The 54,239-nt window shown below is 40.8% G+C and carries 48 protein-coding genes (1 of these 48 only partly in view); 27 read left to right on the top strand and 21 right to left on the bottom strand.

Annotated elements, in window-relative coordinates; all coding sequences use genetic code 11:
• Nucleotides 1–415: SusF/SusE family carbohydrate-binding protein (locus AC1DQW_RS12860; RefSeq protein ID WP_477454444.1), on the top strand; the 415-nt coding region annotated here is incomplete at its 5' end.
• A gap of 156 nt (nt 416–571) precedes the next feature.
• Here AC1DQW_RS12860 and AC1DQW_RS12855 read toward each other — a convergent pair.
• Entirely contained in the window at nt 572–1,858 is a 1,287-nt protein-coding gene (locus AC1DQW_RS12855; protein WP_477454443.1) for a citrate synthase, read from the bottom strand.
• Between the two features lie 179 nt (nt 1,859–2,037).
• Here AC1DQW_RS12855 and AC1DQW_RS12850 point away from each other — a divergent pair, with 179 nt between their 5' ends.
• The gene (locus AC1DQW_RS12850) at nt 2,038–5,310 is read left to right on the top strand and encodes a PAS domain-containing hybrid sensor histidine kinase/response regulator (RefSeq protein ID WP_477454442.1); all 3,273 of its coding nucleotides are present in this window, start codon (nt 2,038–2,040) and stop codon (nt 5,308–5,310) included.
• On the opposite strand, the gene AC1DQW_RS12845 is transcribed toward AC1DQW_RS12850, so the two are convergent.
• Together AC1DQW_RS12845 and AC1DQW_RS12840 are read right to left on the bottom strand one after the other, a co-directional pair.
• Nucleotides 5,307–5,822 carry a DUF3347 domain-containing protein gene (locus tag AC1DQW_RS12845; RefSeq protein WP_477454441.1) on the bottom strand — a complete coding sequence of 172 codons (516 nt, stop codon included), beginning with the start codon at nt 5,820–5,822 and terminating at the stop codon, nt 5,307–5,309. The two genes, AC1DQW_RS12850 and AC1DQW_RS12845, sit on opposite strands and share 4 nt — an antisense overlap.
• A 7-nt stretch (nt 5,823–5,829) precedes the next feature.
• A complete protein-coding gene (locus tag AC1DQW_RS12840) occupies nt 5,830–7,077 on the bottom strand; it encodes an ABC transporter permease (RefSeq protein ID WP_477454440.1) in 1,248 nt (415 codons plus the stop codon).
• A gap of 234 nt (nt 7,078–7,311) precedes the next feature.
• Between AC1DQW_RS12840 and queA the strand changes: the two genes are divergently transcribed.
• Together queA and AC1DQW_RS12830 are read left to right on the top strand one after the other, a co-directional pair.
• The gene (gene queA, locus AC1DQW_RS12835; protein ID WP_477415031.1) at nt 7,312–8,361 is read left to right on the top strand and encodes a tRNA preQ1(34) S-adenosylmethionine ribosyltransferase-isomerase QueA; all 1,050 of its coding nucleotides are present in this window, start codon (nt 7,312–7,314) and stop codon (nt 8,359–8,361) included.
• A 196-nt stretch (nt 8,362–8,557) separates the two neighbouring features.
• Complete coding sequence (locus AC1DQW_RS12830) at nt 8,558–9,277, top strand: 2-C-methyl-D-erythritol 4-phosphate cytidylyltransferase (protein WP_477454439.1); 720 nt, start codon at nt 8,558–8,560, stop codon at nt 9,275–9,277.
• 36 nt (nt 9,278–9,313) lie between these two features.
• Here the strand turns inward: AC1DQW_RS12830 and AC1DQW_RS12825 are convergent, their stop codons facing one another.
• The 3 genes from AC1DQW_RS12825 to AC1DQW_RS12815 all read right to left on the bottom strand — a co-directional run bounded on the left by AC1DQW_RS12825 (nt 9,314) and on the right by AC1DQW_RS12815 (nt 10,427).
• The gene (locus tag AC1DQW_RS12825) at nt 9,314–9,463 is read right to left on the bottom strand and encodes a lmo0937 family membrane protein (protein ID WP_477415035.1); all 150 of its coding nucleotides are present in this window, start codon (nt 9,461–9,463) and stop codon (nt 9,314–9,316) included.
• A gap of 103 nt (nt 9,464–9,566) precedes the next feature.
• Nucleotides 9,567–9,788 (bottom strand): DUF2795 domain-containing protein, encoded by a 222-nt coding sequence (locus AC1DQW_RS12820; protein ID WP_002996718.1) that lies wholly within the window; start codon nt 9,786–9,788, stop codon nt 9,567–9,569.
• A gap of 90 nt (nt 9,789–9,878) precedes the next feature.
• Nucleotides 9,879–10,427 carry a cob(I)yrinic acid a,c-diamide adenosyltransferase gene (locus tag AC1DQW_RS12815; protein WP_477454438.1) on the bottom strand — a complete coding sequence of 183 codons (549 nt, stop codon included), beginning with the start codon at nt 10,425–10,427 and terminating at the stop codon, nt 9,879–9,881.
• A 185-nt stretch (nt 10,428–10,612) separates the two neighbouring features.
• Between AC1DQW_RS12815 and AC1DQW_RS12810 the strand changes: the two genes are divergently transcribed.
• A complete protein-coding gene (locus AC1DQW_RS12810; protein ID WP_477454437.1) occupies nt 10,613–11,626 on the top strand; it encodes a chitinase in 1,014 nt (337 codons plus the stop codon).
• 193 nt (nt 11,627–11,819) lie between these two features.
• On the opposite strand, the gene yidC is transcribed toward AC1DQW_RS12810, so the two are convergent.
• The 7 genes from yidC to trpS form a co-directional block, all read right to left on the bottom strand.
• On the bottom strand, nt 11,820–13,649 hold the full coding sequence (yidC, locus tag AC1DQW_RS12805; protein ID WP_477454436.1) for a membrane protein insertase YidC: 1,830 nt from the start codon (nt 13,647–13,649) through the stop codon (nt 11,820–11,822).
• 23 nt (nt 13,650–13,672) lie between these two features.
• Nucleotides 13,673–15,283, bottom strand: coding sequence for a CTP synthase (locus AC1DQW_RS12800; RefSeq protein WP_477415045.1), 1,611 nt, complete (start codon nt 15,281–15,283; stop codon nt 13,673–13,675).
• Between the two features lie 182 nt (nt 15,284–15,465).
• A complete protein-coding gene (locus AC1DQW_RS12795; RefSeq protein ID WP_477454435.1) occupies nt 15,466–16,998 on the bottom strand; it encodes an ATP-binding protein in 1,533 nt (510 codons plus the stop codon).
• A gap of 2 nt (nt 16,999–17,000) precedes the next feature.
• Complete coding sequence (locus AC1DQW_RS12790; RefSeq protein ID WP_477454434.1) at nt 17,001–18,140, bottom strand: FIST signal transduction protein; 1,140 nt, start codon at nt 18,138–18,140, stop codon at nt 17,001–17,003.
• 621 nt (nt 18,141–18,761) lie between these two features.
• On the bottom strand, nt 18,762–19,496 hold the full coding sequence (kdsB, locus tag AC1DQW_RS12785; RefSeq protein ID WP_477454433.1) for a 3-deoxy-manno-octulosonate cytidylyltransferase: 735 nt from the start codon (nt 19,494–19,496) through the stop codon (nt 18,762–18,764).
• A 123-nt stretch (nt 19,497–19,619) separates the two neighbouring features.
• The gene (locus tag AC1DQW_RS12780; RefSeq protein ID WP_477454432.1) at nt 19,620–20,234 is read right to left on the bottom strand and encodes a deoxynucleoside kinase; all 615 of its coding nucleotides are present in this window, start codon (nt 20,232–20,234) and stop codon (nt 19,620–19,622) included.
• Between the two features lie 408 nt (nt 20,235–20,642).
• Entirely contained in the window at nt 20,643–21,638 is a 996-nt protein-coding gene (gene trpS / locus AC1DQW_RS12775) for a tryptophan--tRNA ligase (protein WP_477454431.1), read from the bottom strand.
• A 158-nt stretch (nt 21,639–21,796) separates the two neighbouring features.
• Between trpS and AC1DQW_RS12770 the strand changes: the two genes are divergently transcribed.
• From AC1DQW_RS12770 to AC1DQW_RS12750, 5 genes are all read left to right on the top strand, one after another.
• On the top strand, nt 21,797–22,411 hold the full coding sequence (locus tag AC1DQW_RS12770; protein WP_477454430.1) for a lysophospholipid acyltransferase family protein: 615 nt from the start codon (nt 21,797–21,799) through the stop codon (nt 22,409–22,411).
• 326 nt (nt 22,412–22,737) lie between these two features.
• Nucleotides 22,738–23,469, top strand: a complete 732-nt coding sequence (locus AC1DQW_RS12765) for a lysophospholipid acyltransferase family protein (RefSeq protein WP_477454429.1) — start codon at nt 22,738–22,740, stop codon at nt 23,467–23,469.
• Nucleotides 23,466–23,756: an Asp-tRNA(Asn)/Glu-tRNA(Gln) amidotransferase subunit GatC gene (gatC, locus tag AC1DQW_RS12760; protein WP_477454428.1), complete on the top strand. Its 291-nt coding sequence runs from the start codon at nt 23,466–23,468 to the stop codon at nt 23,754–23,756. Before AC1DQW_RS12765 ends, gatC begins: the two co-directional genes overlap by 4 nt.
• 145 nt (nt 23,757–23,901) lie before the next feature.
• The gene (locus AC1DQW_RS12755; protein ID WP_477454427.1) at nt 23,902–24,639 is read left to right on the top strand and encodes an ABC transporter ATP-binding protein; all 738 of its coding nucleotides are present in this window, start codon (nt 23,902–23,904) and stop codon (nt 24,637–24,639) included.
• Nucleotides 24,640–24,949: 310 nt separating this feature from the next.
• Nucleotides 24,950–26,314: an exonuclease domain-containing protein gene (locus tag AC1DQW_RS12750; RefSeq protein WP_477454426.1), complete on the top strand. Its 1,365-nt coding sequence runs from the start codon at nt 24,950–24,952 to the stop codon at nt 26,312–26,314.
• A 383-nt stretch (nt 26,315–26,697) separates the two neighbouring features.
• Here the strand turns inward: AC1DQW_RS12750 and AC1DQW_RS12745 are convergent, their stop codons facing one another.
• Nucleotides 26,698–28,671, bottom strand: a complete 1,974-nt coding sequence (locus AC1DQW_RS12745) for a S9 family peptidase (RefSeq protein WP_477454425.1) — start codon at nt 28,669–28,671, stop codon at nt 26,698–26,700.
• Between the two features lie 66 nt (nt 28,672–28,737).
• The gene (locus AC1DQW_RS12740; RefSeq protein ID WP_477454424.1) at nt 28,738–30,711 is read right to left on the bottom strand and encodes a S9 family peptidase; all 1,974 of its coding nucleotides are present in this window, start codon (nt 30,709–30,711) and stop codon (nt 28,738–28,740) included.
• Nucleotides 30,712–30,933: 222 nt separating this feature from the next.
• Here AC1DQW_RS12740 and AC1DQW_RS12735 point away from each other — a divergent pair, with 222 nt between their 5' ends.
• On the top strand, nt 30,934–32,361 hold the full coding sequence (locus tag AC1DQW_RS12735) for a B12-binding domain-containing radical SAM protein (protein ID WP_477454423.1): 1,428 nt from the start codon (nt 30,934–30,936) through the stop codon (nt 32,359–32,361).
• A 37-nt stretch (nt 32,362–32,398) separates the two neighbouring features.
• On the opposite strand, the gene pyrF is transcribed toward AC1DQW_RS12735, so the two are convergent.
• Entirely contained in the window at nt 32,399–33,229 is an 831-nt protein-coding gene (pyrF, locus tag AC1DQW_RS12730; protein ID WP_477454446.1) for an orotidine-5'-phosphate decarboxylase, read from the bottom strand.
• Nucleotides 33,230–33,579: 350 nt separating this feature from the next.
• Between pyrF and rho the strand changes: the two genes are divergently transcribed.
• The 3 genes from rho (at nt 33,580) to purS (ending at nt 36,264) form a co-directional block, all read left to right on the top strand.
• A complete protein-coding gene (gene rho / locus AC1DQW_RS12725) occupies nt 33,580–35,214 on the top strand; it encodes a transcription termination factor Rho (RefSeq protein WP_477454422.1) in 1,635 nt (544 codons plus the stop codon).
• Nucleotides 35,215–35,303: 89 nt separating this feature from the next.
• The gene (pssA, locus tag AC1DQW_RS12720; RefSeq protein ID WP_477408734.1) at nt 35,304–36,026 is read left to right on the top strand and encodes a CDP-diacylglycerol--serine O-phosphatidyltransferase; all 723 of its coding nucleotides are present in this window, start codon (nt 35,304–35,306) and stop codon (nt 36,024–36,026) included.
• The gene (gene purS / locus AC1DQW_RS12715) at nt 36,007–36,264 is read left to right on the top strand and encodes a phosphoribosylformylglycinamidine synthase subunit PurS (RefSeq protein ID WP_477415079.1); all 258 of its coding nucleotides are present in this window, start codon (nt 36,007–36,009) and stop codon (nt 36,262–36,264) included. The genes pssA and purS overlap by 20 nt, the downstream gene beginning before the upstream one ends.
• A gap of 171 nt (nt 36,265–36,435) precedes the next feature.
• Here purS and AC1DQW_RS12710 read toward each other — a convergent pair whose 3' ends face one another.
• A complete protein-coding gene (locus AC1DQW_RS12710; RefSeq protein WP_477409670.1) occupies nt 36,436–36,813 on the bottom strand; it encodes an Hpt domain-containing protein in 378 nt (125 codons plus the stop codon).
• A gap of 24 nt (nt 36,814–36,837) precedes the next feature.
• The gene (gene folK, locus AC1DQW_RS12705) at nt 36,838–37,317 is read right to left on the bottom strand and encodes a 2-amino-4-hydroxy-6-hydroxymethyldihydropteridine diphosphokinase (RefSeq protein WP_477454421.1); all 480 of its coding nucleotides are present in this window, start codon (nt 37,315–37,317) and stop codon (nt 36,838–36,840) included.
• An 87-nt stretch (nt 37,318–37,404) separates the two neighbouring features.
• On the opposite strand from folK, the gene sppA reads away from it, so the two are divergent.
• From sppA to AC1DQW_RS12690, 3 genes are all read left to right on the top strand, one after another.
• Nucleotides 37,405–39,177 (top strand): signal peptide peptidase SppA, encoded by a 1,773-nt coding sequence (gene sppA / locus AC1DQW_RS12700; RefSeq protein ID WP_477454420.1) that lies wholly within the window; start codon nt 37,405–37,407, stop codon nt 39,175–39,177.
• A 158-nt stretch (nt 39,178–39,335) separates the two neighbouring features.
• Nucleotides 39,336–40,571 (top strand): AAA family ATPase, encoded by a 1,236-nt coding sequence (locus AC1DQW_RS12695; protein ID WP_477454419.1) that lies wholly within the window; start codon nt 39,336–39,338, stop codon nt 40,569–40,571.
• Nucleotides 40,549–41,244, top strand: coding sequence for an RloB family protein (locus AC1DQW_RS12690; RefSeq protein WP_477454418.1), 696 nt, complete (start codon nt 40,549–40,551; stop codon nt 41,242–41,244). Before AC1DQW_RS12695 ends, AC1DQW_RS12690 begins: the two co-directional genes overlap by 23 nt.
• 117 nt (nt 41,245–41,361) lie before the next feature.
• Here AC1DQW_RS12690 and AC1DQW_RS12685 read toward each other — a convergent pair whose 3' ends face one another.
• Nucleotides 41,362–42,108, bottom strand: coding sequence for an ankyrin repeat domain-containing protein (locus tag AC1DQW_RS12685; protein ID WP_477454417.1), 747 nt, complete (start codon nt 42,106–42,108; stop codon nt 41,362–41,364).
• A 159-nt stretch (nt 42,109–42,267) separates the two neighbouring features.
• Here AC1DQW_RS12685 and AC1DQW_RS12680 point away from each other — a divergent pair, with 159 nt between their 5' ends.
• The 8 genes from AC1DQW_RS12680 to AC1DQW_RS12645 all read left to right on the top strand — a co-directional run bounded on the left by AC1DQW_RS12680 (nt 42,268) and on the right by AC1DQW_RS12645 (nt 49,273).
• A complete protein-coding gene (locus tag AC1DQW_RS12680) occupies nt 42,268–43,950 on the top strand; it encodes a helix-hairpin-helix domain-containing protein (RefSeq protein ID WP_477454416.1) in 1,683 nt (560 codons plus the stop codon).
• 77 nt (nt 43,951–44,027) lie between these two features.
• On the top strand, nt 44,028–45,005 hold the full coding sequence (rfaE1, locus tag AC1DQW_RS12675; protein WP_477454415.1) for a D-glycero-beta-D-manno-heptose-7-phosphate kinase: 978 nt from the start codon (nt 44,028–44,030) through the stop codon (nt 45,003–45,005).
• 74 nt (nt 45,006–45,079) lie between these two features.
• A complete protein-coding gene (gmhA, locus tag AC1DQW_RS12670; RefSeq protein ID WP_477415095.1) occupies nt 45,080–45,637 on the top strand; it encodes a D-sedoheptulose 7-phosphate isomerase in 558 nt (185 codons plus the stop codon).
• Between the two features lie 83 nt (nt 45,638–45,720).
• A complete protein-coding gene (gene rfaE2, locus AC1DQW_RS12665) occupies nt 45,721–46,224 on the top strand; it encodes a D-glycero-beta-D-manno-heptose 1-phosphate adenylyltransferase (protein WP_477454414.1) in 504 nt (167 codons plus the stop codon).
• A gap of 13 nt (nt 46,225–46,237) precedes the next feature.
• Complete coding sequence (locus AC1DQW_RS12660; RefSeq protein ID WP_477454413.1) at nt 46,238–47,203, top strand: glycosyltransferase family 9 protein; 966 nt, start codon at nt 46,238–46,240, stop codon at nt 47,201–47,203.
• A 92-nt stretch (nt 47,204–47,295) separates the two neighbouring features.
• Nucleotides 47,296–47,922 (top strand): porin family protein, encoded by a 627-nt coding sequence (locus AC1DQW_RS12655; protein ID WP_477454412.1) that lies wholly within the window; start codon nt 47,296–47,298, stop codon nt 47,920–47,922.
• A 103-nt stretch (nt 47,923–48,025) separates the two neighbouring features.
• Entirely contained in the window at nt 48,026–48,712 is a 687-nt protein-coding gene (locus AC1DQW_RS12650) for a porin family protein (protein WP_477454411.1), read from the top strand.
• An 84-nt stretch (nt 48,713–48,796) separates the two neighbouring features.
• A complete protein-coding gene (locus AC1DQW_RS12645; protein ID WP_477454410.1) occupies nt 48,797–49,273 on the top strand; it encodes a SixA phosphatase family protein in 477 nt (158 codons plus the stop codon).
• Nucleotides 49,274–49,397: 124 nt separating this feature from the next.
• Here AC1DQW_RS12645 and dprA read toward each other — a convergent pair whose 3' ends face one another.
• Both dprA and AC1DQW_RS12635 read right to left on the bottom strand, forming a co-directional pair.
• Complete coding sequence (gene dprA / locus AC1DQW_RS12640; protein WP_477454409.1) at nt 49,398–50,495, bottom strand: DNA-processing protein DprA; 1,098 nt, start codon at nt 50,493–50,495, stop codon at nt 49,398–49,400.
• A gap of 450 nt (nt 50,496–50,945) precedes the next feature.
• Nucleotides 50,946–51,938 (bottom strand): IS110 family transposase, encoded by a 993-nt coding sequence (locus tag AC1DQW_RS12635; RefSeq protein ID WP_477454408.1) that lies wholly within the window; start codon nt 51,936–51,938, stop codon nt 50,946–50,948.
• Nucleotides 51,939–52,345: 407 nt separating this feature from the next.
• Between AC1DQW_RS12635 and AC1DQW_RS12630 the strand changes: the two genes are divergently transcribed.
• Together AC1DQW_RS12630 and AC1DQW_RS12625 are read left to right on the top strand one after the other, a co-directional pair.
• On the top strand, nt 52,346–52,726 hold the full coding sequence (locus AC1DQW_RS12630; RefSeq protein WP_477454407.1) for a BlaI/MecI/CopY family transcriptional regulator: 381 nt from the start codon (nt 52,346–52,348) through the stop codon (nt 52,724–52,726).
• Nucleotides 52,723–54,239, top strand: the 5' portion of a protein-coding gene (locus AC1DQW_RS12625) for a M56 family metallopeptidase (RefSeq protein WP_477454406.1). Its footprint extends 544 nt past the window's final position; 1,517 of the gene's 2,061 nt are visible here — the first part of the coding sequence; its start codon is at nt 52,723–52,725; its stop codon lies beyond the right edge, outside the window. Before AC1DQW_RS12630 ends, AC1DQW_RS12625 begins: the two co-directional genes overlap by 4 nt.

Below are 54,239 nucleotides of genomic sequence, written 5' to 3'. Positions count from 1 at the left end.
GGTATGGGATATAGCCTATGGTGACGCGGGGGGAGGTAAAGTAAGTACAAGCGGTGGCAACTTATCTGTTCCATCTGCCGGCTTATATGCTTTACACCTTAATCTGCATGTCGACACAATGACATTTAAAGCTACCAAACAAATCTGGGCAGTGATAGGCGATGCGACACCAGGCGGCTGGAGCAGTGATACCGATATGACATATGACGCATCCACCAAAACCTGGAGCCTAACGGTAGCACTTATTGCAGGAAAACAATTCAAATTTAGGCTTAATCATGCATGGGACAAAAACCTTGGCGGCCCAACATCCGGCCTTACTCAAAACGGGCCAAACATCGACGTGGCGACAAGCGGTAATTACAAAATAGTACTTAACGTAAATGCCAATACTTATACCATTACCAAATTATAAGATTTTTATACAGTTGATTTGATTTGAAAGCCCGCCTGGTGAAAACCAGCGGGCTTTTTTGGTCATTGGTCATTAAAAAAGGCGATTAGTTTTACACCAATCGCCTTTTTTACTTATCCTTAATCTTTTGTTCTTCTATCCTTGCTCTAAAACAGACTACCTGTTCTTTATATCCTTATACTCCCTGTCAGTGTCACCAGTATAAATCTGGCGAGGGCGACCGATGGGCTCTTTGTTCTCTTTCATTTCTTTCCACTGTGCAATCCAGCCGGGTAAACGGCCTAAGGCAAACAGCACGGTAAACATTTCTGTAGGGAAGCCTAATGCACGGTAAATAATACCCGAGTAAAAATCAACGTTGGGGTAAAGTTTGCGCTCAACAAAATATGGATCTTTCAGGGCTACTTCTTCCAGCTTTTTGGCTATCGCCAATACTTCATCATTAATGCCCAGCTTCTCCAGTATATCATCGCAGGCTTTTTTAATGATCTTAGCCCTTGGATCGAAGTTTTTGTATACACGGTGACCAAAACCCATTAAACGGAATGGATCGTTTTTATCCTTGGCCTTAGCAATCCATTTATCGGTGTCTCCCCCATCGTTCTTAATTTTTTCCAGCATTTCTATAACTGCCTGGTTGGCGCCACCATGTAGCGGCCCCCAAAGTGCCGAGATCCCGGCCGAAATAGATGCATATAAATTGGCATCAGATGAGCCAACAATACGCACTGTTGATGTAGAACAGTTTTGCTCATGATCGGCATGCAGTATCAGCAGTTTGTTCAWTACATCAACTACCACCCTGTCAACCTTATAATCCTCTGTACGCTCGGCAAAAGTCATGTACAGGAAGTTGGTTACATAATCGTATTTATTTTGAGGGTAAACTACCGGATGACCCAATGATTTTTTGTAGATCCATGAAACCACAGTGCTCATTTTGGCCAATAGTTTCATAATCTCAAGGTTTACCTCATCGGTTGACAAACCTTGCTTTAATGATTCGGGGTTAAAAGCAGCCAAAGCGCCAATCAAAGATGAAAGCTGGCCCATTGGATGTGATTTTGACGGAAAACCGTCAAAAAACTTTTTCATATCCTCATGAACCAACGTATGGCGGCTTATCTGGTACTGAAACTCGGTTAATTCCTTTTCAGTTGGCAGGTCGCCATATATCAGTAAATAAGCTACTTCTATAAAACTGGCATTCTCGGCCAGTTGCTCAATAGAATAACCACGATACTTAAGGATGCCCTTTTCTCCATCAAGAAAAGTAATGGCACTTTTGGTAGCTCCCGTATTTTTGTAGCCGATATCCAGCGTTACATAACCGCTTTGATCCCTCAGTTTTGAAATATCTATTGCTTTCTCACCTTCTGTACCCTCAATTACCGGGAGTTCAAATGTTTTATCACCAATTTTTAGTTGTGCTGTTTCCGACATAGAAATTTTTGTATCTGCAACAAATGTAATTAAATCCGCGTATTAATAACCGCTAAGATAATTTACTGTTTGTAAATTTTTAGGTGCAAATTTATTAATTTTAGCTTCTATTATTGAGCCGTTCCTCCTAATTTATTAAAAAACCGTAAAGAATGTCGTTGAAAGTTAAAACATTGTTAATGATCCAAAACGACAATTCAATTTATAGGTTATTACTCATTGGTTTATTCATCGCAAGTCCTTCTTTACATTACCTGTGCTATTATAACACTTATGATCCTGTTTGGTTAAGGGTAATCAATAGTCTTTTATGTTTAATATCGCTTGCGCTATCTTTCCACAACAACAAAACCATCTATACAATAAGCACTTACCTCACTATTTTAGCATTTATGCTAATCAATAACTGCATTTTACTCAGCATTAATGGTTTTGAACATGCTTACCTTTTTAGTTCCATTACAGTTTTTATAGCTTTAACCTTATTTTGTAATAAAGCCTGGGAGTTTATTACCATAAGCGTCTTAAATTTATTTGCCATTATTACAGCTTACATTTTGGCGCCCCATTTAAATATATCTTTAGCCATATTGGTGGGGATTAGTATAATTTTTACCCTTATAGCCTGTGTATCATTCCTGGTGGTAAAAAGCTATCATTACCAGCTTAAAAATGCGGTAAAAAAGGTAATGGACCTTAATGCCAGCCTGGTGGTTAATGACGGGATGCTGCGCGAAAGCCGTGAGCATCTTACATCGCTGATCAACTCAATTAATGATATTATTTTTGAGTTTAATGAAGATAAAGTTTGCCTTAACGTTTGGTTCAATGATCTATCCAAAAAAACGATTGATCCCCGGTTGCTTGTTGGTAAAAAAATAGAAGAAGTATTAGGTGACGAAAAGGCAAAAAAATATAATGTAGCGCTCGACTATGTAATAAGTAATCGCCTGTCAACACATTTTGAATACATGTCTGATTACGATGACGAACGATGGTTTATTGCCCGGGTTACGCCGTTGTTTGATCGTAACAACGCTTACATGAAGCGCATTTCTATAGCAATTACAGATATATCCGGGCAAAAAAAATATGCCGACGCCTTAAAGGCTAATGAGGCACTTTTACTGGAGGCCCAGGCCATTTCAAAAACAGGCAACTGGTGGTATGAACCCGGTACTAATGAAACCTATTGGTCTGACAATTTGTATACTTTACTCGAGATTGACAGTATCCCTGCAAATTCCAGCAGATTTCATTACTACATCAGCCTTATACACCCTGATGATCGGGGAACCGTCGAAGCTTATTTATCAAGCGTACATACCATTACAACCCCCAAGCTTGAGCATAAATTTATCACCCCAAAGGGTAATTTAAAATATATCAAGATCACCCGTGGTGGGCTTTTAGGGGATGACGATGGCAATCAAAAACGTATTTTTGGTGTATTACAGGATGTTACCGAAACTAAGTTAGCCGAAAAAGCGGTAAAAATTAGCCAGGTAGAGCTAATGGAAGCTCAAACCATTGCCAAAATAGGTAACTGGAAATGGAATTTAACCAATAATGAGCTTACATGGTCTGATGAACTAAATATCATCTACGAAATTGAGGCTGATACAAATCATGGGCAAAATTTGGTTAAGCTAGTGTTAAAGCATGTACATCCTAATGACAGGCATATATTAAAGCGACTGTTAAAAGATCCGGAAAACTTGATAAATATCTCGCGCGAGTACCGCATTATTACACCAAACGGAAATATAAAATACCTGAGCATTATTATTGGCAAGCAAATGAGGCGCGATGATGGCAGCATACGCAAATTTATTGGCACCTTGCAGGATATAACTGAGCGCAAGCAGGCAGAGTTGGATTATCGCCAGTCGGAAAGTAAATACAAACTGGTTTTAGAGGCGATTAACCTGGCAGCCTTAACCCTGGATAAAAATGCCAATGTAATCTTCTGCAATAAATACCTGGCCAACCTGCTGGGTTATACACAAAATGAGACCATCGGTTTAAACTGGATGAAAAACTTTGTGACCGATGATCTGCAGGATTTCCTGATGGGCTGGCTTGAAAACGATACAGTTGGCGCCCACTTTGTTAATCCTATTATTTGCCGCAATGGCGATCAGCGTATAATCAGCTGGCAAAACACGGTTAGCTACGATGAAAATGGCAACTTAAAAGAAACTACCAGCATTGGTGAAGACATAACCGACCAGCAAAAAGCCAGGCAAGAGCTGATATGGGCCAAAGAACTGGCCGAAAAATCATCAAAATTTAAATCGGAGTTCCTTTCTATCATGAGCCATGAGATTCGTACACCGATGAACGCCGTTATTGGCACCACCAATTTATTATTAACTGAAGATCCGCGGCCCGAGCAGCTGGAGTACCTCAATACACTTAAATTTTCGGGAGAGAACCTGCTGGCCATTATTAATGATATTTTAGATTATAATAAAATAGAGGCCGGTAAGCTGGAACTCAATAACTCCCGGTTTAACCTTCATCAGCTTATCCAAAAAATAAAGCAATCGTTTCATTCCAAAGTGGCCGAAAAACAGTTAACGCTTGATGTTATTATCGACGAAGCTATTCCCGAAATGGTAACCGGCGATGCCATGCGTTTAAGCCAGGTGATGAATAACCTGCTAAGCAATGCGGTTAAGTTTACCCATACCGGCGGAGTTAGCATTAAATTAGAGAAGGAGCTTATCAACAGTGCCAGCGTAACTGTTAAATTTACCGTTACAGATACCGGGATAGGCATCTCTGCCGATAGCTTTAACATTGTTTTTGATCCTTTTATGCAGGACAAACAGGTTATTAACAATGATTACGGCGGTACCGGGCTTGGGCTTGCTATTACCAAACGACTGGTGGAGCTGCATAACAGTACCATATCTGTTGAGAGTGAATTGGGCAAAGGTACTTCATTCGCTTTTTCAATCACCTTTAATATTGCATCAAATCATACTGCATCCAAGGCCATAGGCTATCAGCCGGTCACACCTTCTGTTGCCGGGCATGTGCTCGATTTAGCCGGCATGAAAATATTGGTGGTTGATGATAATAAAATGAACCTGATGATAGCTACCAGGTTTTTAAAGAAATGGAATGCGGAGGTTGATGAGGCTCTTAATGGCGAGATTGCGGTAAACATGGTAAATAACAATAGCTATAACCTCATCATAATGGATCTGCAAATGCCTGTTATGGATGGCTTTGAAGCAACGGCTATAATCAAAAAATCGCACCCCGATATTCCGATCATAGCACTAACTGCCGATGCTATGCCCGAAACTCATAATAAAGCATTTGAAGCCGGAATGAGCGATTACCTCACCAAGCCCTTTGTACCAGAAACCTTGTTTGAAAAAGCAGCAAAATACTGTAAAACTACTACAGTTAACAGTCAGCGAAGAAAATCAAATTAATTCATTTGCTCCTTAACCTGCCCACACTCTTTCATATGCTCAGGGAAATAAGGGTTTTGGATGTCTTTATTGAGTGATAACCAGTATCCTCCTTTGCCGCTATCGACCATAGGGCAATAATCAACATAAATGGTAGCGGTTTTTAGTTTGGCGCCTTTAACCAGCGCGATAACATCCTTACTTAAAATCAAAAAACTGGCGCGCTGCGCTTTTACATCATCGGTTGTAGCAATCTGGTGGGCAAGTGTTGCGGTTTCTGAACAACCTTTTATAGCTGCCAGCTTACCTTCAAGGGCCGAAGCCCTTAATTTGATACCCGCTACATCTGATTTTAAGAACTCATCTTTCAACCCGATATATGCGGTAAAAACTTCAGTTGTATTAACAGTATCAACTACCCGTGATTCGGTAGCCGCAGTATCGGTTTTAGCAATATCCTGCTGTTTTGCCGGTTGATTACATGCCGATGCCGCTACAAGGGCCACAAACAAAATATAGTTTACAATTTTCATTTATTACTTAGTTAGTACGGATAGCTTCAACCGGATCGAGCCTTGAGGCAAAATACGCGGGAATAATTCCTGATACTACGCCTATTCCTATAGAGTAACTTAAACCAATTATAATATTTTCGGCCCCAAGTATTACCTGTACATCAAATACAGCTTTAATACCAAATGTTAAAAAATAAACAAGTAAAAGCCCTACCAGCCCACCCATTATACAAAGTGCAACGGATTCTATTAAGAACTGCAATAGTATGAAATAGTTTTTAGCACCCAATGATTTTTGGATCCCGATAATGTTTGTACGCTCTTTTACCGATACAAACATGATATTGGCAATACCAAATCCTCCAACCAGCATCGAAAATAAGCCTATAATAAAACCGCCTTTGTTTAATACATTAAAAACTTTATCCAGCTCCTGTGTTAACATGGTAGTACGGTTAAGGGCAAAGTTATCTTCCACACCCGGTCTGAGACTCCTGATCGAGCGCATTAACCCCCTTATCTCACTTTCAACATCATCTGTGGGGATTCCCTCCTTCCCCCGCACAATAATGGATGGGCGGTATTTTTCGTTTTGTACATCAATCAGGTTGTGGGCAAAATTCAATGGTAGTAAAACTTCTTTATCGGTTGATATACCCAGCATATCCTTACCCTGTTTTGAAAACACGCCTACTACAGTTACATAACGGCCCATTACTTTTATCTGCTTGCCTACGGCATCACCGCCCGGAAAAAGGTTTTGGGCAATATCAAAACCAATATCTGTAATAGGGGCCCCTGTTTTTGATTCAATCTCGGTAAAATACCGACCGGCGGCAAAATCAAAGTTCCAGGTTTTGTCGTGATCCTGCGATGCGGCATCTATCTGCGCGCCCTCAACAGTATTACTTTTATATTTAATGGTACGGTTATCAATACCGATCTCGTAAGATAATGCTTCGGCAGTTTGGCTACGGCGCGTTAGCTCATTAAAATCTTTAAGCTTAGCTACTGGTCTTTGCAGGTATTTCCACCACGGAAAATCGCTACCACCCACCCAGGGCCATTTTTCAACATAGATACTATTGTTGCCCAGCTTGTTTACACTGGTTTGCAAATTGTTACGCAAGGTATCCACCGCCGAAAACACCGCTATAATGGTAAATATGCCTATAGTAACACCAAGCAATGAAAGCGTTGTACGAATCTTGTTCTGCCTTAATGCATCATACGCAAACAAAAAGCTTTCCCCTAAAAGTTTTAAAAACAACATATTTATATATGATTACACGGATTACAATGTGATTTCACCGGTTTTTTAATGATTTTATTGAATTGTAAATCAAATTACCAAAAACAATGTTATGGGTTAGACGATGATACACATATTAAGTTACATTATTATTTTGTTTTAGTAAAAAGCCCCAATCGGCGTAATCAACAAAATATCAATGTAATCAACAAAATATTACGTACATTTGCGCCCTGAAAATTCATATACATAAACATGAAATTATCTCAATTTAAATTCAATTTACCAGATTCATTAATAGCGCACAATCCATCAACAACCCGCGACGAAGCGCGCTTAATGGTTTTACACAAGGATTCTGGCAAAATTGAACATAAAATATTTAAAGACGTACTTGATTATTTTGACGATAAGGATGTTATGATCCTTAACAACACCAAAGTATTCCCTGCGCGTTTGTATGGAAATAAAGAAAAAACAGGCGCCACAATTGAGGTTTTTTTGCTACGCGAATTAAACAAAGAATTGCGTTTATGGGATGTATTGGTTGATCCGGCCCGTAAAATACGCGTTGGTAATAAATTATATTTTGGTGATGACGACCTTTTAATTGCCGAAGTTGTTGATAATACCACCTCACGCGGCCGTACCATCCGCTTTTTGTTTGACGGGACCGACGAAGAATTCCGCCGCAATGTGGAGATACTGGGCGAAACACCATTGCCAAAATATATTAAGCGCAAGGCTACCGCCGAAGATAAAGAGCGCTATCAAACTATTTTTGCCAAGCATGAAGGCGCCGTTGCAGCCCCTACCGCTGGTTTACACTTTAGCCGCGAGCTAATGAAACGCCTTGAATTAAAAGGCGTTGAATTTGCAGAGGTTACCCTGCACGTGGGGTTAGGTACTTTTCGCCCGGTTGAGGTTGAAGATTTAACCAAACACAAAATGGACTCGGAGCAATTTATCATCGAGCAAAAACAAGCTGATATTGTAAACCGTGGTATTGAACGTAAAACACGTATATGCGCTGTAGGCACTACTTCAATGCGTGCTATCGAATCGGCAGTATCGGCAGGCAAAACGCTTAAAGCCGCTAATGACTGGACCAGCAAGTTCATTTTCCCTCCGTATGATTTCAGCATAGCCAACTCCATGATCACCAACTTCCACACGCCTGAGTCAACATTATTGATGATGGTATCGGCATTTGGCGGTTACGAGTATGTAATGAATGCTTATGAAGTTGCGGTTAAAGAAAAATACCGTTTTTACAGCTATGGCGATGCCATGCTGATCATCTAAATTTTAGATGTGAGATTTTAGAGATGAGATATGAGACTTAGGATTCATATCTCATTTTTTTTGTTTTAGATTTGTATTTAATGACATGTCATCCTGAACTTGTTTCAGGAACCCACAGGACAGGTACCTCAGCATAAGCAAAATTAGCACGCCGGGTGCCGAAACAAGTTCGGCATGACATTGCAGGTTAAAATTTATGGAAAACCCTAATCTCAAATCTCCTATCTCAAATCTCATATCTAAATACGTTATCATCGTTGCCGGCGGTTCCGGTACCCGGATGGGGTCTTCTGTTCCAAAACAGTTCCTGTTGGTTAACGGCCTGCCTGTGTTAATGCATACTATGCGGGCTTTTCATAATTCGGATGTTAACACCGGTATCATCCTGGTGCTTCATGTTGATTTTCATGCGTACTGGAATGAGCTATGCACCAAACATAATTTCACCATCCCCCATCTTTTAGTGGCCGGTGGCGAAACCCGTTTTCACTCGGTAAAAAACGGATTGGATAAAATACAGTGTACAGACGATGCGCTCATTGCTGTACATGACGCCGTACGCCCGCTTACCAGCGCTGCAATTATTAAAACATCATATTATCATGCCCATGAGCATGGCAATGCGGTAACAGCCGTTAAAAGCCGCGATTCGGTAAGACAGGTAATTGATGGCAGGTCGGTAAGTTTATTACGGGATCATATTTACCTGGTGCAAACCCCGCAAACATTCAGGGCCGGATTGTTAAGAAAAGCATATGAACAAGCGTTTAACCCCAAATTTACAGATGATGCAAGCGTAGTGGAGGAATTAGGCGTTGAAATCCAACTCACAGCCGGTGATCATGAAAACATAAAAATCACCTTCCCGGGGGATATTGCCATTGCTGAGTTGCTTTTAACCAAAAAAGGCCACTGATTTAAAATCAATGACCTTGTATTTTCTCACCGGGTGTTATGCTCTCCGGATAACGCCTAATAGTACAGCTATAATAGCAATCACTAAAAGTATGTGAATTAAACCACCACCAAATGGGTGAATAAAATATCCGAACAGCCAGCCTACTACCAGGATAACTGCGATGATGTACAATAAGCCTCTCATTTTGTTATGTTTTAATTGATAAGTATATTCTGTTTATCACTAAAATCATTCCAAAAAACAAAGGCGAATAAAATAGCCCTTGAAAAAGGGCTATTTATGCAGATTAATACTCGTCTTCGTTAAAAAAGAAATCATCTTTGGTCGGGTAATCCGGCCATATTTCTTCTATATTTTCATACGGTTCACCATCGTCTTCCAGTGCCTGCAGGTTTTCAATCACCTCCACAGGAGCTCCTGAACGAATAGCATAGTCAATTAATTCATCTTTTGTTGCGGGCCATGGCGCATCTTCAAGGTGAGATGCTAATTCAAGTGTCCAATACATGTTTCTATATATTTTATATTTATCAGTAAATTTACTTTTTCGCAAAAGTATAATAATTTCAATTGGAATATCAATTTTTTTTTCACATAATTAAATGCGCGGTATCCATTGATTTTCAGGCAAATTATGCTCATTTGCAATCTTGCGGGCCAAAGTGAATAGGTAATCGCTCAACCTGTTCAGATAAATATTCACTTTTTCGTCAACTGTACTTTCATTAGCCAATTGCACAGTTACACGCTCCGCCCGGCGGCAAATACATCTTGCAATATGGCAAAACGAAATGGCATTATTACCACCCGGTAAAATAAAATGACGCAGCTCGGGCAATTGTTCATTCATGGCGTCTATTTCCTGTTCCAACAACTCTACGTCTTCCATATGCAGATCTGGTATTACCATTTTTGATCGCTCCGGATCTGCCGCCAGCGACGAGCCTATTGTGAATAACCTGTCCTGTATCTGCTTCAATATTCCCCTATCATGTATGGTAATATCCTGACTGCTGATGAGGCCTATATAGGAGTTTAGCTCATCAACAGTACCGTAGCTCTCTATCCGTAAATGGTATTTAGCTACACGGGTACCGCCTATCAATGATGTAAACCCCTTATCCCCCGTTTTAGTATATATCTTCATATATTTAATTAAAGTGAATATATAATTTTTACAATAAATACGGTAATTTAAAATTCATGCGCCGAATGTAAATATTACCGGTTTCGCTTTTTAGTATAATTTTTGCTGATGAAACGCAGTTTATTAAATGATAGCTTTAAACTTGCATTTGCAATACAATCAAATACTGTATATCTATAAAAATTATGAAATCGATCATATTATCCTCTAAATTAGTTTTGATAGCAGCTTCCACCCTCGTAATTTCGACATTTAGCTGTGGCGGCAGCGCCGGTACAAAAAAGCCTGCAGATACAGCAGCAACGGCTCTGCCAAAAGCATCCATCAGCAATATCCTCACCGAAAAACAGTTTAATGAGCTTTTCCCTCAACGCAACAAATTTTACACTTATGCAGCGTTTATAAAAGCTGCCGACGAATTGGGGCAGGTTAAAGTTAAAATTACCCGGCGGGCAGTATCTGTTTACCAGTTTATCCGTACAGATAAAAAAACGGGCAAAGCAACTGTTGTACGCCAGGATGGCGATTGGAATGAGGAATGGGCAAAAAAGAAACCCGACAGCTCCTTTACCGTTGATTATGGAGAGTTTTGCACCGCCTTTGGTGCCGATGTAAATAAAAAAGAACTGGCTGCCTTCTTCGCGCAGATAGCCCATGAAACCCGCCATGGCATGAACGGCAGTTACGACGATGGCCTGATGCTGATACATGAAAGCAACACATCCAACACGTATATTTCTGATAGTGATGAATACCCTCCTGTAGCCGGTAAAAAATATTATGGCCGCGGCCCCATGCAGTTAAGTTACAATGGCAACTACGGCTATGCATCAAACTGTATTTTTGGCGATCCAAAAATACTATTAAACAACCCCGAACTGGTAGAAACAGATCCTGTTGTAGCCTTTAAAGCCGCTATTTATTTTTGGATGACACCAGAAACGCATAAACCATCTGCGCATGATGTAATGACCGGTAAATGGCAGCCCACCGCCAACGACAAAGCACATGGCCGCACTACCCCAGGCTTCGGCATGACCATTAATATTGTTAACGGTGACGTAGAATGCGGTAAAGGCGATAAGGTATATGGCATGAACGACAGGATTGGCTTTTATCAGTTCTTTTTGAAAAAGATGGGCATCAGCGACCCTAACTGCGCCTGCTCTTGCGGTAAAATGGAGCCATATAAGTATTAATTTATAGCATAATTGCCTCTCCTGAATTTCAGACTTACTAAGGCTCAAAAAAATCGCACCTCTGAAATTCTACAATTTGTGACGGGTTGACTTAAATGTAAAAAATTCCGAAAGGGCTAACCCTTCGGAATTTTTCTATCTTAAAGTCTTTTGTCTGAAAGTCCTTTATCCAAAGGTTCCTTACTTCAAAAATCTATTTCTTTGCCTGTTGTTGATTTCGCATCATCTCTTCCATACGGGCCTGGAAACCTGATTTTTTCTTCTTGGTATCCTCTGGTTTCTTTTTGTTTTCCTGGATCTGGGCATGAATCTTTTTATCATCAACCATGAATTTAATCAGGTATTGCTGTAAAAAGGTAAGCATGTTGGCCAAAAAGTAATAATAATTTAAACCTGATGGATAGCTGTTAAGAGTGAAAAGGAATATAAGGGGAGTAATGTACCCGATATATTTCATCTGCCCGGTTGCGCCCGAGATCTGGTTGTTAAAGTAGGTATAAATCAACGTTGATATCGTCATCAGCAAACACATTAAGCTGATGTGATCAACTCCACCTATAAGGGCTATAGGAGCAAACTTAATTACCGAATCATAGGTGGATAGGTCATGCATCCATAAAAAGTTTTCGCCGCGCAGCTCAAATAAGCTTGGGAAAAACTTAAAGAATGCGATTACTATAGGCATTTGTATCAGCAATGGCAAACAGCCACCTAATGGGTTTACTCCTGCCTTTTTATAAAGCTTGAGGTATTCCTGTTGTAAAAGTGTTGGGTTATCCTCGCCAACTTTTGTTTTTATCTCGTCCATCTCGGGCTTCAGCACACGCATCTTGGCCATCGAAAGGTATGATTTGTAGGTAAGCGGCGATAGTGCCAGTTTAAGTGCAATGGTTAAGGCTAAAATGATAAGGCCGTAGTTCCAGTTAAACTGGTTAAGAAAGTTAAATACGGGTAATACCGCAAACTGGTTAATGTATTTTAACGGCCCCCAGCCCAGGTTAACCAATTTTTGCAAATCAGAACCTTGCTTTTGCAGGGTGTTAAAACGGTTTGGACCAAAATAAAATTCAAGCGGCACACTACCATCTGCCGTACGCGCCAAAGTAAGATCGGCCTTCATCTGCCTGACGTCGGCAGTATCGGCCACCTCGGTTACAGCTGCAAGGTTTGATTTGCTTATACCATTTTTAGCGATTAGTACGTTAGAGAAAAAGTGCTGTTTAAAAGCAACCCAGGTCATCTTTTTATCACTTATCTCCTTTTGGTCGTCTTTGGTTTCGCTTAAATAATCTACAACGCCATCGGTATTTAAATAATAAACGGTAGTATACTGGCGCTCCTGCTTCATATCCTTTTCCTGCTTGTGCAGGCTGGCTGCCCAGTTAAGGTTAACACTGCTGCTATTGGCAATAACGCCATCAAGCCCGGTAGGTTTAATGGTTAAGCCCAATTTAAAGCCAGTACCTTTTAAGCTGTATATATAATCAATATACTGGGTTGGGCTATAGCTTAAACGCAGGGTAATTGAGGCCGAATCCTTTTCGGCAACTTTTAAATCTGATGCGTTTGGAGTAAAATAGTACTCGTCGGTGTTTATTTTTTTATCCCCATTAAAGTTCAACCCAAAATGAGCTTTATCGCCGCTAAATAATACAAGGGGCTTTTTATCAAAGGTTTTATAGTTTTTTAATTCAACCGAAGCTACTTTACCACCTTTTGTGTTCAGCTTAACCAATAATTCCTGGTTTTCAATAGTTATCAGCTTCTCGCTGCCCACTGATGCCGCGCCAAACGGACTTTTTAAAGTTACAGAATCGGCTACGGTTTTAACGGCCGCTTTACTGGTATCAAATTTTGCAGCTGCAGGGGTATTTGCTTTGGCCAAACCGGCTTTTTTCAAAGAATCCTGCTGTTGTAAAAGGCGTTCTTTTTTTAATTCGGCATCAGATGGCTTTAAAAAGTAAATAGAGCCAGCTATTATAGCCATGATCAGGAATAATCCTGTAAAGGTATTTTTATCCATTATCTATCGTATCGTACAATTACTTATTTCTTACGGGCATAAGCCAGTGAAGCGGCGACAAAGTTAATAAAAAGTGGGTGCGGATTTGCAACTGTTGATTTTAATTCTGGGTGAAATTGTGAACCAACAAAAAACGGGTGGTTTTTAAGTTCCACAACCTCTACCAAATTATTCTCGGGATTAATACCAGAAGGGGTTAAACCGGCAGCTTCGTACTGCTTTAAGTAATCATTATTAAACTCGTAACGGTGGCGGTGCCTTTCGGATATGCTGGTTTTGCCATATATGGCCGCAGCCTTACTGTTCTTTTTCAATTCGCAGGCGTAAGCACCAAGGCGCATGGTACCACCTTTGTTGGTGATGGTTTTCTGTTCTTCCATCATGCCAATAACCGGATGAGGGGTATCGGGGCTCATTTCGGTACTGTTGGCGTTTTCCAGGCCCAAAACATTCCGGCCAAACTCCACAACCGCGCATTGCATGCCCAAACAAATACCAAAGAAAGGTATGTTGTTTTCGCGAACATAACGGATAGCTTCAATTTTACCTTCAAAACCGCGCTCGCCAAAACCTGGTGCAACCAGTACGCCGTGCATGCCTTTAAGCTTTTCTATAGCGTTTTCGGGTGTTAAGCTTTCTGATGGAATATACTCTACCCTAACCTTACACTCTTTGGTAGCACCCGCGTGTATAAATGCCTCGGTAATGGATTTATAAGCATCCGGCAATTCAACATATTTACCCACCAAGGCAATGCGTACATCGGCAGTAGGGTTTTTTAAACGGCCCAGGAAATCTTTCCAGCTATCCAGGTTAGGCTCGTTCTTGTGCGATAATTTTAATTTAGTTAATACTGTTTTATCTAACTGCTCTTTCAGCATCAATAACGGCACATCGTAAATGGTTGATGCGTCTATCGATTCGATAACGGCATTGATATTCACATTACAAAAAAGTGCGATTTTTTTGCGAATATCGGGTGTTAAATGATGCTCGGTACGGCAAACCAGGATATCCGGCTGAATACCATATTCAAGCAGCATTTTTACCGAATGCTGGGTTGGTTTGGTTTTTAATTCGCCTGCAGCCGCCAAAAATGGAACCAATGTAAGATGAATTACCAATGAGTTACCAGACCCAGTTTCCCACCTGAACTGGCGTACAGCTTCGATGTAGGGTAACGATTCAATGTCACCTACGGTACCGCCTAATTCGGTAATCACAATATCATATTCGCCACTCTCGCCCAATATGCGGAAGTTGCGTTTAATCTCGTCTGTAATGTGGGGCACTACCTGTACGGTTTTACCCAAAAAAGCACCTTCACGCTCTTTATTGATCACATTTTGATAAATACGACCGGTAGTGATGTTATTGGCTTTTGATGTTGGTGTATTTAAAAAGCGTTCGTAGTGACCAAGGTCCAGATCTGTTTCGGCGCCATCCTCGGTTACGTAGCATTCACCATGCTCATAAGGGTTCAATGTTCCCGGATCGATATTGATATAGGGATCAAACTTTTGGATAGTAACACGGTAACCGCGCGATTGTAGTAGTTTGGCTAATGAAGCGGAGATAATACCTTTTCCTAACGACGAGGTAACGCCACCCGTAACAAAAATATATTTAGTCATGATTTTTTTGAAAAATGGCTGCGGTTTTAGGCCGGAACCAAATGTTTGTGTACGGGATACAAAAGTAAGAAAATTTTCAGGCTTTGCTTTACTTGTTGAGAAAAAACGGCCCATCAAAATCACTTTGTCCGACTTTCTACTTTTAACTTGTTTTAAATGAACAAATTAAAAGGAACGAAAGCCTACACGCTTTCCTTTTGCCTGCTGTACTTTGCAATTTTGCGATGAAGCTCGTTCGGATTAAACGGCTTACTCACATAATCGTTCATCCCAACGGTAAATGCCATATCCTGGATATCAAGCATCGCCGATGCGGTGAGGGCTATAATAGGCAAATTCTTATACTTTTCGCCTGGAAGTTCCCGTATGGCTGTTGTGGTTTGATAGCCATCCATCTCGGGCATTTGAAGATCCATCAAAATCATATCGTAATCGTGCGTTTGCACCAGCATTAAAGCTATTTGCCCATTTTCGGCAACATCACATTCAATATCCCATTGTTTCATGAAATGTTTGGCCAGTATAACATTTATCTGGTTATCTTCGGCAATAAGTAATTTAGTGCCTTTAAGGCTCTTCAAATTGTAAAACTCCTCGCTATCTGATGTGCTGCTTAATTGTTTTTTACTATTTTTAAACGTTAGGCTAAACTTAAAAACAGATCCTTTATTGTATTCGCTTATAACCGTAATTTCGCTGCCCAACAATTGTAAAAGGCGTTTTGTAATAGTAAGCCCAAGGCCTGTACCGCCATATTTACGGGTAGTGTCGGTACTCGCCTGGTTAAAGCTTTCAAAAATATGCTCAATTTTATCGGGCATAATACCTATACCGGTATCGGCAATTTCAAAATCAATGGTTGACTTATCTTCATTACACCAGCCTAACGATGCTGTAATCGTTACCTTTCCCTTATGTGTAAACTTTACAGCATTGCTTATCAGGTTGGTTAATATCTGTCCTAAACGTATCGGATCGCCAATGATCGCATTAGGCAAATCCTGGTCCATCATTAGTTTTATCTGGATATTTTTTTCGTTAGCCTTTTGAAGCAGTGCCAGCCTGATATTTTTTGTAAGATCAGTAATACTAAAATCAACCTCTTCAAACTCAATTTTACCCGCCTCTATTTTACTAAAATCAAGTATATCATTAATAAGTACCAGCAGGTTTTCTGCCGAAAATTTCAGAAACCCCAAAAATTCCTTTTGCTCGGGTTTAGGATCCTGGTGAATAAGCAAATGAGTAAAACCAATCACCGCGTTCATCGGTGTACGTATCTCATGACTCATGATGGATAGAAACTGCGCCTTGGCCATAGCAGCCTTTTCGGCTAATTCCTTTGAATTGATCAGGGCTACCTCCAATTCTTTGGCTTTAGCTATCCGCTCCTGCAAGAAGCTTATAATATGGATAATATCATCGTCAGAATCAGAAAGTTTTAGTTCAACATCAGGATTGAGGGTTTTAATCGCCTCTTTTAATTGCGAAATAGATCGCTGCCTGATCTCGTTTTCCGCCTTAAGATTATCTGTTACCGAAAGGTATTCGCGCTCGCTGATATTGAAAGCATGATCGGCCAGTTTTATTGATTTATCAAAATTTTTAAAACTGGTGCTTACAGCATTCAAAAAAAGTAAAACAGCATCATCTTCCAGGTATTGTACCGGAAACAGTTTTTTAATCTGTTTATCTAACAAGGGATGATAATCCATAACTATTGCTCGGTAAAAGTGGTAATGGTCATGGTTTGGTTATGTAGTTCGCAGTTGGAGCCTTTATTTAAAGGAGATAACTCGCCGTAAGAGTAAAAACCGGCGATAATAGTATTATCACCAAACATTTCTTTAGCTGCTATAAGTTCATCTTCGGTACGTTCATTGAGTACCAGCTTACGCCCCACACAGCTTACCATTATGGCAAGCTCGGTTGCAGGCGTACTATCACTTGCATCAGTTGCTGCTGCCGAGGAGGCATTGATTAGTTTTGCAAAATTAGCCTTCATGAGGCGCACCTTGCCGCCTTCGGGCAGGTTACCGGCAAAGGTCATTGATTTTTCATCCTCATTTACACTCAATATGGTGCGCACAAGCATTTTATTATCTAAACTATCAGTGCTTAATGATAGCGGGAATAACAAAGCCGAGCCGGGTAGTTCTTTAACATACTCGCCTAAATATTCCTTGTATAAATCAAGGGCGCTTTTATTATCGATCTCAAACAACACATTTTTATCAGATTTAGTGATCGTTCTCTGCGGACCAAATTCTTCCCAGCCGCCATTTGAACCGTGATTAACCACCAGGCTATCGCCGTAAAAACCAACAGCAATAATATTGCCTTGCGAAGGCACCGCGTTAAGCCCGGTAAATGTGCTGGTAAACCGGGCTGCATCGCCGGCAAGTCCGCCGGTAACAGGCACCTTACCCGGATTGGAGTCATTAAAACCGGCAACCAGTTCGCTGCCGTTTATATGTGTTCCATCAGATATAACAAAAACACTATTCAGGTTTTTGTTATCAAGCTGCTGCATAAGATACTTACCTGTTTCGTAACTGTTGGTATGGTTGCTTACATGCGTAGCCGTAGCGACAATAGTCGATTTTTCAAATTCAATAGCGGTGGCAACTATACTATCGTCATAAACTTCACTGTCAATGATCTCGCCAGAGGTTGATGCGAAAACAATGCTGGCCGTTGGATAACTTATTTTGAGATAATTGAAAACTTCTGGTGCTTTAATTAATTGGGGAGCGCCAAAAACAAATACCAACTGGCAACTTTCGGCATTAAAATCAGGATCAGCAAAATAGCTGCTCCAACTATTATTTATAAAATGAAGCTGATTGATGTGCATAGGTTTAAATTGTTATATCAGAAAAATTGAGTGAATATAATAATTAAAAAGAAAATAATTATCTTAAAATTAATATTAATATATCTATTTTCTCTTTAAAATTCGTCACTGTATCTTACTTATATTATGTCCAATAGTTTAAAAGCTATTTTATACACACACCTGTAAGCGTAACAATAACAGCGTAACATTTGTACGCTATTTATTTGATAAAGTTTACTATTTAAAAAAGTAATAATGATGTGGTTTTAGCAGGTTACTGAACCATATTATGATGCATCTGTGATACAGGCTTACAATCCGTATGGATGCTTACCTAAGCTTTATCATCCGTCCGAGAGGAAGAAAAAAGCTGAACGCATATTTATCAAATCAAGACCACTAACCGCGTGTTATCGGCGAGACCACTAACCGCGCGTCATTGCGAGGCACGAAGCAATCCCCGATTTGCAGATTCGCCCTGTATAGTTTGGGATTGCTTCGTACCTCGCAATGACGTGGTTGTTGGGTTCCAAAACCAATGCGTCATCCCCATTTTTTAGGCTTACCTGATAAATATTTGCCATGACGTTTGTTATCAAATCAAACTTACCAACCACAGACTGCAAGCCCGCAATAGTTTTATTTGAAACAGCCCAATTTCTCCAAATCAGCAGGCACATCAACCGAATGGGTTTCCAGTTCGGTTTCGGCAACTTTAATGCGATAGCCGTTTTCAATCCAGCGCAGCTGTTCAAGGCTTTCGGCTCTTTCGAGATCGGATACGGGGAGTTTGGTGATCTGTTGCAGTATATCGGCACGATAGCCGTAAATACCTATGTGTTTAAAATAAGTATGGTGTTTAAGCCAGTTATCCGGTTGCTGGGCACGGATATGCGGCAATGTGGCGCGGGAAAAATATATCGCTTCTGATAATTTATTGATCACCACTTTGGGCGAGTTATAATTAAAAAGTTCTTCTGTAGAGGTTATTTTTTTTATCAGTGTAGCTATCTGTGTATCTGTATCCATAAAACAGGATACCAGTTTGGCAATCTGTTCCGGGTTGATATAAGGTTCATCGCCCTGGATGTTGATAATTACATCGTATTCGGGATGCAACCGGGCTACTTCGGCGCAGCGGTCGGTTCCGCTCTGGTGGTATTCGGCCGTCATAACGGCTACGCCGCCAAAAGCATGCACATGATTAAAAATGCGGTCATCATCGGTAGCTACAATAGCTTCGGCTACGTTAGTACAACATTTAACCTGTTCATAAACCCGCTGAATCATGCTTTTGCCGGCAATATCAACCAATGGCTTACCCGGAAAACGGGAAGATGCATAACGGGAGGGTATAATACCTAATATCTTCATTTTTATGTTGCGGGTTGCGGGCCTTTTTAGTTATCTAATCGGAAGATCAAAATTAAAAATAAATAACTCACACTTCAACATTATATTATCTGCTATACGCGAAACAGGCAACCCGAACCCTAATTAAAACAGGCCATTAATTTCACGCTCAATCAGCTGAACTATGGTAGCCATATCTTCGGTTTTATTAGCAAAATCAAGGTTATCTTTATCAAGTATAAGCAATTTACCCAGCTTATAGTTTTTAATCCATTTATCGTACTTCTCGTTCAGTTTGGATAAATAATCTAAACGGATCCCTATCTCATATTCACGGCCCCGGCGCTGGATGTTGCTTACCAGGGTTGGCACCGATGCTTTCAGGTATACCAGCAGATCGGGCGGTTTAATAAACTCGGTTATATTATTAAATATAGATTCGTAATTTTCGTAATCGCGGGTAGTCATGAGGCCCATATCGTGCAGGTTCTCGGCAAAAATATAAGCATCCTCGTAAATGGTACGGTCCTGCAAAATATTATGTCCGCTTTTTTGAATATCAATGATCTGGCGGTAACGGCTGTTAAGGAAATAGATCTGCAGGTTAAAGCTCCAGCGTTTCATATCGCTGTAAAAATCTTCTAAATAAGGGTTATTATCTACGGCTTCAAATACCGGCTCCCATCCATAATTATGGGCCAGCATTTCAGTTAAAGTGGTTTTACCCGCGCCTATATTTCCTACAATAGCTATGTGCATATAATGTTAATGAGTTTGTCTGAATCAGAATTTTCGTAATTTACAGAATTGTCAGAATTATAAAAATCTTTTCCGGCCCTAATCTGCAAATTCTGATTCTGAGAAGCTGTTTAAAAATAAATAAATAGACCGTCATTGCGAGGCACGAAGCAATGAGCCCCAACCCGTCATTGCGAGGTACGAAGCAATCCCCAACTTACAGAGTAACTGTGCAGATCCGATCTGTATTTTGGGGATTGCTTCGTCGTACCTCCTCGCAATGACGATCACGAGGCGGTAGTGGTATCCATACATGCCATCACTGTTTTGTCCAGCTTAGCTGGTGAATACTCGTAATGACGGGTGGGTATGTGCTTTATTAGACGTATAAAAACATTAATCAAACTAATTTAAACAGCTTCTGGCAATTTAAAAATTCTTAAATCCTATTATTTCCCTTACTTCTCTTATGGTTTTTGAAGCGCTTTCACGGGCTTTATCAGCGCCTAAGCGCGCTACTTTACGCAAATATTCGGCATCCCCGGCTATAGCGTTAATCCTATCGCGAATGGGTGCTGTTGCAATGATCATATCCTCGGCCAATTGTTTTTTCAGGTCGCCGTAGCGGATGCTCATTGTATTATATAAATTATCAAAATGAGCCAATGTATCTGCCGATGAAACAACTTTCATCAGATCGAACAGGTTTTGGATCTCCTGTGGTTTGTGTTGATTTTCTGTTGTCGGGCCCGAATCAGTCACGGCGCGCATCACTTTCTTTTTGATAACTTCGGGTGTATCGCCAAGAAAAACGGCATTCCCCTCCCCTTCTGATTTCCCCATTTTACCCTTGCCATCAAGTCCCGGAATTTTCACCAGGTTGCTGCTATAATTAAAAGCATAAGGCTCGGGAAAATAATCGTGGTTATACAGCCTGTTAAACCGGTTGCCAAAGGTGCGGGCCATTTCCAGGTGTTGTTCCTGATCCTTACCAACAGGCACTTTTGTAGCTTTATGAATAATGATATCTGCCGCCATCAATACCGGGTAGGTAAGCAAACCGGCGTTCACATTCTCGGGATTGGCGCGTACTTTATCTTTAAATGAAGTACTGCGTTCCAGCTCGCCTAAATACGCGTTCATGTTTAAATACAGGTATAGTTCGGCTATCTCGGGCACGTCTGACTGTACGTAGATGGTAGCTTTTTCCGGGTCGATACCGGCCGCAAGATACTCTACCAAAACCTGCTTTACATTACTGTGCAGGTTGGCAGGTGTTGGATGCGTGGTTAACGAATGCAGGTCGGCAATAAAAAAATAGCAGTTAAATTCATTCTGCATTTTTATAAAGTTTTGCAAAGCCCCGTAATAATTCCCCAAATGCAAATTTCCGGTTGAACGGATGCCACTAACAACAGTTTCCATAGGGGCGAAAGTAAGGATTTTTTCTATTTTTGATGACGATGAAAATGATATTGAGAAAAGTGCACGTCTATTTATATGTGATCAGCGTAGCCCTTTCCTACTTAATATTATGGCCTTTTTTCTATTATTTTTCTAAACATCCGTCAAGGTACCACAGCATGAACAAGCTGCGCCGGGTATGGGGTTTCATCAGTTCGGCAATGGTTGGTATATTTTATAAGTTTGATTACGAGGAGCCTATCGACTGGAGCAAAACCTACATCATATGTCCAAATCATACCTCCAACCTCGATATTTCGGCCCTGTGTATACTGGTTAATGGCAATTGCAGCTTTATGGGCAAACAGGAGTTAGCAGATGGTTTGGTAACCAGCCTGTTCTTCCGCTCTGTTGATATCCCGGTTAACAGGGAGAGTAAAATGTCATCTTTCAGGGCGTTTAAAAAAGCAGCCGCAAAGCTACAGGAGGGCATATCAATGGTGATATTTCCCGAAGGAATGATAACAGATGATTATCCTCCCGAATTGAGCGAATTTAAAAACGGCCCCTTTCGCCTGGCTATCGAAAATAAGATCCCCGTTATACCGGTAAGCTCATTAAACACCTGGAAAATATTTTGGGATACAGGCACCAAATATGGCAGCAGACCGGGTATTTGCCATTTTTTTGTTCATAAGCCCGTTGATACATCAAGCCTGGCCATAGCCGATGCCGACACCCTGCGTGACAAGGTTTATGGTATTATTAAAGATAAGCTTGAACATTTAAATTAGTTAACTGTGAGGCTGTTTAAATTTGATTTATTAATGTTTTTGCACTCAAATTACTGACTACCAGCACTATTTTTTAATATAATCTATGTCATTGCGAGGAACGAAGCAATCGCACGCTATACAGAGCGGACCTGCACAGTTCGCGATTGCCGCGCTGCGCTCGCAATGACATGGTTGTTTTGAGCCTCCTAAACTCAGCACGTCATTCCCATTTTTTTCAGGCTACCCCGGATGATCTCAATGACGGCCTGTTTTTTTATCTTCAAACAGGCTGCTAAAGTTTACGCTACCAAAAAAAATGAGTATTTTTTTTACATTTGGTGAACATGAAATTAACACTGAAAAAGATCCATACCAATTATTACAGGTATAGCATCGCTTTCTTTTTTACACTATGCTACCCGGCGTTATACGTACTGAAACAAAAAAAGCGGCGGTACAAATACATTAACCAGGTGAGGCGGCTCATTATATTTTTGAGCTCGGGCATATCAGGCATTTTTTACAGCGCCTCCTTTGAAGAACCTGTGGACTGGAAAAAAACTTACGTAGTTTGCGGTAACCACACCTCAAACCTTGATGTATCTGCAGTAAGTACCATCCTAAAAAATAACATTTGTTTTATGGGTAAGGAAGAATTATTGACCAACTATGTGCTTGGTTATTTCTTTCGTACTATTGATATTACCGTTAACCGGGAAAGCAAAATGTCATCTTTCAGGGCCTTTAAAACAGCAGCCGAACGTATAAAAAGCGGGGTAAGCGTAGTTATTTTCCCCGAAGCTACTATCCCCAAAGATTATCCGCCCGGATTACAGTCGTTTAAAAACGGCCCTTTTCGCCTGGCTATTGAAATGAAAGCGCCTATTTTGCCAATCAGCTCGCTTGATACCTGGAAGGTACTTTGGGATACCGGCAAAGAACATGGCAGCAGACCGGGAATTTGTGATATATTTGTACATAAACCCATTGAAACAGCCCATTTAACGTTGGAGCATGCCGACGCGCTGCGCGATGAGGTTTACGCTATTATTAAAAAGAAATTACAAACGGCATGACCATAGATAAAGAAACAGTTGAAAAAGTTGCCCACCTGGCCCGCCTTGAACTTAGTGAAACAGAGAAACAGGACATGATTAAAGACATGAGCAAAATTCTTGATTTTATGGCCAAGCTTAACGAGCTGGATACTACCGGAGTGGAGCCCCTGATTTACATGACCGATGGCGCAAATATTTTACGTGAAGATGTAGTGAAACAAACTGTTACGCATGAAGAGGCTTTACAAAATGCGCCTAAGCACGATGATGATTACTTTTTAGTAGCAAAGGTAATAGAGAAATAATTCAAAATTAAAAAGTCAAAATTAAAAAATGCTTGTTTAGCGGCTGTATTTTTAGCCATCAGAGCTTTTGACTTTTTAATTTTGAATTTTGACTTTCAATTGTAACATTCCATACCTATCTATAGTCCAAACTAAAAAAACATTCATGGAGCCATTAAAAGATAAGCCTTTAATTACCATAAACGAGATAGGACGTAAGTACGTAATAGGTACCGAAGTAATACACGCCCTTAAATCCGTTTCGTTAACTATTAATAAAGGCGAGTTTGTGGCTTTGATGGGTCCGTCTGGTTCGGGTAAATCTACACTGATGAATATTTTAGGTTGTTTGGATACGCCTACCAAAGGTGAGTACATCCTGAACGGGATAAACGTGAGCCACATGACCGATAATGAGCTGGCCGAAGTACGCAACTCCGAGATTGGCTTTGTTTTCCAGACATTTAACTTATTGCCCCGTAACACCGCGCTTGATAATGTTGCCCTGCCTTTAATTTATGCGGGTATTAACAAAGAAAAACGTACAGAACGTGCCACCAACGCGCTAAAAAATGTTGGCTTAGGCAACCGTATAGATCACAAACCTAACGAGCTTTCGGGCGGTCAGCGCCAGCGTGTTGCAGTTGCCCGTGCATTAATCAATAACCCATCCATCATACTGGCCGATGAGCCTACCGGTAACCTTGATACCAAAACATCCATTGAAATTATGGGGCTGATAGAGGATATTCACGCCAAAGGTAACACCATCATTTTAGTAACCCACGAAGAAGACATAGCCCTGCATGCCCACCGCATAGTGCGCATGCGCGATGGCCTGATTGAAAAAGATTACCTGAACCCCGAGGTGCATACCGTAAGCAGGCGGGTTGAGGAGGTGTAGATCCAGGTTATTTTACAACTTACAATGACCCAATTGTAAGTAATTGGTTATCAATATACATTTTAACAATCTCATACCTCATGTCATTGCGAGGAACGAAGCAATCGCATGCTTTACAGGGCTGATATGCACAGTTCGCGATTGCTTCGTTCCTCGCAATGACATGGTGTTGTTGGGTTCTACAACCAACGTGTAATTACTGTTTTTCCCAGTATTTTTCTGGTGAATACTCGCAACGACGAGCTTTTTACCTTCCAAAAAAATTTAAATAACACTAAAATAATTAGCAAACTTGTATTACATTTGAAATATGTATGCAATTGTTGATATTGAGACTACCGGGGGGCATGCCAGCGCGAATGGCATAACAGAAATTGCAATATGCATACACGATGGTAAAAAAGTTGTTAAACGTTTTGAAACCCTGGTAAACCCTCAACGGGAAATCCCTATCTATATCAGTGCCTTAACCGGCATCACCAATGATATGGTGCAGCAGGCGCCGCCTTTTGAAGATGTGGCTGCCGATGTATACCATCTTATCCACGGCAAAATATTTGTTGCCCATAATGTTAATTTTGATTATTCCTTTGTACGCTATCACCTGGCTGCCGCCGGGTATGATCTGCAGTGTAATAAATTGTGTACCGTACGCCTCGGTCGCAAAATATTGCCCGGCCTTCCCTCTTATAGTTTGGGGCGGCTGTGCAAACACCTGGGTATTGATAACGAAAGCCGCCACCGTGCAGGCGGAGATGCCGAGGCCACTTCGGAGTTGTTCACGCTGTTATTAAACAGCGATTCCGACGGTCATATTAAACAAGCCCTTAAACAAAACTCGAAAGAACAGGTACTGCCTGCTAATTTGCCAAAAAAAGATGTGGAGGCCTTGCCATTTTCACCTGGTGTATATTATTTTCACGACCAAAAGGGCAAAGTTATTTATGTTGGCAAGGCAAAAAACTTAAAGAAACGCGTAAGCAGCCATTTCACCGGTAATAACCCCGGTTTGCAGCGGCAAGAGTTTTTGCGCAATATTTACCAGGTAAGCTACCAGGTTTGCGGTACCGAACTGATTGCCTTTGTGCTGGAAGCCATTGAGATTAAACGCCTGTGGCCAAAATATAACCGGTCTTTAAAACGTTTCGAGAACGCGTATTGCCTGTATGCTTTTGAAGATCAGCGGGGATATATCCGCCTGGCTGTGGACAAGCGCCGCAAATTCAGCGATGTGATCTATACCTGCAACTCCTTGCTTGATGGTTATAACCTACTTAACAAGCTCATAGAAGCTTTTGGTTTATGCCCTAAACTTTGCTTTATCCAAACCAACAATAATCCCTGCACTGGGGCCGCCGGAAGTGAATGCGCATGTGAAGGTGTTGAAAGCGTTGAAGACTATAACCTTAAGGTAAACAACGCTATTGACGAACTAAAACGCGCACTGCCTACCTACGCCATCCGCGATGAAGGCCGTACAGGCGATGAGCACAGCTGTATTTTGGTAGAGAAAGGCCAGTTTTATGGCATGGGCTACATCTCGCATTATTTCGACGCAGATAATATACAGCAATTAAAAAACTACCTCACCCCCTATCCGGGGAATGACTATATTAAAAATATTGTATCCAGCTACGCCTCACGGTATCCAGACAGGATGGTGGTGTTTGCATAGGTGCTAATCAAACTTTATAAAATATGTTGAAGTCGTGAAGATTTTGCGCCTGGCAAAAACTTACGAAGTTTCCTCTTAAATATACCTCCCGCTCTAATAATAAATTATCCCTGGTGTGATTTATATATTTCTTGATTTTTCTTGATTTTTGCAGATATTAATCTAATATTAGTTATGGAGAACCCCACTCCTGATTTTTATCCCTTTTAACCTGATAAAACGAAGCCCCTGTTATTTCCCTAAAAACCAACAAACTGATAATCAGCTACAAAGGTGTTCCACCCCTTGTTTTCAATAAACACTAAACAGCTGACTACCAGCACAAATGGTGTTCCACACCGTTCGGGGCGTACCAGGCGTTCCGGTGGAACATCTGCAGGCTATTATTTCAGGTACTTATCATACCAGTCGATATACCGCTGCAACCTATCCACCTGGTAACTTGGCACACTTATACCATGAAACTGGCCCGGGTAAAGCACCATTTGCGTAGGTATACCCAGCGATTTCAGGGCCTGGTACATTTGCTCGCCGCCACCGGTTGGCACGTTAAAATCCTTTAATCCCGACATGAACTGCGTAGGCGTTTTAATTTTATCGGCATGAAAAAAGGGGTACGATAACCTGATATATTTCTCGGGGTTTTTCCATGGGAAACCCAGCTCATTATCATATTGTACCACCCATTGGTCGGATCCGTAAATGGCTAATTGCAAAGCGCTGCCCGCCCCGCTGGATGCGGCTTTGAAACGGGTATCGGTAGCTATGGTGTAATCGGTAAGAACTCCGCCGTAGCTCCAGCCGCCAATACCTAAGTGGTCTTTATCGGCTACGCCGGTTTTCACCAGTTCGTCAACGGCTCCTAACAGGTCCTGCACCTCTTTATTACCCCAATCGGCATAAATGGCTTTGGTATAATCAAGGCCTCTGCCGGTGCTGCCACGATAGTTAACGGCAGCCACCGCATAACCTGCCGATGCAAGGGTTTGCCTTATCATGTCAAACTCAAATTCGTCCTGGTCTGTTGGTCCGCCGTGGATATACAGGATAAAAGGTAGCTTTTTAGTAACTGTATCCGGCGTATACAATATGCCCGAAACCAGCGTACCATCGCTGCTAAACGACTGGAAACCTTTTACATGCGCCAACTTAACGGTACTCAACCATTTATCCTGGTAAAAAGTAAGCCGCCTGATCTTCCCGTTCTCGATAGCTACCAGTTCATGCGGCATATAGGGCGTAGTCATTTTGGCTATCCAAACGCCCGGCGAATGGCCTATCAGGCTTTCAAAACTACATTCGGCGCCTTTATAAACTGTAGTTGATTTACGAAGCAGCAGGTTGTATTGCACAATGTAGCGGATGCGATCGCTGCTTACCAGGTAAACTATGTTCCTGCTATCCCGGCTCCAGGCATGATTGCTTACCGGGCGGTCGAGTGCTTCGGTAAGCACCTTGTTGTTTTTACCATCGGCATCCATTATACATAATACATCGTGCTGGTATATGTAATAACTGGCATCGCTGGTCGACCTCAGGTAGGCGATGTGCCTACCATCCGGGCTCCAGAGCGGGGCAATATCATGCCCGGTAAAGGTGGTAAGCTGATTGATCTCGCCATCATCTTTGGCCTCTACTGTAAAAATGTCCAGGTTTTCGTTCTTATCCGGGTCGTTGGTATGGTTACTCACAAATGCAATAATTTTACCATCGGGGCTCCATACCGGCGATTCATCGTCCCTATCGCCTGTTGTTAGCGTATCAAGCTTTTTTTTATCGATATCATACAGGTACAAATGCGTGTGCAGGTGCTGCAGGTAGCCTTCAATATCCTGCTTAAAGTGGTAGCGGTCTATCTTTATAGGCGGGGTTGTTTTGGGCTTCTTACCATCATTTTCAGCATCTTTTATCACCAGCACCAGTTTTTTACTATCCGGCGACCATGCGTAATCTTCCAGGCCGCCTTTTTTAATATCGGTTAGCTTGTGTCCCTCGCCTCCCCTCCTATCCATGATCCAAACCTGGCCGCCATTTTTGGAGTCCCGCTCCGATATGAACGACAGGGATTTACCATCCGGTGTCCATTTAGGCGACGAAGCCGGCTCGCCTCCATAAGTAAGCTGAATGGATTGCTTACCATCAAAGCTCTGCATCCACAGGTGCGATACCCGGTTATCCTTAACTGTATCTACTTCTGATACGCTATAAACCAGCCATCTGCCATCTGGCGACAACTGTGGATCTGATAGTGTTGGGATAATATTTACATCGGAAGGTTTTAACAGGCGTTTTGCCGTTTGGCCAACAGCACCCGTGAAAGCAAACGCGGTAATGATAAGCAGTATGTGTTTGTTCATAATTACTAAAATCAATTGCTCTTAAAATGGCCTATCAAAACGCCTCATTACTGGCTACCTGATATATTACTTCTTCAAATACTTATCATACCATTCCACATACCTTTGCAACCTGTCAGCCTGGTAACTTGGCTTAGTGATGCCATGGAATGAATCAGGATAAAGTATCAGCTCGGTAGGTATCCCCTGCGATTTAAGGGCCTGATACATTTGCTCGCTACCGATGGTGGGTACATTAAAATCCCTCAGTCCAGACATATATAATACCGGCGTTTTTATTTTATCAGCATGGAAGAACGGGTATGATAGCTGGATCCATTTATCGGCGTTTTTCCAGGGCACACCCAGTTCGTTTTCATATTGCAACACATACTGATCGCTGCCATAAACTGATAGCTGCAATGCACTGCCCGCACCACTGGCAGCAGCTTTGAAACGGGTATCGGTTGCTATGGTATAATCGGTAAGAATACCTCCGTAACTCCATCCGCCTATACCCAAATGGTCGGGATCGGCTATGCCCAGTTTTTCCAGTTTATCAACGGCGCCAAGCAGGTCCTTAACTTCCTTATTACCCCAATCGGCATAAATGGCTTTACAATAGTCTAATCCCCGGCCATTACTGCCACGGTAATTTACAGCGGCCACAGCGTATCCCGCACCAGCCAAAACCTGCCTGGTAGCATCAAACGTATATTCATCCTGGCCTACCGGTCCGCCGTGAATAAATAAGATCAATGGCAGCTTTTTGGCGTTGCTGTCAGGAGTTAATATAATGCCCGAAACCAGTGTACTGTCAATACTGATTGATTCAAAACCTTCTACATGCGCCAGTTTAACTGTATTTAACCACGCCTGCTGATGAAAAGTTAGCCGGCGCAACTTACCACCTTCCAAAGCAAATAATTCAGCGGGAGTATACGGATCACTTTTTTGTACTACCCAGTTGCCCGTGGCATTTGTGCCAATATCAGTAATGCCATATTCACCTTTATTTATGGTGGTAATTTTACCATTGTTTACGCTCACACCGGCTACATAGCGCTCGCGGTCGTCGGCTACTATAAACCAAATACTTTTACTATCCTTAGCCCAAATTTGGTTACCAACCGGGCGGTCGAGCTGCAGGGTTAATACCTTTTTGTTTGAACCAACCACATCCATCGTACACAACACATTTTGATCATACATCATATAATCAGCATCGCTGGTTGAGCGCAGGTACGAGATCAGTTTACCATCCGGGCTCCACTGCGGGTTCCTGTCGGGGCCCTTCCAGGTAGTTACCTGCAGCATGCTGGCGTTAGGCCTGGCGTCTATGGTGAAAATATCGGTGTTCTCATTTTTATCGGGATCGATACTGCGATTACTTACAAATGCGATTGTTTTACTATCAGGCGACCATACCGGCGAGGCTTCGTCCTTATCACCTTTGGTAAGGGTATCCAGCTTTTTGGTGGCTACATCAAGCAGGTACAAATGCTGGTGCAGGTGCTGTAGGTAGCCTTCAATATCCTGCTTAAAATGGTAACGGTCTATCACTACAGGCTTTGGTGTTTTGGGTGCTTCTTTACCCTTATTTGCAGGGTCACCAATTACAATTACCAGTTTTTTACTATCCGGCGACCATGAATAATCGTCCAGGTTACCTTTAATATCTGTAAGTTTAACGCCTTCTCCACCCCGGCGATCGATCAGCCAAACCTGTGCCCCGTTCTTTGAATCGCGCGATGAAAGAAATGATAAATATTTTCCATCGGGCGACCATCTTGGCGATGAAGCAGCTTCGGCACCGTGTGTTAGTTCGATAGATTCTTTGCCATCCCAGCTTTGCATCCAAAGGTGCGATACGCGCTTATCCTTTGCTGTATCAACTTCTGATACACTATAGGCAACCCACTTACCATCCGGCGAAAGCTGAGGATCGGAAAGTGTAGGAATACGGTTGATGTCAATCGGTTTTAAAGTCTTTTTTTCCTGCTGGCCGCTTACATACAGGGAAACGGATATGGCAATAAGGGATAAGAAGGCTCTTTTCATAGACGGATATGATGAATAAAGCCTGTAATTTAACAATTAGTACCAGGATTTATGAGAATTTAAGCGCTTACAATAGAAATATTACAATATGTAAATCCCGACTCGCCCGGTCAATTATTATACTAACTATTTCAAACCCAATTAACTGTTCAATTAATTATTTGCAATAATTAAATTTATTCATTTACTTTGCTATTCAAAGTACTTTTAAATAAATCATTCATGAAAGTTAAAATGATACTCCCTGCCTTAACAGAAGCCGAAAGTCCATTTTGGCGACCAATAAAATATTCACTGTTCCCGCCATTGGGTTTGGCAACCCTTGCAGCTTACCTTTTGCCAGATGATGAAATAGACCTACAAGACCAGCATGTTGAAAAACTTAACCTGGATGATAACCCTGATTTGGTAATTATCCAGGTGTATATCACCAATGCTTACCGCGCGTATAAAATTGCCGATCATTATCGGGCAAAAGGCGCTTATGTGATTTTAGGTGGCCTCCATGTTACATCCTTACCTATGGAGGCAGCGCCCCATGCTGATAGTATTTTTACAGGGCCAGGTGAAGACACTTTTCCGAGGTTTTTATTGGATTTTAAGAACCGCTGCCCACAAAAGGTTTATAATTCCACCATCCGTACACTCGAAAAAGTTCCGCCTATACGCCGCGACCTGATCAAGAGGCATTTGTACCTTGTGCCCAATTCAATTGTGGTTACCCGGGGCTGTCCCCATCATTGCAGCTTTTGTTATAAGGACGCATTTTTTGAAGGTGGCCGTACCTTTTATACGCAGGAGGTTGACGATGCACTGGCCGAAATTGACAGGCTACCTGGCAGGCACCTGTATTTTCTGGATGATCATCTGTTGGGAAATGCCAAATTTGCCAGTAGTCTTTTTGATGGAATGAAGGGCATGAAACGTGTCTTTCAGGGCGCAGCAACTGTTGATTCTATACTTAGAGGCAACCTTATAGAAAAGGCTGCCGAAGCAGGCCTTAGAAGTTTATTTGTAGGATTTGAAACCTTTTCGCCCCAAAATCTAAAACAAAGCAACAAAAAGCAAAACCTTGAAAAAGATTATGTAAAGACTGTAAACCGCCTGCATAGTTTGGGGATCATGATAAACGGGAGTTTTGTTTTTGGTTTAGACGATGATGATAAGGATGTTTTTAAAAGAACGGTTGACTGGGGTGTAAAACATTCAATTACTACATCAACCTATCATGTTTTAACGCCGTACCCCGGCACAGAACTTTTTAATAGCATGGAGCGGCAGGGCAGAATACTCACTAAAAACTGGGACCTGTATGATACACGGAAAGTTGTTTACCAAACCGTTGGTTTAACTGCACAGGAACTTGAAGATGGCTATTGGTGGGCCTATAAAGAATTTTATAGGTGGAATAATATATTTAAAGCCAGCATGCGGCATGAATCCAAAATTCATAAATTAAAACATTTTTTTTATTCGGGAGGATGGAAGAAATTTGAAGCTGTATGGAATTTCCTGATCAAAACAAAAAGTTTAAACAATACGCTCCCCGCTCTTGAAACTGTACTGTCGAAAATAAATTTTAATAAAGGTTTAAATCCGCCATTGGATAACCGGGAGTTACAAGTACCTGCTTTTTTGCCAGAACATTAACTCCAGCTAATCAGCCTATTCCACACTCTCCAAAAAACTATATCACCCCTGCTTTCTCCAACTCTACCTGCATTTGCTGTTGCATGCTTTGGGCTTCGGCACGCGCGGCTTCGGCAAAGTTTTCATCGTTACCGGCGTAAATGATAGAGCGTGAAGCGTTTACTATAAGGCCGCAATCTTTGGTGATGCCATACTTGCATACCTCTTCCAGGCTCCCCCCTTGTGCGCCCACACCGGGAACCAGCAGGAAGTTATCGGGTGCGTATTTGCGAATATTGGTAAACTCGGTACTTTTGGTAGCCCCTACTACGTACATGATCCTATCTGCACCGGCCCAGGTATTGGCTTTTTGAATTACTGTTTCATACAGATAGCCGTCGCCGGTTTGCAGGTATTGAAAATCTTTACTACCTACCGATGAAGTAAGCGCCAGTATAATTATCCATTTACCTTCATAGGCCAGGTAAGGCGTTACACTGTCATTACCCATATATGGTGTAATAGTAATTGCATCAAAGCTCATTCCGGATGCATTTTGGTCAAAAAAGGCTTTGGCGTATTTATCGGACGTATTACCGATATCGCCCCTTTTTGCGTCTATTATATTTAAGGTGTCGGCTGGCAGGTATTTCCAGGTATCAATCAGACTTTGCAAACCTTTAATACCACGTGCTTCGTAAAAAGCCGCATTGGGTTTATAGGATATACACAGATCCCTGGTAGCATCAATGATGCGTTTATTGAATTCCAGTACAGGATCGGGGTATTCCTTTAAAAACTCCGGGATCTTATCAATATCTGTATCAAGGCCCACACATAAAAAGGACTTTTTTTGCTTTATCTGGTCTATTAGCTGCTTGCGGGATATCATCGGAAGGGTGTTAAAATGTTCTGATTGTCAAAAAAACTAAAAATTTAGCTTAAACAYCGCAGCCGACGAGATATTTATTTAATTAATTTGAAATTAAAGAATATTTGTTTACAATTGCATTGTTTTCCTTTGAATTTTTCTTGCACTAAAGAAACAATTTAAAAACCCACGATATTTATTTGTTAATACTTTGACTGGGTTTGGATGTTTACTTAATCAATGTTTCAAGATCAATTATTTACAATAAGGCCTTTGTGTACACAAAAATTTAATGCACGTGGAAACCTTATTACCGTTTGAAAACTAATTACAATATTAAAAATCCCTTTTGAACTATAATTCATATCATGTCTGATAAAATCGAATTGAACGACAAACTCGTTTCTGAGTTGCGCGATATTGCAAAAAATTTAGGTATTGCCGAGGCCGACGAACTACGCAAAGCCTTGCTAATAGCCCGTATTATTGAACAACAACAATTAATTGAGGCCGCCAGGGCGCAACAAAACATTGTTGAACAAAATTATTCACCAATTACAGCTGAACCAGCGGCCGAAACTGCAAGTGAAAAAGCCCGCAAACGTACCCGTGTGCTAAAGCCAAAAACTCAGCCCCGTGTTGAAGTACCTTTGGATGATACCAACCTGTTCGACCAGGAAGAGGATGATCAGCAGAATAACGAAGATGCTCAGAATGACATCCCGGCAGCTGCTCCTGTTGCAATCGAGGCTTCTGAAAATCAACCAGGTGAAGCAGCGCCAAAAGCTGAGGCTCCATCTGCAGAGGTGCGTCCGCAGAAATTTGACAGGCGCGCTAATGGGAACCCTAATCAGCAAAAAGCGCAGGAACCTGCTATTAACCTTGATTTTGATAATGTTATTGTAAACGAAGGTGTATTGGAAATTATGCCCGATGGTTACGGTTTCCTAAGATCATCAGACTATAACTACCTTACCTCGCCGGATGATATTTATGTATCACAATCGCAAATAAAATTATTTGGCTTAAAAACCGGTGATACGGTTCGCGGCAGCATCCGCCCGCCTAAAGAAGGCGAAAAATATTTTCCTTTGGTACGTGTTGAAGCCATTAACGGCCGCATCCCTGCCGAAGTTCGCGACCGGGTTCCTTTTGATCACTTAACACCGCTTTTCCCGTCTGAGAAGCTGAGCCTGTTTACAGATCCGGGTAATTATTCAACCCGTATTATGGACTTGTTTTCGCCTATAGGTAAAGGTCAGCGTGGTTTAATTGTGGCACAGCCAAAAACCGGTAAAACTATGTTGTTAAAGGATGTGGCCAACGCCATTGCCCGTAACCACCCCGAAGTATACCTTATTATATTACTGATAGACGAACGCCCTGAGGAGGTAACTGATATGGCCCGCAGCGTACGCGCCGAGGTGGTATCATCAACGTTTGATGAGCCAGCAGAACGCCACGTAAAAATTGCCAACATCGTTTTAGAGAAAGCTAAACGTATGGTGGAGTGCGGTCATGATGTGGTGATCCTTTTGGATTCAATCACCCGCCTTGCACGTGCTTACAATACTGTAGCACCGGCATCGGGCAAAATATTATCGGGTGGTGTTGATGCTAACGCACTGCACAAACCCAAACGTTTTTTTGGTGCCGCCCGTAATATTGAGGATGGCGGTTCATTAACCATCATTGCTACCGCTTTAACAGAAACCGGTTCAAAAATGGATGAAGTTATCTTTGAAGAGTTTAAAGGTACCGGCAACATGGAGTTACAGCTTGATCGTAAATTATCAAACAAACGTATCTTCCCGGCCATTGATATTACTGCATCAAGTACACGCCGCGACGACCTGTTACTTGATCGCGACACACTGCAACGTATTTGGATTTTACGTAACCACCTGGCCGACATGAACTCACAGGAATCAATGGAGTTTTTACAGGCCCAGATAAGAGGTACAAAAACCAACGAAGAATTTCTGATTTCGATGAATTCGTAATATTTTAGTGATAATGAAGTTATATTTAATGTAAATATTATTTGTAACTTCATTTTTACTTAATAAAATCCTGATAACTTCATACCGAAATGAAGAGACGCGTTAGAAAACATCTACCTAATACTATAACCTGTGCCAACTTATTCAGCGGTTGTATAGGAATAGTATTTGCCTTTCAGGGTAACTTATTAATTGCATCCTATGCAATTTTCTTAGCAGCAATTTTTGACTTTTTTGACGGCTTTGCGTCCCGTGTGCTTAACTCCTACTCGTTTATAGGTAAAGATCTTGATTCGCTGGCTGATATGGTGAGCTTTGGCTTTTTGCCGTCGGCCATATTATACGAGTTATTTTTAAAAGCCCCGCAAATTAATCATGTAAGCGATTATTTATGCTACATTGCTTTCTCCATAACCGTTTTCTCGGCCTTACGCCTGGCTAAATTCAATAACGACACCCGGCAATCGGATAGTTTTATTGGTTTACCAACACCGGCCAATGCCATATTTATAGCTTCGTTGCCTTTAATTATTGAGCAGTACGAGGTTTTGGCCCGCTACATTTTAAACCCGTACGTATTAACAGTTCTTATAATTATAATGTGTACTCTGCTGGTTTCTGAATTACCGCTTATGTCGCTCAAATTCAAGAACCGCGATTTCAATAAAAACATTTTCCGTTATTTACTGCTCTTGTTTTCGGCAATACTGATACTATTTTTTAAATTTGTGGCAGTTCCGGTGGTTATATTTATTTACATCACTTTATCTTTAATTCAAACAAAAATCACAAATGACAAAGTTCCAGGCTGAAATTGACGTAATGCCAAAAAAAGAAATACTTGATCCTCAGGGAAAAGCAGTAACCGGAAGCATGAAAAACCTTGGTTTAGCCGAAATTCAAAATGTACGCATAGGCAAACACATCACCCTTGAAATTGAAGCCGCCAACGCCGAAACAGCGCATAGCAAAGTAGACGAAGCCTGCAAAAACCTGTTAGCTAACCTGATTATGGAAAGCTACACTTTTAAAGTGGTAGAGATAGCCTAAAGCAGAAGGCTTAAAGCAAAAAGCCAACATATTTCATATAATGATTGAATAGCAAAAGCTATTTGTAAGGCTATAAAATTATAAAACCCAAAAGGCAACCATAATGGTTGCCTTTTGGGTTTTATACTCGTATCTAAAGCTTTTGGCCTTCGGCTTTAAGCTTTCAGCTCTTTAAAGGCTTGCTTCCTTTTCTTCCTTAATTTGTTTCAGTGTAACAAGGTTGGCGTTAACTGTTGCTTTTACCTGGTTAAATTTTGCAAAAATCTCGGTTGGATTTTGTCCTCCGGCCTTACAGGCCAACTCAACTTCCTGTATGGTAGCCTGGCTTATAGGCATACCAAAAAAACCAAGATTAGGTTTTAGCTTATGCGATGCTTTACCTGCTTCTGCCCAGTCACCAGAATCAAGTGCATTGCTGATATTACCAAGTAACAATGGAGTTTGCTCCAAAAACATACCAATAGATTCAACAATAAATTCATCACTGCCATCGGCAATCTCATACAAAAAGGAAAGATCAAAGTCTTGCTCGGGTAATATATCTGACATATATAGATTTATGTATATTCAAAATTATACTTTTTTTACGATCAACTCGTCTTTAAGTTCGCTTTTTAATTGTAAAATATTTTTTTTCATCAACGGGTGTATAAAATCAGGAGCTATCTGGGCCAGTGGCTCTAAGGTAAACCTGCGTTTATGTAGTTCGGGATGGGGAACCTTCAAATCCGGCTCATCTATTATATTATCGCCATAAAACAAAATATCAATATCTATCGTCCGCGATCCCCATTTTACTTCGCGCCTGCGCCCCAGCAAAAGTTCAATGCCTAAAATTTTTTGCAACACAACCTGAGCAGGCATTTCTGTTTGTAAAAGCAGTACCTGGTTTAAATAATCTGGCGCATCGGTTTTACCCCACGATTGTGTTTTGTATACAGCAGATGCCTTCAAAATGGGTGCAACTTCTGCTTCGATATGCTCAATAGCCTGTTGCAGAAACAGTTTCCTGTCGCCAAGGTTGCTGCCCAAAAGTAAAAAAACATCAATCATGTTGTAACAAATATTATAGAACAGGCTCTTAACATTATACGGTATTGAATTACTAAGTTTGCATAGTTAAAAAGATTTATAACATTAATGAAACAATTCTTCAAATTCGTTCTGGCCACCATGTTCGGGGTATTTTTAGTAACAGTGATTCTGGCTTTTGTAGTGGTAGGTTTGGTGGTAGCCGCAGGAAGTGAAAAAACGGTAGATGTTGAATCAAATTCGGTGCTACACATGGCTTTTACTACTGCTATTACCGAGCGTACACCCAATAATCCCCTGGCCGGACTAAGCTTTTTAGGATTGAACAGCGAAAAATCAATCGGTCTGAATGATATTTTGGCGAACATAAAAAAAGCAAAAACCGACAAAAACATCAAAGGCATTTTTCTTGATGAAAGCTATATGACATCGGGCCAGGCTACTACCGAAGAGATTCGCAATGCCTTAATCAACTTTAAAAAATCAGGAAAGTTCGTTGTAGCCTATTCTGAAATTTATACCCAGGGATTTTATTACCTGGCATCTGTAGCCGATAAGGTTTACATGAACCCCAAAGGTTTTTTTGAATTTACCGGCTTTAGCCAACAAGTAACCTTTTTAAAGGGGGCATTTGATAAACTGGGCATTGATGTGCAGGTTATTAAGGTTGGAACATACAAAAGTGCAGTTGAACCTTTAGTCCTTACCAAAATGAGCGACCCTAACCGCTTACAGGTTACCTCCTATTTAGGTTCGTTATATGATCATTTTTTAACCGGCATTAGCAAAAGCAGGGGAATTAACAAAGATTCGTTATTTAATTATGCAAACAACGGCCGCATTCAGTTTCCTGAGGATGCTTTAAAATTAAAGCTGATTGACGGCTTGAAATACAAGGATGAGCTATTGGATGAGTTGAAACACCGTACAGGTACTGGTTCAAAAAGCAACCTTGCCAGTGTTGATCTTGATGAATACACCAAAAGCAAGAGTGATGACAAGGGAGATGATGATGCTTCATCAAACAACCGTATTGCCATTGTTTACGCTAATGGTGAAATATCCGGTGGCGAAGGCGACGATAACAGTATAGGATCTGAAAGAATCTCGAAAGCAATCCGCAAAGTACGGTTAGATAATAAGGTAAAAGCCGTTGTACTCCGCGTAAATTCACCAGGAGGCAGTTCGTTGGCATCTGATGTGATCTGGCGCGAAGTGGCAATGACAAAAAAGGTAAAACCTATTATTGTTTCTATGGGCGATTATGCAGCATCGGGTGGTTATTATATTAGCTGCGCCGCGGATTCAATTATTGCCGAACCGAACACCATAACCGGGTCGATAGGTATTTTTGCCATATTGCCCAACATGCAAAAGCTGTTTAATGATAAACTGGGTGTTACTTTTGATGGTGTAAAAACCGGTAAATACGCCGATCTGGGCGACATCAGCCGTCCATTAAGCTTAGAAGAAAGAGCCATTTTACAAAACAATGTAAATCATGGTTACGATGATTTTACCAAAGCCGTAGCCGCCGGCCGTGGTAAAACACAGGCTTACATCAACAGCATTGGCCAGGGCCGCGTGTGGACTGGTACCCAAGCCGTAAAACTTGGCCTGGTTGACCGCCTGGGCAATATCCGCGATGCCATTGCATCGGCAGCTAAAAAGGCCAAACTTAAAAACTACAAGCTGGTAAGCTATCCCGAGCAAAAAAGCTTTTTCAAACAACTGGATGGCGACGTAACAAGTCAAATGAAAACCAAAATGATGCAGTCAGAATTGGGCGATAACTATCGTGTTTATCAGCAAATAAAAGGCATTACGCAAATGATGCGCACCCCGCAGGCAAGGTTGCCTTATGATATTGTGATCAAGTAAGTTTTATTTTATATTTTGAAAGAAAGAGCTGTCCGGATGGATAGCTTTTTTTATTTTACAACCAACATATAAATGAGATAATTTCTCAAAAAAACAAACAAACTTATACATATAATGTATATTTGATCCAATAATTGGATATTTTACTCAAATTCATTATGCTAATAGAGTTCACAGTTGGTAATCATCTTTCGTTTAAAGACAAAAAAACATTAAGTCTTGAGGCGTCTTCTATTAAAGAATTTGAACAAAACACTTTTAAGGCCGGCAACTATGATTTGCTTAAAAGTATTGCAATTTATGGGGCTAATTCGAGTGGTAAAAGCAACTTATTAAAGAGCCTTGCTACTATGAAAAATATTGTTAAAAGTTCCGCTCAAATGTCATCATCAGATAAAATTAATGTCAAGCCATTTTTGCTTAATACAGCAACTGAAAATGAACCGTCTTATTTTGAAATTTTGATGCTAATTGATAAAGTAAGATATCGCTATGGATTCGAAATAGATGAAGATATAATCCATTCTGAATGGCTTTTCGAATGCAAATCTAAAACCGAACGAATCTTATTTTTACGTGATAGAGAAAAAATCGAAATTACTAAAGATTTTCCAGAAGGTACAGGAATAGAAGATAGAACTCGTGAAAATGCTTTGTTTTTATCTTCTGTCGATCAATGGAATGGTGAAATATCCAAAAAAATCATGAGCTGGTTTAGCGGGCAAGTATATAGTATCTCCGGGCTAATGCACGAAGGTCGCAGACCTGTTACATTACAACTCAGTAGGAGCTCAACTTACAAAAGTCAATTTGATGGCTTCCTAACTCAGTTTAATTTAGGATTTAATGAATTTAAAGTAGATCCTCAAAAAAATGACAAAGATCAAACTGAAATTTCCACGCTTCACAATAAGTATGAAGTTGATGGTAGTATATCAAGTACTTATTGGTTTGACCTCGTTACTCAAGAATCATCCGGCACCAATAAAATCTTTGACTTAGCTGGATATTTTATGGCCGGGCTGTTATTAGGAAAATCGATAATTATCGATGAACTTGATGCAAAACTTCATCCGCTGTTAACAATGTCGATTGTTAGACTTTTTAATTCACCTGAACATAATCCAAAAAACGGCCAACTTATATTTGCGACACATGATACTAATCTGTTAAATCACGGATGTTTAAGAAGAGATCAAATATATTTTACTGAAAAAAATCAATTTGAAGAAACTGATTTATACTCTTTAGTCGAATATAAAAATGGAAACGGCGAAAAGATCAGAAACGACAGATCGTTTGAAAAAGATTATATCAATGGTCGCTATGGCGCTATTCCTTTTATTGGCGACTTCTCAAATTTAATGAAAAATGGCCAGGATAGCGAAAATTGATAATGCTTTTAAGAAAAGATTTGAACGTAATGAACAAAAGCGACCTGTTGAAACTCGTGAAAGGCGGATTTGCTTTTTAATTATTTGTGAAGGTGAAAAAACCGAGCCCAATTATTTTGAAGGACTAAGAAAAGATTTGCCTGTTGGAACCTTAGTTATTGCTGACATGACTATTAAGGGAACAGGAAAAAACACCGAAAGTCTTATTGAATTTAGCATTAATTATCGTAAGCGATCAAATCAAAGCTTCGACAGAACCTGGGCAGTATTTGATAGGGACAGCTTCACCGAGGAACAATTTAACAATTCGATCATTAGGGCTGAAGCTAATCAGATCAATTGCGCATGGTCAAACGAAGCTTTCGAGTTATGGTTTCTGCTCCACTTTCAACTGATTGAGAATGGAATGTCAAGAAAGGACTATCAATCATATTTGGAGCGGGAAATAAAAAGAGTAACGGGTAAAGTGTACAAATACAAAAAGAACGACATAAACATGTTCTCAATTCTTATAGAACACGGAAGTCAAGAGCAAGCCATTAATCGGGCTAAAAAATTAAAAGCACATTTTAATGATGGCAAGCATGCAAATCACAATCCTTGTACACTTGTATATTTATTGATTGAAGAATTATTTAATCCACAAAAAATAATTGAAGTTTTAAATAAATAGGTAAAACTGCTAATTGCCGTGAGCATAATAGTGTTAGTACTTCTCTTTTTGCAAAAGTCTTGTACAATTGCAAATAACGAAAATGACTCACGCCTCAATCTTTTCGATAACGACAACTCACCTTCCCAAATAAGCATTCGGTACATTCTTAGGCGTATAGTCAATCGCAAAAGCATGCTTTATTAATAAGGTAACAACTTCCATTACCGTTTTTTCTTTCCGGTGTACCTGGGGTAACGATCCCATCATAGCGTAACTTATAGGATTAATGGCAGGCATAAGTGTTTCCCATTCGTAACCTTTACCCCAGATGAGGCCTTTAACCGTAATTAATAACTCTGCCCCGTTTTGCAACAGAAAGTGAAGCATATCGATGGAGCTGTTTCCATTTTGATTTACTGTATGAAAGATTGGCGTATGTCCGCCAAAACCATATTCGTCAATGGCGGCTTTCGCGTTTATATCTGCACCGTTTTGTAAGAGCAGTTCGGCGCATTCAAGGCTGTTGTACTCTGCGCAAAAATGCATGAGAGTTCCACCGGCTAACGAAGTATAGGCATTATTATATAAAGAGTACGCTTTAAAAACAACTGCAGGGTCATCGCCAATGCAAGCTTTCAAACTTTCTGCATCGTGGGCCAACACAGCCAGCAGCGCCTTATCCTCGAACTCCAGCCCGGCATCAATAAAAGCCCTTATGCAATCTTTAAACTTAGGGCTGCGATAATACATCTCCACCATGGTTGTAAATAGTGGCATACCATCATGAACTTCGTTGGGATTGCCACCATCGCCAAAATATTTTTGAATCCCTTCAACTGAATGAACTTCGGTGGCGTAAAGGATTTGGTTATAATCGGGCATGATATTTTTTATATAAAATTAGGCAATTTCTTTATGCATTAATCCTTCTTTTACACCTTGGTTCCGTAATCCTTAAAAAACACCGCGCTCTCAAAACAAACACTCCTGCTACACTGTCTTTACAATGGCTTTTTGTACTTTTACAGCTTCAATTTCACAATGGAAAATAAACCCATAGCCCGCACGCTTCGTTTACTATCGCAACTCATGGAACTGCATGAGGTTAATCCCTTTAAAATTAAGTCGATAGCTAACGCCGCCTTTAAGGTTGATAAACTGCCTTTCTCTATCGCTGGTAAAACGTTGGAGCAACTGGAAAAAGTAGATGGCATTGGCAAAAGTATAGCAGGTAAGATTATTGAACTTTTTGAAACCGGCACCATAGCCGAGATGGACGAATTACTTGCCAAAACCCCCGAAGGTGTGGTGGAAATGATGCACATTAAAGGCATTGGCCCCAAAAAAGTGGTAATCATTTGGAAGGAACTGGGAATTGAGAACACCGGTGAACTTTTTTATGCCTGTAACGAAAACCGCCTGATAGAGGCCAAAGGTTTTGGATTGAAAACGCAGGAAGAGATTCGCAAAGCAATCGAATTCAGGATGGCCAGCAACGGCAAGTTCCTGTTTGCGCAGGTGGAGAAAGAAGCCAATGCACTGATGGATATGGTGAAAGCTGTATTTCCTGGTGCACTGAAGCATTTTGCAGGTGAGTTTCGCAGATTGAATGATATTATTACCGAGATCGTGATTGTGATAGGCAGCATTGACCAGGAAATTGCTTATAACACTTTTTTAGAATCGGAGATATTGCAAAATGTAAGTCAGAATGAAAATCATATTTCGGGCGAGTTGAAAAACGGTTTGCTGGTTGATATAGTTTGCGTGGATAAGGGCGATTATTACCTGGAATTGTTTATGAATACCGGTACCGACGACCATGTGCAGGCTGTTCTTGATCGCATTAATAGTCCGCTTGACCAGCCAGAAACCGAGGAATTGATATACACCAAAGCAGGTTTAGCCTGGATACAGCCCGAATTGCGGGAGGGTACAACCTTTTTTGAAAAGGCTGAAAAGAATGAGTTGCCAACACTTATCATTACACATGATTTAAAAGGCAGTTTACACAACCACAGTACATGGAGCGATGGCGTAAACACAGTTGAAGAAATGGCCCTTTATTGCAGGGACAACCTGAAACTGGAATACCTGGGCATGTGCGACCATAGCAAAAGCGCTTTTTATGCCAAAGGCTTAAGTATTGAAAGGGTATTACAACAGCAGGAAGAAATTGACCACCTGAACAAAAAAATTAATGACTTTCATATTTTTAAAGGCATCGAATCGGATATATTATATGATGGCTCACTGGATTACCCTGACGAGATATTGCAAAAGTTTGATTTTATAGTGGCATCGGTTCACTCTATTCTTAAAATGAGTGAAGATAAAGCTACATCGAGGTTGATCGCCGCTATCGAAAATCCGTACACTACTATACTGGGCCATCCAACCGGGCGGTTGTTGCTAAGTCGCGGCGGTTATCCTATCAACCATAAAAAAGTAATAGATGCATGCGCCGCAAATAATGTAGTGATTGAAATAAATGCCAACCCGTTAAGACTTGATCTTGACTGGCGCTGGCACCAATATGCGTTGAAAAAAGGTGTTTGGCTGTCTATAAACCCCGATGCCCACCGTTTGGAAGGCCACCTGGATATGCATTACGGTGTATTAGCTGCCCGTAAAGGTGGCTTATATAAGGAAATGTGTTTAAATGCGTTGTCACTACCAGAAATTACTAAGGTATTTGAAAATAAAAGGTCGGCAGTAAAATAGATAAAGGACAAAGGACTKACAGGAAAAGGATAAAAACCCAATCACTTAATGACCAATGACCTAATGACTAAACAAGAATGATAGATAAAATACGTTCCATACAATCATCAAATACTAAACCTACTATATTGGTAATAGGTGATTTAATGATAGACCATTATATTATTGGCGGTGCCACCCGCCTATCGCCCGAGGCACCAGTGCCTATTGTAAATGTAAAAAAGGAAACATATACCCTTGGCGGTGCAGGTAACGTGGTACAAAACCTGGTATCACTGGGTGCAAAAGTAACCGTTGCCGGTGTTATTGGCGACGATACCTCGGCATCGCAGGTTATAGACATATTAACAGAAGAAGGTGTAGAAACGCATACTATCATTAAAGATGGTAGTCGTCCTACTACCGTTAAAACCAGGGTTTTGGCCGGTAGTCACCAGTTGGTGAGAGTGGACAGAGAGGTTACCGATGCAGTGTCTTTAGCTATTGAAGATGAGCTGATTGGTAAATTAGCCGCTTATATTGCGCAGGCAGATATGGTGGTGTTGTCCGATTATAATAAAGGTTTATTTTCGCCATCCTTAACTCAAAAGATTATCATTGAAGCCAATAAACGTGGTAAAAAAGTAGTAATAGATCCTAAAGGTTTAAATTACGAAAAATATAAAGGTGCTTTCATCATTAAACCCAACCGCAAGGAACTGGCCGAAGCAGCTAAAACCGAAAAGATTAATTCGCTCGAAAGCTTACAACAGGCAGCGAAGGTTATATTTGAACAAACCGGTACAGAATATATTGTAGTTACCCTATCAGAGGAAGGCATGGTGATACTAAGCGAGTTAACACACAAACTATTACCGGTAAAAGCCACCGAGGTATTTGATGTAACCGGTGCCGGCGATACTGTACTGGCAACCATGGCTTATTTTATAGCAGCCGGGCTAACAGTTGAGGAAGCCTGCGAACTGGCCAACCATGCCGCCGCTATTGTTATAAGGCAAGTAGGCAGCGCTACCACTACTATTGACGAAATAGTAAAAGACATGGAGAAAGGCTGATTTGCGGAGTAAGGACAAAAAAAGACAAAGGACAATAGCGCCAACACACATTATAAAAAAAATAAAACTATAAAATGGTTTTAGACGAACTTAAAGATCATCAGAATACTATTCAACAGGTAATTGATACGCTTACAGGCGATATTGAAACTGCCTGTGAAATGATGACCACTACCTTAAAAAACGGCAATAAAGTATTGTTTGCCGGTAACGGCGGCAGCGCTGCAGATGCACAACATCTTGCGGCCGAATTAACCGGCAGGTTTGTGAAAGAAAGGAAGGCTTTTCCGGGTATAGCGTTAACCGTTGATACTTCGGCAATTACGGCTATTGCAAACGATTACCACTATGATAGGGTATTTTCGCGCCAGGTAGAAGCATTTGCCCGCCCGGGCGATCTGTTTATCGGGATTTCGACCAGCGGAAACAGCCAGGGAATTTTGAATGCTTTTGAAACCGCAACCAAATATGGCTGCAAAACTTTAGGCCTTTCGGGCAGGGATGGTGGTAAAATGAATGGTCTTTGCGATCTTAATATTGTAATACCATCAAGCACTACCGCCCGCATCCAGGAAATGCATATACTGATAGGCCATATTATGTGCCAGGCAGTTGATGACTTGTTTGATTAAAAAATCAGTAGGAACGCAATATTTGTGTTTCCCGTTTGGTATGTTAAATAAGACGCAAATATGCGTCCCGACGAAAAAACTCAATGAGAATCGATTTAGAAAAAACACTTACCGATAAGATCAGCGATTTAGCTTCGCTTAAGATGAAGCGGCAAAACTGGGCGATTGAAGGTAAAAAAGTGGTTTTTACCAATGGCGTTTTCGACCTTTTGCATATCGGCCATATAACTTACCTGGCAAAAGCCGCCGAACTGGGTGATAAGCTCATCATCGGGCTTAATGCAGATAGTTCGGTTACAAGAATAAAGGGCGAAAACAGGCCCGTTAATGACCAGAGCAGCCGAGCTGCTATCCTGGCCGCCCTATTTTTTGTAGATGCCATTGTTGTATTTGAGGAGGATACCCCGCTTAACCTGATCAGCACTTTACTTCCTGATTATTTGGTAAAAGGTGCTGATTATTCTATTGACAACATAGTTGGCGCAAAGGAAGTGATAGCCAATGGTGGCGAGGTAAAAACCATTAATTTTGTGGAGGGCTATTCCTCTACTTCTATAATTAATAAAATCAGGAACCAAATTACCTGATAAGCACATCAACATGAAGATACTGGTGATCCGTTTTAGCTCGATGGGCGATATTATTTATACTACCCCGGTTGTGCGCTGCCTCAAAAAACAGGTCCCCAATGCTGAAGTGCACTTTTTAACCAAGCCTGCCTTTAAATATATCTATGATAGCAATCCCTATGTAGATAAACTGTTGCTACTAAAACCCTCCCTTACTGATACCATAAAAGAGATAAAGGCCGAGCAATACGATCATATTGTTGATTTGCATAATAACCTGCGCACCACTATTATAAAACTACGCACTGGCATAAAATCAACCACCTATAAAAAGCAGCCCATTAAAAAGTGGCTTAGTTTAAAATTTAAACTAAAGCTGATACCTCCCACCCATTTAGTTGACCGTTACCTGGAAGCAGCGAAACCTTTAGGAGTTGTTAATGACAACCAACCCATTGATTACTACGTCAAAGCCGGATATCAGCTTAATAAACTACTTCCGGCATCGCACCAAAACGGCTACATCGCGTTCATCATAGGGGCAACACATTTTACCAAGCGGATGCCAAATGAAAAAATTATCAGTATTTGCAGTCAGCTTAAACTACCGGTTGTATTGTTAGGCGGTAACGATGTTAAAGCTAATGGTGATGTTATTGCTGAAGCAATAGGCGCTCCTGTTTATAATGCTTGCGGCATAACCTCGCTTGATGAATCTGTTTTCCTGGTATCAAAATCCGAAAGTATCATTGGTTTTGATACCGGCCTCACGCACATTGCCGAGGCTTTTAACAAACCCATAGTATCTGTTTGGGGCGGCACTGTACCGGAGTTATTGGGCGTGCAACCCTATATGGTTGAGGATGTACTGGTTGCAGGCATTGATTTGGATTGTCGTCCATGCTCCAAATTTGGGTTGGAGAAATGCCCGCTCGGACATTTTAAATGCATGAATGATATGCCTGTGGATGGGATTATTGAGTTTGTAAATAAGTAATGCCCTATCTTAATTATAGGTAGCTGTTATATTATTAATCAGCCATTCGTAATAGTTTCATATTATCTACTCTAATATTTTAAACCTTATCAATGAAAACACTTTTCCTTTCCCTTTTTTTTGTCATCGGTTCATTTACCTCTTTTGCACAATTACCGGGCTTTGGTATTAAAGGAGGGATTAATTTTTCCAAATTAAGCACATCGTCTCAAAACAACGATCCCTATATTATCTCATCCACGCTAACCACATTTTCCGTTGCGGCCTTTATCGATTTCAAATTTGGTAATTTTTCGTACCAGCCGGGTGTAAATTTTACTGGCAAAGGCGGGCAGACTTTTTATAAGGGATTACCAGCAGATGGTATAGATGTTACCGAAAAAGTAAAGTTATATTACCTCCAGGTACCAATGAACATAGTTTATCATTTTCCCGTTGTAATTGGTAACCTGTATTTGGGGGCAGGTCCCTATGCTGCAGTTGGTACAACAGGAAAAATAAAATATTCAACTTCAGCAACTTCAAAAACCCAGGATGTAAAATTTGGCAGCAATGGCGATTTTAAAGCAACTGACTTTGGCGCCGATATTATAGCTGGCTTTCAACTTAATACAGGTTTACTTATAAGCCTAAATTACGATCTTGGTTTATCAAACATATCAAATGACGGTAATACCAAAAACCGGACGTTTGGGATTTCTGTTGGCTTTGTGTTTTAACATTTTACCAAAGCATCTAAAATTATATTGTGATAAGTAGGTTGCTTCTTTTTGATTGATTGATTTTTATACATTTGTTAAATTTCGACCTAACCAAAATCAAGTGAAAAAACTATTACTCCTGCTATTCTTAACTACCTCATCAATTGCAACTTTTGCACAATTGCCAGTTATCGGTATAAAGGGTGGTGCAAATTTTGCAACGCTTACTTCGTCAGGAACTGCGGCTAATATGATTGCCGGATCAAATGTTTATGCTAATTCGGGTTCGGTTACCTCATTTAATGTAGGTGTTTTTATTGATGTTAAACTTGGTCATTTCTCATTACAACCTGCTGTTAACTTTACCGGTAAAGGCGGTACATTTAATGGTTTTACAGGCACATTTCCAAATGGTTCAAAAAGCGAGGTTACCACCAAATACAATTTATACTATGTACAGGTGCCTTTAAATATTGTATATCACGTTCCATTTGTGGTTGGCGAGTTTTATATTGGTGCAGGTCCTTTTGTGGGAATGGGTGTGTATGGAAAAAAGAAATTATCGGCCGATAACAACAATAATGGTACGCATACGATGATTTCATCAAGTGATAAAATTACGTTTGGCGATAATGGCGATATCCGGTCTGACGAGTATGGAGTCGATGCTATAGCGGGTATTAAATTAAAAGGAGGCCTGCTTTTTAATTTAAATTACGACCTCGGATTATCAAACATAGCCCCCGATGCTTTGGGCAACAAATTTAAAACCCGGGTTTGTGGCGCTTCAGTAGGATTTATTTTTTAATTTTTTGAGTACATAAAGAAACAAAATGCATCATTATATACTTAATTTTAAAAAAGAGATATAAGCCTCTCCTTTATTTAAATCATGAAAAAGCTACTCCTGATTCGCCACGCAAAAGCAACCCACGAAGCCGGTTATGTTGACTTTGAACGACCATTAAAACAATCGGGCAAGGACGATGCAGAACTGATGGCTTCAATTGTAAAAGGGCAATCTATTAGTCCACAGGTCATTATCACCAGTCCGGCGTTGCGTACACAAACAACAGCTGATATTTTTACCAAACACCTGCAATTACCCAAAGCAGGTACCGATAAAAGGATCTATGAAGCCGGCGAAAAAACCTGGATAAAAGTAATTAACGATTTGCCAAATAAGTATGATTTTATTGGAATTGTAGGTCATAACCCCGGCATTAGCCAGGCCCTGCACTACCTCACAAGCCAAATTCGCGAAATGCCTACCTGTGCGGTAGCCCTCATCACCTTTGATAACGATAATTGGCAATCCATCAGCGAAGAAGATGGACATTTAAGCTTTTTTGATTCGCCTAAGGGATAAGAAGCTAAAAGCAGGATGCACAAAGGTTGAAGCCAATACATTGATTTTCAATCTTAATAGACTTCATATAAGATATTAAACAGCAATATTTTTAATCTTCGGACCCAAGACTTAGAACTACCTACTAACTCACCCTATAAGTTTTCCCCGGTAACGATCTGATATATCCCTGCATTTCCATATTAAGCAGGTTCATTGCCAGAATGCTCATAGGCATATTGGCTTTTATGGTAAGTTCGTCTATAGCCAAAGGCATTTTGTTTTCCTGTAAAATATCAAAAATAAAGCGTTCATCCGCTGACAGATCCAACGGTAACATAAACTGTTCAATGGGTTTGGTATTGTCGGCCTTTTCCCAACCGAGGCTGAAAGCCAGGTCGGCCATGCAGGTAAGCAACGCTGCTTTGTTATTGCGAATGAGGAAGTTACAACCCTCCGAATAAACATCGTCCAACCTGCCTGGAAAGGCAAACACATCCCTGTTATAGGAATTGGCAATTTCGGCAGTTATCAATGCGCCTCCTTTTAAACTTGCCTCAATCACCACGGTAGCATCAGCCATACCGGCTACAATGCGGTTTCGCTGCGGAAAATTCTCCCTGTCGGGCACTGTGCCGGATGGATATTCGGTTAATAAACCGCCATTTTCCAGCATTTTATCGGCGGTTCCCCGGTTTTGGCTGGGGTACAACCTGTCCAGCCCATGCCCCAGCACACCTACTGTAGGCACATTTAATCGCAAGCATTCCCTATGAGCGGTTACATCAATGCCCAAAGCAAGCCCGCTTACTATTAATACATTGTATTGTTGCAACTCCTCAATAAGCTGCCGGCACAATTGGCGGCCATAATCAGTGGCATTACGGGTACCCACTATGCTGATCACCTGCGGCGGATTCAGGTCCATTTTCCCTTTAGCATACAATAGTATAGGCGAATCGGCACAGTTTTTTAACCGCTTGGGATACCTTGCATCCGTATAAAATATCAGTTCTATTCCCTGTTTGTCTACAAAAGTCAGTTCCTTTTCGGCCAGTCTCAGCGCTTCATTAAAATCCCACTGACCGGCTCTTTTTTCGCCGATACCCGGTATAGTGCTCATTTTGGCGGGCGAAGATTTAAAAACCGCATCAGCACTCCCCAAATAAGCCATCAATGACTTAGCTGCCACYGGACCTAAATTTTTAACAAATGATAAAGCGGTATTATATAGTAAAGACATTTTAAATGTGCAGATTTCAGATGAGCAGATTAGCTGCCACCTGTTTATGATACGAACATACAAAATCCTAAAAATATTAGCAAATATATTCGAATTTCAAATGTGCAGATGCAGGCACTTTTACTAAGATTAAATTTTCAAACCGATTATTCAATAATCTGCATATCTGCTCCCTCATCCACACATCTACTGCGTGTACATATGTTTATCCTCAGTTTTCTTAAAGGAAGATTGTCATTTCGAATCCTTGAAGGGAAGGCCTATGTACGGAAAGGGTGAGAAACTATATCTTGAGCGCAGCGAAAAATCTTATACGACTTTTAAGCGGACTATGCATGTCATCTTAGCATATCGCATAAGGTTTCTCTTTCGCGCCCCCCTCTTTCCCCGTCAAACTCTCTCGTATTCTAGGTTTACTACAATTCCAAATTTAATTTAAAAAAGGTTTTCTTAAGCGGATCTTCGATAGTTTTCCACATACATTTCTCCTCTTTTCACCAGGGAGAACATTCGTAAAATCAGCTTAAACTTTACATTGTTTAATACTATCCCATATTCCTTGTTTTTTAGTTGCCGCTCTGCATATGCCCGGAGTTCCGGGTCATGCTGTACGGCTGCTTTAGCCGCCTGGTTGAGTTCTTGTTTCAACTCTTTTTGAGCTAAGTTGCTTGTTCGTCTTCGCCCTTTTATGCTTGTGCCCGATGTATGTTCAAATGGTATCACTCCCACATAAACCGCGTAGTGCCGCCCATCAGGAAAACTGGTAAAGTTCTCCGTATAAGCTATCGTCATCCAGCCGTTTACCGGGCCGATGCCTTTAATACTGGTGATAATCCGGTAGTTCAAATACATTGATTCATTGCTTTTGATCAGATATATGATTTTGTCTTCTACCTGCTTGATATATTTTGTATTTGCTTCAATTTTTTTATTGGCTGTACTAATAATCATATCCTTATTTCCGAGCTCATACATGTGTTTCCGTTCCTTAACCGTGTTTTGATAACCGGCATTTTCCCGAACTAATCTTTTCCGGAACGATAGCAACTGCTTGAGTTCTAAGACATTCTTGTCCAGTGGCTTAGCCGGAGTCAAACGCTTGATCTTTTCATCACCGTATGTGCTGATCCGGTAAGCATCGGCCTTGTCGCTCTTGCCCCTGGCCATACCCATCGATTTCTTGATCTCCAGACCTGGAACCCTCCGGTAATTTATAGCCTGCGACTCGCAAAACTGGATAAACCGGTATTCATAACCGCCGGTATATTCCAATACGATAAACGTTTCCTGTAAATCGATCTCATGGTCTTTACACCACTTTTTAAACTTGCAGAACCCTACGCTGCTATTGTCTATACAGATAAATAATTTGTATTCTGCCCAGCAGATGTCAATCGTTTTTTTTGATACATCGACACCTAAAACAACATTCCATGTTCTCATACGTTTGTGTTTTTATAAGTTAAAATAATTGCCTTTTGCCAATCACCTTTGATAAATCAAGGGAATAATTCTAGTTGGGCCTTGGGCAATTTAAAAAGGCAGGGAACTAATACGACGAATGGTTCTACTAAACCAGAAATGACAAAAGTTCACCCTGCCTTTTTTATAACTTATCCACAAACTTTTTAGTTTTTAACACCCCCCTGCACCCCCCATTATCAACAATAACAATTCTTATTAATTTGCTATTCTAAGACCAAAGGAATTGACATTTTCTTTTATTAAAAAGATGTGTACACACAGTGGCGCACCTGCACATCCTCCCACAACTGAATAAAAAACTATAAAAATAGTTTGCAAACTATAAAAATAGTTCTACCTTTACTTAACTATAAAAATAGTTTGCTATGAATGTTAAAGAACTCACCAAAGCCGAAGAGCAGATAATGCAGATACTGTGGACTTTAAAGGAAGCCATTGTGAAGGATATTATTGAACAAATGCCCGAACCTAAACCTGCTTACAACACCGTATCAACCGTGGTACGGGTACTTGAAGGTAAGGGTTATATTGATCATAAGGCCTATGGCAACTCGCATGTTTATTACCCCCTTATCAGCAATGATCAGTACAAAAAATTCACTTTTGATAAGATGATGAAAAACTATTTCAGCAACTCTTATCAAAGCCTGGTATCATTTATTGTCGACGAAAAAAAAATCAGCATAAAGGAACTTGACGAGTTAACGTCCCTTATTGATAACCTAAAAAGCAAAAAACAATCATGAACTGGCTGCATTACCTCCTCGAAGCAAACATATACCTTGCGGTATTTTACGCCGGGTATTGCCTGTTTTTAAATAAAGAAACTTATTATACGCTTAACCGGGTTTACCTGTTGCTAAGCTGTGTTATCTCGTTTGTTTTACCGCTTATCCAGGTGGGTGCGTTAAAGCCCGCGGCCGCACCTTTGCAACAAACCTATATAACCGTGGTGCCAAATGCTCAGGCAACTACTGCCCCGGCAGCTGTAAATTACCAGCCCGAACTGAGCCAGTTTACGTTGCAGGATGCTGTTTGGTATATGTACATAACCGGTGTTTTAGTGATGACACTATTACTCATCATTAAGGTAGCCAGGCTCATCAAAATGACAAGGGGAAGCAATACGCTGCTTGATGATAAATATAAGTTGATAGGTATCGATGGCTCAAATACCGCTTTTTCATTTTTTAACTACCTGTTTATCGGCACAAAAACCACCGGGAGCGATATCATCATAAGGCACGAACTGGTGCATATTAAACAAAAACACTCGGCCGATATTATTTTTATAGAGCTTATCAGGGTCATCAACTGGTTTAACCCCATCATTTACCTGGTACAGGTAAGTCTTAAAACAGTGCATGAATACATTGCCGATGAGCAAACCGCAAACAAGGGAACCGATGCTATTGCCTATTCATCCTTTCTTGTTAATAATGCTTATGGTATTACCGGTTCATCTGTCACACATTCATTTTTTAATTATAACCTGTTAAAAAAGAGGATCATTATGTTAAACCAAAAACGTTCGGGCAATTTAGCAAGGCTAAAATATCTGGTGGCAGTACCCATTTGTGCAGTGGCGCTTTGCGCTTCAACATTGGCATTCAGCAAAAATTATGCTTTAGTTGACCTGGCACCTAAAAGAGTGCTTCCCGATACCGTAATTCAACATGTTTCGAAGCCTTATGTTAATACAAAGGGTTTTACTATTAATGAAAAAAGCTTCACGGCCAATGGCCAGCCAGGATTTATTGCAACCATTACCGATAAAAAAGGTAAAAAACTGGTAGCAGATGCCAGCAAAATTAATGCGTCCGGCGAGTCGATGCTATATGACGTTTATGGTTATAAATTTCCGGCTGCGGTGAAGGTTAAAAAAATCCCTTTGGATATTCCGCCACCCCCTATAGCTGTAAACGACAAATATATTGCGTTATTTAATCATTTAAACAAAACGGTTAATTACCCTGCCGACGCCTTAAATGCCAATAAATACGGAGTTGTTGGCATAATAATTACAGTAAAAAGCGATCACAAATTAACTGACGCCAGGATAATTAACAACGGTGGAACTGAATTTAACAACGAAGTTTTAAAATCAATTCAATCGTTTAATGGTACTGTTAAAGCATCGCCAGGCCAACACAAAGTGCTTGTTTATTTTTGTACCGATTATTATAAGTTTATTAAAACCAGGGAAGCAGCTATAATCAGTGATCCATCTTATGATTTAAGCATGCTCATCTATCGCGC

This window comes from Mucilaginibacter sp. P5_A4 (genome assembly GCF_056400605.1).
The sequence above is the reverse complement of the archived record's forward strand: the minus strand, read 5'-3'. Positions and strand labels throughout refer to the sequence as shown.

Coding starts and splice junctions, on each gene's coding strand:
- AC1DQW_RS12660 (WP_477454413.1), top strand. CDS start 46,238: ATGAAGATACTGGTGATCCGTTTTAGCTCGATGGGCGATATTATTTAT.
- AC1DQW_RS12840 (WP_477454440.1), bottom strand. CDS start 7,077: ATGTTGTTTTTAAAACTTTTAGGGGAAAGCTTTTTGTTTGCGTATGAT.
- AC1DQW_RS12795 (WP_477454435.1), bottom strand. CDS start 16,998: ATGGATTATCATCCCTTGTTAGATAAACAGATTAAAAAACTGTTTCCG.
- AC1DQW_RS12750 (WP_477454426.1), top strand. CDS start 24,950: ATGTATGCAATTGTTGATATTGAGACTACCGGGGGGCATGCCAGCGCG.
- AC1DQW_RS12850 (WP_477454442.1), top strand. CDS start 2,038: ATGATCCAAAACGACAATTCAATTTATAGGTTATTACTCATTGGTTTA.
- AC1DQW_RS12755 (WP_477454427.1), top strand. CDS start 23,902: ATGGAGCCATTAAAAGATAAGCCTTTAATTACCATAAACGAGATAGGA.
- AC1DQW_RS12815 (WP_477454438.1), bottom strand. CDS start 10,427: ATGAAGATATATACTAAAACGGGGGATAAGGGGTTTACATCATTGATA.
- AC1DQW_RS12680 (WP_477454416.1), top strand. CDS start 42,268: ATGGAAAATAAACCCATAGCCCGCACGCTTCGTTTACTATCGCAACTC.
- rho (WP_477454422.1), top strand. CDS start 33,580: ATGTCTGATAAAATCGAATTGAACGACAAACTCGTTTCTGAGTTGCGC.
- sppA (WP_477454420.1), top strand. CDS start 37,405: ATGAAACAATTCTTCAAATTCGTTCTGGCCACCATGTTCGGGGTATTT.
- purS (WP_477415079.1), top strand. CDS start 36,007: ATGACAAAGTTCCAGGCTGAAATTGACGTAATGCCAAAAAAAGAAATA.
- AC1DQW_RS12820 (WP_002996718.1), bottom strand. CDS start 9,788: ATGTATTGGACACTTGAATTAGCATCTCACCTTGAAGATGCGCCATGG.
- kdsB (WP_477454433.1), bottom strand. CDS start 19,496: ATGAAGATATTAGGTATTATACCCTCCCGTTATGCATCTTCCCGTTTT.
- AC1DQW_RS12810 (WP_477454437.1), top strand. CDS start 10,613: ATGAAATCGATCATATTATCCTCTAAATTAGTTTTGATAGCAGCTTCC.
- gatC (WP_477454428.1), top strand. CDS start 23,466: ATGACCATAGATAAAGAAACAGTTGAAAAAGTTGCCCACCTGGCCCGC.
- AC1DQW_RS12685 (WP_477454417.1), bottom strand. CDS start 42,108: ATGCCCGATTATAACCAAATCCTTTACGCCACCGAAGTTCATTCAGTT.
- AC1DQW_RS12780 (WP_477454432.1), bottom strand. CDS start 20,234: ATGCACATAGCTATTGTAGGAAATATAGGCGCGGGTAAAACCACTTTA.
- rfaE1 (WP_477454415.1), top strand. CDS start 44,028: ATGATAGATAAAATACGTTCCATACAATCATCAAATACTAAACCTACT.
- AC1DQW_RS12765 (WP_477454429.1), top strand. CDS start 22,738: ATGAAATTAACACTGAAAAAGATCCATACCAATTATTACAGGTATAGC.
- AC1DQW_RS12710 (WP_477409670.1), bottom strand. CDS start 36,813: ATGTCAGATATATTACCCGAGCAAGACTTTGATCTTTCCTTTTTGTAT.
- AC1DQW_RS12690 (WP_477454418.1), top strand. CDS start 40,549: ATGGCCAGGATAGCGAAAATTGATAATGCTTTTAAGAAAAGATTTGAA.
- AC1DQW_RS12630 (WP_477454407.1), top strand. CDS start 52,346: ATGAATGTTAAAGAACTCACCAAAGCCGAAGAGCAGATAATGCAGATA.
- AC1DQW_RS12695 (WP_477454419.1), top strand. CDS start 39,336: ATGCTAATAGAGTTCACAGTTGGTAATCATCTTTCGTTTAAAGACAAA.
- pssA (WP_477408734.1), top strand. CDS start 35,304: ATGAAGAGACGCGTTAGAAAACATCTACCTAATACTATAACCTGTGCC.
- AC1DQW_RS12800 (WP_477415045.1), bottom strand. CDS start 15,283: ATGACTAAATATATTTTTGTTACGGGTGGCGTTACCTCGTCGTTAGGA.
- folK (WP_477454421.1), bottom strand. CDS start 37,317: ATGATTGATGTTTTTTTACTTTTGGGCAGCAACCTTGGCGACAGGAAA.
- AC1DQW_RS12845 (WP_477454441.1), bottom strand. CDS start 5,822: ATGAAAATTGTAAACTATATTTTGTTTGTGGCCCTTGTAGCGGCATCG.
- AC1DQW_RS12655 (WP_477454412.1), top strand. CDS start 47,296: ATGAAAACACTTTTCCTTTCCCTTTTTTTTGTCATCGGTTCATTTACC.
- rfaE2 (WP_477454414.1), top strand. CDS start 45,721: ATGAGAATCGATTTAGAAAAAACACTTACCGATAAGATCAGCGATTTA.
- AC1DQW_RS12635 (WP_477454408.1), bottom strand. CDS start 51,938: ATGAGAACATGGAATGTTGTTTTAGGTGTCGATGTATCAAAAAAAACG.
- AC1DQW_RS12745 (WP_477454425.1), bottom strand. CDS start 28,671: ATGAACAAACACATACTGCTTATCATTACCGCGTTTGCTTTCACGGGT.
- AC1DQW_RS12735 (WP_477454423.1), top strand. CDS start 30,934: ATGAAAGTTAAAATGATACTCCCTGCCTTAACAGAAGCCGAAAGTCCA.
- AC1DQW_RS12830 (WP_477454439.1), top strand. CDS start 8,558: ATGGAAAACCCTAATCTCAAATCTCCTATCTCAAATCTCATATCTAAA.
- AC1DQW_RS12770 (WP_477454430.1), top strand. CDS start 21,797: ATGAACAAGCTGCGCCGGGTATGGGGTTTCATCAGTTCGGCAATGGTT.
- AC1DQW_RS12645 (WP_477454410.1), top strand. CDS start 48,797: ATGAAAAAGCTACTCCTGATTCGCCACGCAAAAGCAACCCACGAAGCC.
- AC1DQW_RS12825 (WP_477415035.1), bottom strand. CDS start 9,463: ATGAGAGGCTTATTGTACATCATCGCAGTTATCCTGGTAGTAGGCTGG.
- AC1DQW_RS12740 (WP_477454424.1), bottom strand. CDS start 30,711: ATGAAAAGAGCCTTCTTATCCCTTATTGCCATATCCGTTTCCCTGTAT.
- gmhA (WP_477415095.1), top strand. CDS start 45,080: ATGGTTTTAGACGAACTTAAAGATCATCAGAATACTATTCAACAGGTA.
- queA (WP_477415031.1), top strand. CDS start 7,312: ATGAAATTATCTCAATTTAAATTCAATTTACCAGATTCATTAATAGCG.
- trpS (WP_477454431.1), bottom strand. CDS start 21,638: ATGGAAACTGTTGTTAGTGGCATCCGTTCAACCGGAAATTTGCATTTG.
- AC1DQW_RS12790 (WP_477454434.1), bottom strand. CDS start 18,140: ATGCACATCAATCAGCTTCATTTTATAAATAATAGTTGGAGCAGCTAT.
- yidC (WP_477454436.1), bottom strand. CDS start 13,649: ATGGATAAAAATACCTTTACAGGATTATTCCTGATCATGGCTATAATA.